Origin of the sequence: Coxiella endosymbiont of Ornithodoros maritimus (genome assembly GCF_907164965.1) — a bacterium.
Taxonomy (GTDB): Bacteria; Pseudomonadota; Gammaproteobacteria; order Coxiellales; family Coxiellaceae; genus Coxiella.
Window position 1 is genome coordinate 1 of sequence record NZ_CAJRAM010000010.1, and the last position, 45,667, is coordinate 45,667.

Here is a 45,667-nt window from a genome sequence, read left to right on the forward strand (position 1 = left end):
TTGCTTCAATTAAAACAAACCTTTCCATTAATTCCGCCTGCTCAGAAGATAAATTCATCGCTTTCCTTCGTGTACGGGGAAATCCATTTGTTATAGAATCCAACACCTTCTTGTGAGGTTTAATCATGTCCAATCGCAAATAACTTTCCGCAATAGCCCCTTTGTTTTTGCTGCTTTTTATTGATGGGATGGGGTTGAGCCTGCTTTTTCCTGCTAGGGGAGCACTCGATTAAAAAATCAGAATATGGAAATCTGCACGGCTGGGAATTGGAGAAAGAATCAGCAGCAGGACAAAAGAAGGTTAACGAGATTTTTGATCGTATAATAAAGCCTTATTGGATTCAAGAAGAATTAGAGCAAAAGGACTAAGAAAAAACATCAAAAATAAAACTTCTTACGGTATTTCCGAGGGATTGTTGATTAAATGGTTTGGGTCGGAACTACTGGCTTTCAAATCCGTGTTAGTTAACATAACGGAACCGCCCCTCTTTCTCGCACAATTTGTTGCAAAATAAGCAAATGCAGATTTGTTGCAGTGGAAGACCTGTGATGTTTTGATGTACGCGGCCTTTAATATTCGCAATATTTACGAAAAAACTCTGAAGGAAAATGGTTTTGATCAGCACAAGAAAACGGCGATAAGCCAATATATGGGCTTGACAAAAAGTTAAAAGAATTTAAGTCGGAAAGTAAAGAAGACGACAATCTTTCGAAAGACCCTGAAATAAGAAAATTACACGAAGAAGCAGGAAAAGCCTAAACTTCTATTTCTGTGATTGCAAAAGAGGAATTAGAAATTTTAAGAAGAAGTTCTGAAATCGTTAATATATTCAAATTACTCAATGTGTTTTCGGTTAATGTGCCGCTAGGGATTGTAGGAAACTTTCCTCTAATAGTAAGTAGTAAGCCTTGGTTTGAGTCGAGATGTTGATCCCGAATCATGCCCTAATTATCATCACTTAATTGAAGACCCATAGGCTCTTATTTAGACAATGGGAAACAGTACAACAGCTTGGAACATAGCAACAATCAATAAAATTACTAGAAAACTTTATGACTGTGAGAAAAGCTTTTAAAAGAAAATATCAATCAAGTTAGATCTCAATTTAAGGAACTCGCAGAAAGTAGAAAAGGTATTTCATAAAATTCTATAAATGGAACCGTAACGATTGATGCTGAGGGTGATCATCAGGTGGCTTTTTCAGCGATTGTTGAAGGTGTGAAAACAATTTTTTCTAATTTAGGAAATATAAAGAATCAACTGGGTGAAAGCTTTTTCCCTGCTCGGTTATGGCTCAATGTCGCCAAGTTCCCCTGTGCCCAAGCATTATGGGGGATCAATTATTAGCTTGGGTGCGAAATGGCCTAGGTGAGGAAATTTTAATCAACACTAAGCGGCAAGTCGAGCGAAATGTTTTTAGATGGTCGCAGGAGTCTCACTTCTTTTGACAAGAGATTCCAAGGCAACGTCTACGCCCAAGCCCTTTAAATTGTATTAATTAATGAGGATCTGAAAAGTTTGCTGATGGTGGAAAAGGGAATAGAGTAGGATTCTTTCGAAGATCAAAGACTAGCTAATCGCGACTATTATCAGTTTGATGGTCCCAATAAGGAGAGGGTATTAAGACCCGAGGATAGAGATTAAATTCAAAAACAAATTGACACATGGTTGTGCCGAAATATCCTAGGTCCAAAAATAATCTTAAAAAGGAATTTAGGAGCAGTTGCCCAATTAGATATTGAGTTCAAGCGAGCGGTAGGAATGTTTTCTCGAGTCGGGTTTAGCACTACAGACTGTAAAAAGTTTTTTAGCGATGGTGGTGCAGCAAATAAAAATCACTTAACAGGGTCGGATTTAACTCTTTATTCGGAAGAAGCGCAGAGTTATCTTATTTGTTGTCGCTAACCGATGAAGATAGGGTCGCGAGACCGATACACGGAAATTTTTAAATACCGTTATTCGAGCCATCCAAGAAAATAGGCCAATAGGTAAAATAAAGTATGGTAAAACTACATGGGATAAGTTTGTTGAATTAGAAGTGGACGAGTTAAAAGAGAGGATTCTACCCCAACGACAAAATGAAGAAAAAATAGAAGAAGCCCTTGGCCTTACCCTTTAAAACTTCAACGAGCCCTGTGATTGAACAGGGCTCAGTTAATCGCTGGTTGTCATATTTTTTCTCCTATGTTAGGATTGCCCCACTCTCTAAAGGATAAGGATATTCAGTGTGTTTCCAACAAACGAGCTCATCAATCTTTCCCGTTTTCAATTTTTTAACAGCACTCTTTAATTTTTTTGTTCTTTTAACGTTAAGTTTGACTTGGATTTTGCTCATCATGGAGTCGGTTTACGTCAAAACCAGGAATGCTATTTACAAAGACATGACTTAATTTTGGTCGAAATTATTAGCCATTAATTTCGCGATGGGTGTATTAACCGGTATTATACTTGAATTTGAATTCGGTCAAAATTAGGCTTACTTCTCACGGACGATTGGCGGCAGTTTCGTGCCGGTGTTGGCCGTCGAATGAATCACCGTTTTTATGTTAGAAGCCACGATGCTTGCCCTATTCTTTTTGAGCTGGAATAAAGTGGGTAAAAAAGCCAATTTGCGAATCACCCTTTTTAATGGCATTAGGCGCGGGCCTTCCTATCGTTAATATTTTAGCAAGCAACAGTTGGATGCAAAAATTTACCGCGACGACCTTTAATTATCAAAACATAAGCTTAGAGTTGCACAGCATTATTGGGCTTTATTTAAATTCCTTGGCACAAATACAAATTAGTCACGTCGCTTTTGACGATTTTTTAACGGGTTCAATATCTGTTATCTAGGTGAGTGCTTTTTTATATATTGGTAGGAATGGATATAGAGTTTGCGAAACGCTCTTTTACCGTGGGGGTGGGTTTTGGATTAATTTGCGCTTTGGCTGTTGCTTTTTATGGGGATCAAAATGGATTGCAAGTTGCTAAATATGAACCTGAGAAAATGGCCGCCATAGAAGCGCAATGGCAAACGCAAAAACCGTCGGCGTCTTGGTATCTCGTCGCTTTTCCCAGTCAAAAAGGATAAAAAAATTATTTCGTCATTCCTATTCCTTACGGGTTGAGTCTCATTGCCACACACTCCCTAAAAGGCCTTGTGCCTGGTGCGCTTGAGTTGATGAAAGGTTATAAGCAAGGCATTGAAAATAGCAATCTCGCAATCTTTATAATCGTTATAAAAACGATTTTGGTTTTTATTAGATCGTTATAATCTTCGTGTTGTGAATTCGACCCCGGCGGAAATTGAAGCGGCGACGCGCCGCGATACTATTCCTAACACGGCCATTGCTTTTTGCTCCTTCCGATTTATGTTTGGGCTTTGGGGCCTGATGCTTTTATTATTAATTTTTGGTTTTTTTATTGTTATTGCAATACACTCACGCAGGACCGCTTATTTTTACGCTGTGCACTTTACGCTATTCCATTGCTTTTTTAGCTGCTGAATTCGGATGGATTCTGGCAGAAAGTGGTCGCCAACACGTGGAGCATACACGAAATATTGCCGACTTTTATGAGTGTTGTGACAATATCCGTATCGACCGTAATGACGAGTTTATTAGGCTATATTGCTTTTTATTCGTCATTATTTGTTATTGAATTATTTTTAATGTTTAAATACGCTCGTCGCGAACGCAGCAGTTTAGAGATCGGGCGTTATTATTTTGAAAGGTAAAAAAACGACTTTGAAAGTAGTTTGACGGATGATCATTGGTTCAATTTTAGTTGTCTATGCAAACACCGCTGGCTTTGGTTTTAGCGTCACTATGATCATGCTTTTTTGCGCAATGAAACGCAGTGACGAATTTTGCTTAATACGAGTGCGCCCATCTAAGGTGATAATCTCACTTGGATTTTATTTGTGGGTGGCGGGCTTTCGTCGTTTGCCGGTGGTTTATAGCACAGCGTTTTCCAGGTTATATTTATTTCATTATTTATCATGTGGGCTCTTTTTTTGCGTCCGCTAGGCTATGATTATCCAGGAAAATTGCCGAGTCCTATTTGGTGGCGTTTATGGGATCTTGCTTTACTCATTAGTTCTATCGTGCCAGTATTTTTCTTTGGGTTGGCTTTTGGCAACTGCTTGCTAGGGTTTCCTTTTCATTTTGATTCCCTATTTCAAGATTATTATACGGGAAGTTGGTTTGAGTTATTTAATGGCTTTGGAATTTTATCGCGAACAGCTTCTGTTCTAATGGTACTCATGCACGGTTCAGCTTATATCCAGGGAAGAACCGAAGGAGATCTGCGTGAATTAGGTTGAAAAATCCATTACATTGCCACTGTATTTTTAACGATTGCTTTTTTACTCGCAGCTCTTTTGGTGCTTTATCGCATTAAAGGCTATACATTACTTACCCTAAAGACGCCACGATTTATCCGCTTAATAATCTAGTTATCCGTGCCATGGGTGTGTGGTTAAATGGCTATAATCATCACCCGCGGGAATATTTCGGATCTATTTTTGCTTATCTAGGGATAATATTAACTTTGTTAAGTAATTTTTTTTAGGTAATATACTTTCTGTTTTTGCTCGAGTGCATTAGCGATCATGGGACTTATTTGGCACTATCGGATTCACTGTATTCCATTTTACTATGCCATCCTCAACAGCGGCAGAGCAAAGTTTGATTGTATGAAATGTCACTTCCAGTCAATATGGATTAAATGTAATGCTTTATGTCGGGATCATTCTATTTATTATTATTTTGAGTTATAAACTTTATGTGTACTATATAATATGATCTAAACAAAAAACCATTATCGAAAAAGATTTGGAAGCGGATAAACATTATTATTGAGGGAGTATGTTTTATATAATTACAGGTTTGTTGTTATTGCTCGCTATGAGATTTGGATTTTATTTAACGTTGCGAATGGACAAATGTATCGGGTGGCAAAGCGATAAAATCACGTAGATGAGTAATACTTGGAAAGTTATTGAGGAAAAGCCTTCGCTTATCGAAGGCGATGTGCATGTGTGGCGCGTCTTTTTAGATCGTCCCACTCAAGGAATCGAAAAGAAATGGAAAATTTTATCGCCGGGAGAGCAAGCGCGGGCTGATCGTTTTATACAATCCGAACATCGGCGTCGTTTTGTAACCTCGCATGCAGCGTTGCATACTATCTTAGCGAGCTATTTACCGGAATTAAAAGGACGAGTCCGATGTCGTTATAACCATCATGGAAAACCCTATCTTAAGGACAGCCCTTTACTACAATTTAACCTTTCAGATTCAAGCGCTTTCGCTTTGTGTGCGGTAACGCGGAATCGAGAGGTTGGTATTGATATCGAATTTATGAAATCGGGTGTTCACGTCGAGCAAATCGCCGAGCGGTTTTTCTCGCCTGAGGAAAGCCAAACGTTGAAAGCATTACCCGCTGAAGCACGGCTTGAAGGATTTTATCGAATTTGGACATTGAAAGAGGCTTATCTAAAAGCGATTTCTCAGGGATTATCTTTCCCCTTGCAGAAATTCACAACGGATGCGAAAGCGGAAAAGGATGCCCTCTTATGGGTCCAAGGCGAGCCGGAAGCACCAGCTCAATGGTCGCTTTCTCCTCTTCCCAGCGCAAAAGGCTACATGGCGGCTCTCGCCGTCCAAGCCCCAATTAAAAGCATCCATTATTTTGATTGGGCCCCAGGCTGACCAAAGCTTTTCTTTTTCCACATTCAGGTTGACATCCACTGTATTGTTACGCACAATATCACGCTTGATTTTTGAGGTGATTTGTGCATGACATCGGTGAAAAAGCCCGACAGGGTTCTTTCATCTTTGTGATTTGAGTGGGTAAGCGTATTTGGAGGGGTTCCCGAGTGGCTAAAGGGATCAGACTGTAAATCTGACGGCTCAGCCTTCGTAGGTTCGAATCCTACCCCCTCCACATCAGAAGACAGAGGACTGATGACAGAAGACAGATCGCTGTGTCGCTTCGCGATAGTTTAAAAAATATATTGCGACGAAGCCGCACCACCTTCAGTGTCTTTTGAAAAGCGGGTGTAGTTCAACGGTAGAACTTCAGCCTTCCAAGCTGATAGCGTGGGTTCGACTCCCATCACCCGCTCCGCCCACATAGCTCAGGCGGTAGAGCACTTCCTTGGTAAGGAAGAGGTCACCGGTTCAAGTCCGGTTGTGGGCTCCAGACTGGTAGCGAGGCTTACTGCAACGCCTTAAGAATTATTATTTGATTAATCGTTTTTTCGGAGGTCATCTTCATGTCGAAGGAAAAATTTGTAAGAGAGAAGCCGCATGTGAATGTTGGGACGATTGGGCACGTGGATCATGGGAAGACGACGTTAACGGCGGCGTTGACGAAGGTGTTGTCGGAGAAATACGGTGGTGAAAAGAAAGCCTTTGACCAGATTGACAACGCGCCAGAAGAGCGTGCACGCGGGATCACGATAGCGACGTCGCACGTGGAATACCAAAGCGACAAGCGCCACTACGCGCACGTAGACTGCCCGGGCCACGCGGATTATGTGAAGAACATGATCACGGGAGCGGCGCAGATGGACGGAGCTATATTGGTGGTGAGCGCAGCGGACGGCCCGATGCCGCAAACGCGAGAACACATTGTATTGGCTAAGCAAGTGGGTGTTCCGAACATAGTAGTTTACTTGAACAAAGCTGACATGGTGGATGACAAAGAGTTGTTGGAATTAGTGGAAATGGAAGTGAGGGATTTATTGAACAGTTATGATTTCCCGGGCGATGAGACGCCGATTATAGTGGGCTCAGCGTTAAAGGCGTTAGAAGGTGATAAGAGTGAGGTTGGGGAGTCCTCGATAATCAAATTAGTGGAAACAATGGACACGTATTTCCCGCAGCCGGAGCGAGCGATAGACAAACCGTTTTTAATGCCGATAGAAGATGTGTTTTCGATCTCAGGCCGAGGGACGGTGGTGACGGGACGCGTAGAGCGTGGGATCATCAAAGTGGGAGACGAGATAGAGATAGTGGGGATCAAGGAAACGATGAAGACGACGTGCACGGGCGTTGAGATGTTTTGCAAATTATTGGATGAAGGTCAAGCGGGTGACAACGTAGGGATTTTATTGAGAGGGACGAAACGCGAAGAAGTGGAGCGGGGTCAAGTATTGGCGAAACCGGGGTCGATCACGCCGCACAAGAAATTTGAGGCGGAGGTTTATGTGTTGTCGAAGGAAGAAGGCGGGCGCCACACACCCTTTTTACAAGGCTATCGGCCGCAATTTTATTTTCGCACGACGGACGTGACGGGCCAGTTATTGAGTTTACCGGAAGGGGTAGAGATGGTGATGCCGGGAGATAATGTGAAAGTGACGGTTGACTTGATTGCGCCGGTAGCGATGGACGAAGGGTTACGATTTGCGGTACGGGAAGGTGGCCGCACGGTGGGAGCAGGAGTGGTAACGAAGATTATTGAATAATCGGAGGTTGCAGAAGACTGCGAGGACAATAGATAGAAACGTTGTGTTGTTGATACAACAATTGAAATTAGTGGCGGCGAAGCCGCACCACTTACTGTTTTCTGTTTAGGCCAGTAGCTCAATTGGCAGAGCAGCGGTCTCCAAAACCGCAGGTTGGGGGTTCGATCCCCTCCTGGCCTGCTAACGAGAGCTGGCTCTCTGAAGCAGTGGATAAGAGAAAATTTATGGCCCAACAAAGTGTAACGCTAGAAAAAAAGTCACGGTTCGATGGCTTAAAATGGCTGCTAATTGTTACTCTTTTGGTCGCAGCGATTGTAGCTGAATTTTATTATAGCCAAGTGACGTGGGCTATTCGTGCAGCCGTTGGGATTGTCGTGCTTGTGATATTATTGGCGATCGCTTCACAAACTGACAAAGGCCGAATGGCTTGGGGTTTTATTAAAGGCGCGCGGACGGAGTTGCGCAAAGTAGTTTGGCCAACTCGTCAAGAGACGCTTCAAACAACGTTGGTTGTTATTGTGATGGTTGTAATTACGGCCCTCATTTTATGGGGCCTTGATAGTTTATTTATGTGGGCTATCGGATGGATGGCTGGACAAAGAGGATAATAAAATCTCGCGTCCGAAGAATTATTGTTCTTGTTGATCGCGCTGGGGGTTTTGAGGAGTTTATTAAAGATGACTGAAGAAAAAAAACGTTGGTACGTGATACACACTTATTCGGGTGACGAAAATTACGTTGTTAAAGTGCTTAAAGAACATATCCATCTAAAAGAACTCAATGAATTTTTTGGTGAAATTATTGTTCCAACAGAAGAAGTGGTGGAAATGCGAAGTGGGCGAAAAAGAAAAAGCCAACGCAAATTTTTTCCAGGTTACGTTTTAGTGCAAATGATCATGAATGATAAAACCTCCGACCTAGTACGAAACATACCCCAAGTAGTACGTTTTATCGGGGGCATTACTGATAAAGATGCAGCACAAATTTTACGACGGGTTGAAGAAGGGGAGGCCAAACCTAAACCGAAAGTGCTTTTTGAGCCTGGTGAAGTCGTTCGTGTAATTGAAGGCCCGTTCGCCGATTTCAACGGCGTGGTTGAAGACGTCAATTACGAAAAAAACCGTTTGCGAGTCTCAGTTCTTATTTTTGGACGTTCGACGCCGGTCGAATTGGAATTTGGTCAGGTCGAAAAAAGTTAGGAGCATAGAGTAAATCTGTGCGTTTAAAGTAAAATCTCTGGCGTTTGCGGCCGAGATTTTTTAAAAGCAATTGGGGAGCTCATTGAATAACAGATGATGAGCGATTGAACCCAGGAGAAAATTATGGCAAAGAAAATAACGGGCTATATTCGCCTTCAAATAAAGGCCGGCGAAGCCAATCCCAGTCCACCGGTGGGTCCAGCGTTGGGCCAACATGGCGTTAACATCCGGGAATTTTGTGAAGCATTTAATACGGCAACCAAAAATATTGAAAAGGGCTTGCCGACTCCCGTCATTATCACGGTGTATGCGGATCGCACTTTTTCTTTCATTACTAAAACGCCGCCCGCTTCTGTTTTATTGAAAAAGTTTGTGCTTAAAGGTAAAAGCGGTAGTGCGCGCCCTAACACGGAAAAAGTAGGTAAAGCAACGCGTCAGCAATTAGAGGAAATCGCCAAAATGAAAACACCCGATCTCACCGTAGTTGATTTAGAGGCCGCTATCCGCACCATCGCAGGAACAGCGCGCAGTATGGGCATCGACGTAGAGGGGGTTGAATAATGGCGGCAAGACTGACGAAAAGACGAAAAACCCACGCCGAAAAGGTGCAGCGTGATAAAGCTTACCCTTTTTCAGAGGCTATCAAGTTAATAAAGGAATGTGCAAAAGCGAAATTCAATGAAAGCATTGATGTAGCGATTAACTTAGGGATCGATTCTCGCAAGTCCGATCAGGCTATTCGTGGTGCCACCGTCTTGCCACACGGAAGTGGGCGCACGGTGAAAGTAGCTGTTTTTGCTCAAGGAGATAATGTAGAAAAAGCTAAAGCCGCTGGAGCGGACATCGTTGGCTTGGACGATCTCGCTGAGCGCATCCAGGGCGGGGATATTGATTTTGACGTGGTAATAGCAACGCCCGAAACCATGCGAGTTGTGGGTAAATTGGGTCAGGTATTGGGACCGCGGGGTTTAATGCCCAATCCAAAGGTAGGCACGGTAACCACGGATGTCGCTTCGGCGGTGAAGAATGCCAAGCAAGGCCAAATTCTCTATCGTATTGATAAAAATGGTATTATCCACTGCACTATTGGCAAGATGGGTTTTGAAGAAAAGGCACTGGAGGAAAATTTCCTAGCTTTATTGAATGATATCAAAAAAGTTAAACCGAGCGCAGCTAAAGGAACATATTTAAAGAAATTAACGTTATCAAGCACAATGGGTCCTGGAATAGCTATAGATCAAACAACAATAGGATCCTAAATTGCGCAACATCCGGAATTAGTAGCCTGTATGGATCGAAGCGGAATACAGGTATGGGGGGTGACGTTAGAAAAGATTTCGCGGTAAACGTCATTGACGTTAACCGTCGAAGACCGTGGGTACCTGATGGTTTAAAAGCACGTCTAGGTGTGCTGCTCACGCAGACGGTGCTTATCCAACAGGTTGTCACCGAAACGGTGGAAATAGCAAGAGCTATTTCTTTGTAATAACAACGGGAGAAGAGGCAGTGGCTTTAAATCTCGAACAGAAAAAGGCAATGGTTGCGGAAATCACAGACATCGCCAATGAAGCGGTTTCTGTGGTGGCTGCTGATTATCGCGGCTTAACAGTATCTGAAATGTCCGAATTACGAAAAAGCGCTCGCGAAGCACGCGTGCATATGCGCGTGTATCGCAACACGCTGGCGCAACGGGCATTTAAAGAGACAACCTATGCCTGTCTCGAAGAAGTACTAACGGGTCCCATTGTGTTGTTTTTTTCACAAGAGGAACCTGCTACTGCTGCTCGTTTGATTGAAAAATTTATTAAGGAACACGAACGTCTGGAAGTAAAAGGCTTGGTGTTGGATGGTGAATTGTTGCCGGCAGAGAAATTGAAATTTGTCGCGCGATTACCGTCTCGTGAGGAGGCCTTGAGTCAATTGGCGGCTGTACTATTGGCGCCAGTGGCTAAGTTGGCCCACACCATTAATGAAGCTATTACTCAGGTTGTCCGAGTCATGGCAGCTGTGCGCGATCAAAAAGCAGCTTAGTACTTAATAGTAAACTTTTTGGAGTAAATAATAATGGCACAATTATCAAAAGATGACATTTTAGAAGCAGTCGCCAATATGAGCGTCATGGAGGTGGTGGATTTAGTGAAAGCAATGGAAGAAAAATTTGGTGTTTCTGCTCAAGCAGCCATTGCGGTGCCGGGACCGGCAGCCGGGGGCGAAACGGTTGCAACTGAAGAAAAAACGGAATTTAACGTAAAGATGGCCAGTTTTGGCGACAATAAAATTGGCGTCATTAAAGCTATCCGCACCATTACAGGTCTTGGATTGAAAGAAGCCAAAGATTTGGTGGAATTAGTCCCGAGTGTGGTGAAAGAAGGCGTTTCTAAGGAGGAAGCGGAAAAAATTAAGAAAGAGCTTGAAGAAGCAGGTGCCAAAGTTGAGTTGGAATAATCGACTCGCCCAATGCTTGTTGAGCGCTCCACGGTGGTCTCGCGGAGGCGGGGCCTCCATTGGAAAGAATGCCTAATGGCATTCTGGCTTCTCGCTTTTGCGAGAATGGTGTTAGTATCATCGTTTAGTTAGTTTAAAAATGAGGTGTGTACATGGCGCAAGCGAATAATAGAAGTAGGAATTCAGCTACGATTTCTTATCCTGAGAAAAGACGCGCGCGCGTCAATTTAGGGAAACGCGAAGTCGAAATATTAAAAACGCCTTATTTATTAGAAACACAGATAGAATCTTATCGAAAATTTTTGCAAAAAGATATCGCCGCAGAAAAACGCGAAGATAACGGTTTGCATGCCGCCTTTAAATCTGTTTTCCCTATTACCAGCTATTCTGGGTATGCAGTGCTTGAATACGTGGGTTACAGTTTAGGAGAAGAATCTACTCTTTTCGATGTTGAGGAATGTAAATTACGGGGATTGACTTACGCGGCTTCTTTGAAAGTCAAGATGAGGTTGGTCATTTACGATAAAGAAGCCCTTGCCGGTAAAAAAGCCATCAAAGATATTAAAGAGCAAGAAGTTTACATGGGCGAAATTCCATTGATGACAGAGACGGGCAGTCTTGTCATTAACGGGACTGAGCGCGTGGTGGTTTCACAGCTCCATCGTTCCCCCGGCGTCTTTTTTGAACATGACAAAGGAAAAACGCATTCATCGGGAAAATTATTATATTCTGCCCGAGTCATTCCTTATCGTGGTTCCTGGTTGGATTTTGAATTTGATGCTAAAGATTGTTTATTTGTGCGTATTGATCGTCGGCGAAAGTTGCCAGCCACGGTTATTTTGCGCGCGCTTGGTTATGATACCGAGCAAATCCTCGATATGTTTTATAAAACCAATCGCTTTCATCTTAACCAAGAAAGCGTCACCTTAGATTTGATTCCGCAGCGGTTACGAGGCGAGCTCGCGGTTGTCGAAATAAAAGATAAAAAAGGTAAAGTTATCGTTGAAGCCAATCGTCGAATTTCAGCGCGCCACATTCGCCTCATTGAAAAAGCAGAAATTAATAAACTTGAACTGCCCGACGATTATTTATATGGCAAAGTCATTGGGAAAACCATTATTGACGAAGAAACTGGCGAAATCATAGTGCACGCGAATGAAGAAATTACCGCTGAATTATTAAAAAACTTACGCGCCACGAAAACGGCGTTGTTGGATACACTTTATATCAACGAGATCGAATGCGGTCCGTACGTTTCTGATACTGTGCGGTTAGATACCACGACCAACCAACTTGAAGCACTCGTGGAAATTTACCGCATTATGCGCCCGGGCGAACCACCCACAAAAGAAGCGGCAGAAAGTTTGTTTGAAAATTTATTCTTCTCGCCGGAGCGTTATAGTTTATCGGCAGTGGGACGGATGAAATTTAATCGCCGTGTAGGCCGTAAAGAATTAACCGGATTGGATGTTTTATCCAAAGAAGACGTTGTTGATGTATTGCGCGTATTGGTCGATATTCGTGATGGTAAAGGTAATGTCGATGATATCGATCATCTGGGAAATCGACGTATCCGAAGTGTGGGTGAAATGGCGGAAAATCAATTCCGCGTGGGTCTTGTGCGGGTAGAGCGCGCCGTTAAAGATAGACTCAGTTTGGCCGACGTCGAAAACCTCATGCCCCAGGATTTAGTAAACGCTAAACCTGTTTCTGCAGCCATGAAAGAATTTTTTGGTTCAAGCCAACTATCGCAATTTATGGATCAAAATAATCCGCTCTCAGAAATCACTCATAAACGACGCGTATCCGCCTTGGGACCAGGAGGATTGACGCGAGAACGTGCGGGGTTTGAAGTACGTGACGTGCATGTGACGCACTATGGGCGAGTTTGTCCTATTGAAACGCCCGAAGGTCCTAATATTGGGTTGATTAATTCTTTAGCTGTTTTTGCTCGGGCTAATGAATATGGATTTTTAGAAACACCTTATCGTAAGGTCGTTGATCGTGTAGTGACTGATGAAACGGAGTATTTGTCAGCTATTGAAGAAGGTGATTATTACATTGCGCAAGCCAATACCAATGTTGATGAAAAAGGACGGCTAGTTGATGATTTAATTTCCTGTCGGTATAAAGGGGAGTTTACTTTAACGACACCCGATAAGATTGATTATATGGATGTGTCGCCGCGACAAATTGTTTCCGTTGCTGCTGCGTTAATTCCTTTTTTGGAACACGATGACGCTAACCGTGCATTGATGGGATCAAACATGCAACGCCAAGCCGTGCCCACCATTCGGCCGGAAACCCCGTTAGTGGGAACCGGTATGGAGCGTACCGTGGCAGTGGACTCAGGGGTAACGGTCATTGCTAAGCGCAGCGGTGTCATTGACTCCGTTGACGCTTCGCGAATCGTTGTTCGCGTAGACCGAAAAGAAACGGAAAACGATGACGACATCGGCGTGGATATCTATAACTTAACGAAATTTACTCGCTCTAATCAGAATACCTGCATTAATCAGCATCCCATTGTAGAAGTCGGTGATAAAGTTCAAAAAGGAGACGTATTAGCGGATGGCCCCTCCACCGATATCGGTGAGTTAGCGCTGGGGCAAAACTTATTAGTCGCTTTTATGCCGTGGAACGGATATAACTTCGAAGATTCCATTTTGATTTCTGAGCGATTGGTGGAAGAAGATCGCTTTACCACCATCCATATTCAGGAATTTACCTGTGTGGCCCGCGATACTAAATTAGGGCCGGAAGAAATCACTTCGGATATTCCTAACGTCGGTGAAAGTGTGTTGGCGAAATTGGATGAGTCCGGTATTGTCCACATCGGTGCTGAAGTTAATGCCGGCGATATCTTAGTCGGTAAGGTCACCCCTAAAGGAGAAACCCAACTTACCCCAGAAGAAAAATTATTGCGCGCCATTTTTGGTGAAAAAGCTTCAGACGTAAAAGATACTTCGTTACGCGTAACACCCGGTATTACCGGAACCGTTATTGACGTTCGTATCTTTACTCGCGAAGGCGTTAAGAAAGACGAACGGACCTTAAAAATAGAAAAAGCTGAATTGTCGAGAGTTGAAAAAGATCTCAATGACGAGCTACGGGTTCGGGAAGACGCACTGTTTGAAAATTTGGAAAAATTGCTGACGGGAGGCGTTGCTGCGGGTGGACCAAATAAACTCGCTAAGGGAACGAAAATTACGAAAAATTACTTAGTCGATTTACCCCGACAGAAATGGTTTGAAATTCGTTTGCAAGACGATGTTGCCACCAAGCGGCTCGAAGCTTCTCACGAACATTTTAAAGAATTGCGTGAAACGCGAGATGCTAAATTAAAAGATTCACGACAAAAATTAACCCAAGGCGGTGATTTAGCGCCGGGCGTCATTAAAATTGTGAAAGTTTATCTTGCTGTAAAGCGACGCATTCAAGCTGGTGATAAAATGGCAGGGCGTCACGGTAATAAAGGTGTCATTTCCACCATCGTCCCTATTGAAGATATGCCCTATTTAGAAGACGGAACGCCGGTGGATATCGTTCTTAATCCTTTAGGAGTACCGTCGCGGATGAACATCGGTCAAGTGCTGGAAACTCATCTGGGTTGGGCCGCGAAGGGATTAGGCAAAAAAATTGGTGAAATAATTGAAAAGGGCGCGGACGCTAAAGAGCTTCGTAAGTTATTGAAACCCATTTACGGTTTGAGTAAGACCCAGCGCTTTGATTTAGAGGCATTGGAGGATTCTGAAATTGTGACGTTGGCGAAAAACTTGCGAAAAGGCGTACCCATTTCCTCGCCTGTATTCGACGGAGCGACCGAGGAAGAAATTAAGCAGTTGCTGAAAATGGCAGATCTTCCCTCGTCCGGCCAAGCCGTATTGTACGATGGTCGAACCGGCAAAAAATTCGATCGGCCGGTTACCGTCGGTTACATGTACATGCTGAAGCTTAACCATCTAGTCGATGATAAGATGCACGCGCGCTCCACAGGATCATACAGTTTAGTGACGCAGCAACCCCTCGGCGGGAAGGCTCAGTTTGGCGGTCAACGGTTCGGTGAAATGGAAGTGTGGGCATTGGAAGCCTACGGAGCAGCTTATACGTTGCAAGAAATGTTGACGGTTAAATCCGACGACGTAGCTGGCCGCACGCGCATGTATAAAAATATCGTCGACGGCGATCATCGAATGGATGCAGGCATGCCGGAGTCATTTAACGTATTAGTAAAAGAAATCCGTTCGTTGGCGATTGATATTGGTTTGGAGAATGATTGATAAATTAGTCCTTGCCTCTTGAGTGAGGGTGTGGACAGAAAGACTTAAAACCCGTCGTCCCCGCGCGAGCGGGGGACGACAAAGCCTAAAGATGAAAGAGTTTTTAAAACAAGGCCTGCCATCAATTAGCTAGGCTGAGCCGAAAGTCGTTGATTTTCGAGGACAGCAGCATACATGGAAGTATGTGAGCAGCACACCACAGAAAATTAACGGGTTATGGATAGCATAATAGAATTGATGACAGGCCCTAATAAGCCTGGGAGAAAGCCTTGAGAGACTTAGTAAAACAGCTAAAAAGTGAAAAACACATGGCTGAATTCGATGCATTGCGTATCAAGCTGGCGTCTCCAGAAGAAGTTCGTTCGTGGTCGTATGGTGAAGTGAAAAAACCGGAAACGATCAATTACCGTACCTTTAGACCCGAACGCGAGGGATTATTTTGCGCAAAAATTTTTGGTCCTATTAAAGATTGCGAATGTTTATGTGGTAAATATAAACGTTTAAAACATCGCGGCGTCATCTGCGAAAAATGCGGTGTCGAAGTGACCTTAGCAAAAGTGCGTCGCGAACGCATGGGTCATATTGAGCTGGCTTCACCGGTGGCTCACATTTGGTACCTTAAATCATTACCTTCTCGAATCGGTTTGCTATTAGACGTGACGCTGCGGGACATCGAACGCATTTTATATTTTGAAGCCTATGTAGTGGTAGACCCGGGGATGACCGATTTAGAACCCCGGCAATTACTTTCAGAAGAAGCCTACCTGGATGCCGTAGAAGAATATGCTGATGATTTCACGGCATTGATGGGCGCGGAAGCCATCCAACGTTTATTGCGTGACATTGATGTTGAAGCAGAAATAGAGGTCTTACGTACCGAACTTCAAATCACGACTTCTGAAACCAAAACGAAAAAGCTAACCAAACGGCTCAAGGTATTAAGTGCATTTTTAGAGTCGGGAAATAAACCCGAATGGATGATATTAACCGTATTGCCCGTTTTACCACCGGATTTACGGCCTTTAGTTCCGTTGGATGGCGGGCGTTTTGCCACCTCAGATTTAAATGATCTTTACCGTCGGGTGATTAACCGTAATAACCGATTGAAGCGGTTGTTGGATCTCAATGCGCCCGACATCATCGTTCGCAATGAAAAACGCATGCTACAAGAAGCGGTCGACGCATTGCTCGATAACGGCCGGCGCGGACGAGCCATTTTGGGCTCAAACCGCCGTCAACTGAAATCATTAGCCGACATGATTAAAGGAAAATCGGGTCGTTTCCGCCAAAATTTATTGGGTAAGCGAGTTGATTATTCAGGCCGTTCCGTCATCGTCGTTGGGCCTACATTAAAATTACATCAGGCCGGCTTGCCGAAGAAAATGGCGTTAGAGTTATTTAAACCTTTTATCTTTAGTAAATTGCAACTGCGAGGTTTAGCTACTACCGTCAAAGCTGCTAAGAAATTGGTAGAAAATGAAGGGCCGGAAGTTTGGGATATTCTCGAAGAAGTGATTCGCGAACATCCCATTTTATTAAACCGCGCACCTACGCTACACCGTTTGGGAATTCAGGCATTTGAACCGGTGCTGGTGGAAGGAAAGGCTATTCAGTTGCACCCGCTCGTTTGTACAGCCTATAACGCTGACTTTGACGGTGACCAAATGGCCGTGCACGTTCCATTGACGCTCGAAGCGCAACTGGAAGCACGCTCGTTGATGATGTCCACTAATAACGTTTTGCATCCAGCCAATGGTGAGCCGATTATCGTTCCCTCTCAAGATGTGGTGTTGGGCCTTTATTACATCACGCGTGACCGAGTTAATGCTAAAGGGGAGGGTATGCGATTTGCTGATGCCCAAGAAGTGGTCCGCGCTTACGAAAACGACCAAGTGGATTTACACGCTCGGATTGCCGTGCGCATCAAAGAAGGCATTTTAAACGAAGCGAGAGAAATAGAAGAAAGCGAGCGCTTAGTAAATACCGCTGCCGGCCGAATTTTATTATGGCAAATTGTTCCTAAAGGGTTGCCGTTCGCATTAGTGGATCAACCGATGACAAAAAAAGCGGTAACAAAGTTACTTGACTTTTGTTACCGCAATTTAGGATTGAAAACCACCGTTATTTTTGCGGATAAATTAATGTATATGGGATTTCATTACGCGACCCATTCTGGCGTTTCCATTGGGATTAATGATCTTGTTGTCCCCGACCAAAAGGAAGCCATTATATCCCGGGCTGAAGATGAAGTTCGTGAAATTGAAAAACAATACGCTTCCGGTTTAGTGACTCACGGGGAGCGTCGAAATAAAGTGATTGATATTTGGTCCCGCACCAATGACCAAGTGGCCAAAGCGATGATGGAAAAAATCGCGGTTGAAAAAGTTAAAGATGCTGAAGGTAAAGAAGTCGCACAAAGCTCTTTTAATTCGATTTACATGATGTCCGATTCCGGCGCCCGAGGTTCCGCAGCACAAACTCGCCAATTAGCGGGAATGCGGGGTTTAATGGCAAGACCGGATGGCACCATTATCGAAACGCCCATTACGGCAAACTTCCGAGAAGGTTTGAACGTTTTACAATACTTCATTTCAACCCACGGGGCACGCAAAGGTCTTGCCGATACCGCGCTGAAAACTGCTAACTCGGGTTATTTAACCCGGCGTTTAGTTGACGTGGCTCAAGACTTAGTCGTCACGGAACACGATTGCGGGACGGAAGCTAGTATTCAAATGATGCCCCATATTGAAGGGGGCGACGTGGTTGAGTCATTGCGGGAACGCGTGTTGGGACGAATATTGGCAGAGCCCGTAATTGATCCGAAGTCGGGGAAAGAATTGCTCACCAAAGATACTTTTCTGGATGAAAGACGGGTTGACATTCTGGAAGAGCACAGCATTGACCGAGTAAGGGTCCGATCGGCCATTACCTGTGAGGCGCGTTATGGAATTTGCTCGATGTGTTATGGACGCGACCTAGCTCGCGGCCACGTTGTTAACGTGGGAGAAGCGATTGGGGTGGTGGCCGCCCAATCCATCGGGGAACCTGGCACGCAGTTGACCATGCGTACCTTCCATATTGGGGGTGCTGCTTCGCGAGCCACCGCAGCCAATAATATTGAGGTAAAATCCACCGGCAAAATCAAATTGCGTAATTTGAAGACCGTTGAGCAAGCGCAAGGGAATTTGGTCGCTATTTCTCGTTCCGGTGAATTAGTCGTTCAAGACTTTCAAGGCAGTGAACGTGAACATTATAAAGTCCCCCATGGCGCGACCATCTCTGTACGAGATGGCGATTCAGTAAAAGCAGGCCAAATTGTGGCGCAATGGGATCCTCATACCCATCCGATTATTACTGAAGTCGCGGGTACGTTAAGGTTTGTGAATTTGGTCGATGGGGTCACCATGAATCGACAAACCGATGAATTAACCGGCCTTAGCAGTATTGTTATCACTTCCACCAAGCAACGCAGTGCGAGCGGCAAAGAGTTGCGGCCGATGGTGAAGTTAGTGGATAAGAATGATAATGATCTTTTCTTGTCGGGCGGGAAAGTGCCCGCTCATTACTTCTTGCCGGAAGGAACTTTTCTTACGAAGGAAGATGGTACAACGGTCAACATTGGTGACGTGCTGGCGCGTATCCCGCAAGAGACCTCCAAAACGCGTGATATCACCGGTGGTCTTCCCCGAGTAGCCGACCTGTTTGAAGCTCGACGGCCCAAGGATGCCGCTATTCTCGCTGAAATTTCAGGGGTCGTAAGTTTTGGGAAAGACAGTAAAGACAAAGGTCGCTTAATTATTACGGCGCCTGATGGCACAACTCACGAGGAATTAATTCCAAAATGGCGTCACGTCAGTGTTTTTGAAGGTGAAACCGTGGAGAAGGGGGAGGTCATCGCCGATGGTCCTCGGGATCCGCACGATATTCTTCGACTGTTGGGCGTCAACGCGTTGGCGAACTACATCGTGAATGAAGTACAGGAAGTTTACCGACTGCAAGGCGTGAAAATTAACGATAAACACATTGAAGTCATTGTGCGCCAGATGCTTCGTAAGGTAAAAATTACTCAGCCGGGCGATACTGATTTATTTCAAAATGAACAAGTGGAACGTAATCGAGTACGCGAAGAAAACGAAAAAATAATTAAAAAAGATGGCACAGTGGCCAAGGTGCAACCGATTTTACTCGGAATCACTAAAGCATCCTTAGCTACTGAATCTTTTATATCAGCGGCATCGTTCCAGGAGACCACGCGAGTATTAACGGCGGCCTCTGTGGCAGGTAAACGCGATGATTTACGCGGATTAAAAGAGAACGTTATCGTGGGGCGTCTAATCCCGGCTGGCACCGGGTTCAGCTATCATCATCAGCGACGTGCCGTTGCTGGAAAGAGCAGCGCTGAGGAGAAGGAAATAGAAGAAAAACAGGTAACAGCGAGCGAAGCGGAGCAGGCTTTAAGCGAAGCCCTCAAATCTTCCGCACCGCAAGAAGCAAAAGTAGTGCAAAAAGACGAATAAATTAAGAATCAATTGCATGCACAGAAGCACGCCCCTTTCCATTCAGCGGGGGTGTCTGGGTGCGTGAATATGAGCGAAGCGAAATACGGGCTACTTGTTGAAAACCTACACTTTCAATCGCACCTAGAGTGTTTAATTAACTTGACAGGGGTAACAACCTTTATTTAGAATCCCCGCTCTGCGTTGCGCATTCATTATTAATGAGATGCTTAAAATGCGTCCGGGGGTTCTTTATTTTTTGGAGATAGTTTTAATGGCAAGAATCAATCAGTTAGTGAGAAAGCCGCGTCGTGCCAGAGCGAAGAAAAGTGACGTGCCGGCGCTGGAAGGCTGTCCTCAAAGACGAGGGGTTTGCACGCGGGTATACACGACGACTCCTAAAAAGCCAAACTCGGCCCTGCGAAAAGTAGCTCGGGTGCGGATCACTAACGGTGCTGAAGTGACTGCTTATATTGGTGGTGAAGGTCACAATTTACAGGAGCACTCCGTTGTTCTTATTCGTGGCGGACGGGTTAAAGACTTGCCTGGCGTTCGTTACCATATCGTGCGTGGCAGCTTGGATACGGCGGGTGTTTTAGGTCGGCGCCGCGGTCGTTCGAAATATGGTGAAAAGAAACCGAAAGAGTAAGAGAGGTTTGTAATGGCGCGAAGAAAAACAGCCCCGAAACGAGAGACGTTACCAGATCCACTTTTTCACAGTGAGCTTTTGGCAAAGTTTATTAACGCCGTGATGCGAAATGGTAAAAAGTCCGTCGCAGAAAAAATCGTTTATGGTGCGTTTGATGTTGTGGCGAAGCGGGTTCAGAATAAATCTGGGGAACAAGGCGATGGAGGCGGTGAAAGTGGTGGAAGAGTGGACGGTATAAAAAAACGTTCTTTGGGCGATATTCGCACTGATGAAAATGCGCGCGCGCTAGCTCTCGAAACCTTTAAAGAGGCATTAAATAAAGTCATGCCCAACGTTGAGGTTAAATCGCGTCGCGTGGGTGGTTCGACTTACCAAGTCCCCGTAGAAATTCGCATGGCGCGTCGACAGGCCTTAGCGAGGCGCTGGCTAGTGGAGTATGCGAACAAACGCAATGAAAAAACAATGGTTTTACGCCTGGCTCGTGAAATCCTTGATGCAGTAGAGGGTCGAGGCGCCGCGATTAAGAAACGGGAAGATGTACACCGAATGGCGAAAGCTAACCAAGCATTTGCCCATTATAGATGGTAGATAAAAACAATGGCAACAGCTCGAGAAATTCCGTTAAATCGTACGCGTAATATCGGTATTATGGCGCATATCGACGCGGGTAAAACAACGACCACCGAACGGGTTCTTTATTATACAGGCGTGTCCCACAAAATGGGGGAGGTGCATAAGGGGAGCGCGGTAATGGATTGGATGGAGCAAGAACAAGAGCGTGGAATAACGATTACCTCCGCGGCGACTACTTGTTACTGGTTGGGCATGGATCAGCAATATCCGAAGCACCGCATTAATATTATTGACACTCCTGGGCACGTGGATTTTACCATTGAAGTTGAAAGATCCCTGCGCGTGCTAGATGGCGCAGTCGCTGTCTTTTGTTCTGTGGGCGGTGTAGAGCCTCAAAGTGAAACGGTATGGCGTCAAGCGAATCGTTATCAGGTGCCGCGTTTGGGTTTTGTCAATAAAATGGACCGTACGGGGGCGAATTTCTTGCGGGTGGTCAACCAAGTTAAAGATCGATTGAATGCCAATCCTATTCCTATTCAATTGCCTATGGGCGCCGAAGAAGATTTTAAAGGCGTTATTGATTTGATTCGAGAGAAGGCTATTTATTGGAACGAGGCTGACAGAGGGCGAACGTACGAGCTCGGCGACATTCCCGAGGATATGAAAGCAGAAGTCCAAAAATGGCGGAAAAAAATGATTGAAGCCGCAGCGGAATCTTCCGAAAAATTAATGGATAAATATTTAGAAGCGGGTGATTTATCTCCAGAAAAAATTCGCCAAGGATTACGCCAACGTACATTAGCGAATGAAATCGTCCCGATATTGTGTGGCAGTGCCTTTAAAAATAAGGGAGTACAAGCGTTATTGGATGCCGTGATTGATTATTTGCCTTCACCTACCGACGTGCCTGCCATTCGTGGTGAAGAAGACGATGGTTCTGAGGGTTCACGAATTGCTTCTGACGATGAGCCTTTTGCAGCGTTGGCATTTAAAATCGCATCGGACCCCTTCGTTGGAACGCTAACTTTTTTCCGTGTTTATTCAGGGATTTTGAAATCTGGCGATTCAGTTTACAACCCCATTAAAGGCAAAAAGGAGCGTATTGGGCGTCTCTTACAAATGCACTCAAACTCCCGGGAAGAAATTAAAGAAGTGCGTTCTGGCGACATTGCCGCCGCTGTGGGTCTTAAGACAGTCACGACCGGCGACACCCTTTGCAACCAACAGAATATTATTACCTTAGAAAAAATGGACTTTCCGGAGCCCGTAATTTCTGTGGCTATCGAGCCAAAAACGAAAGCCGATCAGGAAAAAATGGGGGTTGCGTTAGGTAAACTGGCACAAGAAGATCCCTCTTTTCGGGTGCATACCGATGAGGAATCAGCCCAAACCATTATCGAAGGGATGGGCGAGCTTCACCTTGAAATTATCGTGGATCGAATGCGACGCGAATTTAACTTGGAAGCGAATGTCGGTAAACCCCGAGTAGCTTACCGAGAAACCATCTGTCGCTCTGTAGAACAACAAGGTAAATACATTCGTCAAACAGGGGGGCGTGGACAGTATGGGGACGTATGGTTACGAATTGAGCCCAGAGAACCCGGCGCCGGCTTTGAGTTTGAGAACGCTATCGTTGGCGGTGTGGTCCCAAGAGAGTACATCCCAGCAGTAGAAAAAGGGGTTCGTGAGCAGATGGAGAATGGCATCCGAGCTGGATACCCCGTGGTCGACGTTAAAGTCACTATTTTTGAAGGCTCTTATCACGATGTTGACTCCAGTGAAATAGCATTTAAAATTGCGGGCTCGATGGCTTTTAAAGAAGGCGCTTCCAAAGCAGATCCAGTATTACTGGAGCCAATTATGAAAGTTGAAGTGGTCACGCCAGAAGAGTACATGGGAGACGTCGTGGGAGACCTAAACCGTCGGCGTGGTATGATTCAGGGCATGGACGAGAGTCCCGCTGGAAAAATTGTTGATGTTGAGGTACCTCTGGCGGAGATGTTTGGCTATGCCACCGATCTTCGCTCATTAAGCCAAGGGCGAGCCACCTACACGATGGGATTTTTAAAGTATGCTGAGGTGCCGTCGAACATCGCTGAGGCAATTATTAAACAACAGAGTTAAGAAGAGGTAATTACCATGTCGAAGGAAAAATTTGTAAGAGAGAAGCCGCATGTGAATGTTGGGACGATTGGGCACGTGGATCATGGGAAGACGACGTTAACGGCGGCGTTGACGAAGGTGTTGTCGGAGAAATACGGTGGTGAAAAGAAAGCCTTTGACCAGATTGACAACGCGCCAGAAGAGCGTGCACGCGGGATCACGATAGCGACGTCGCACGTGGAATACCAAAGCGACAAGCGCCACTACGCGCACGTAGACTGCCCGGGCCACGCGGATTATGTGAAGAACATGATCACGGGAGCGGCGCAGATGGACGGAGCTATATTGGTGGTGAGCGCAGCGGACGGCCCGATGCCGCAAACGCGAGAACACATTGTATTGGCTAAGCAAGTGGGTGTTCCGAACATAGTAGTTTACTTGAACAAAGCTGACATGGTGGATGACAAAGAGTTGTTGGAATTAGTGGAAATGGAAGTGAGGGATTTATTGAACAGTTATGATTTCCCGGGCGATGAGACGCCGATTATAGTGGGCTCAGCGTTAAAGGCGTTAGAAGGTGATAAGAGTGAGGTTGGGGAGTCCTCGATAATCAAATTAGTGGAAACAATGGACACGTATTTCCCGCAGCCGGAGCGAGCGATAGACAAACCGTTTTTAATGCCGATAGAAGATGTGTTTTCGATCTCAGGCCGAGGGACGGTGGTGACGGGACGCGTAGAGCGTGGGATCATCAAAGTGGGAGACGAGATAGAGATAGTGGGGATCAAGGAAACGATGAAGACGACGTGCACGGGCGTTGAGATGTTTTGCAAATTATTGGATGAAGGTCAAGCGGGTGACAACGTAGGGATTTTATTGAGAGGGACGAAACGCGAAGAAGTGGAGCGGGGTCAAGTATTGGCGAAACCGGGGTCGATCACGCCGCACAAGAAATTTGAGGCGGAGGTTTATGTGTTGTCGAAGGAAGAAGGCGGGCGCCACACACCCTTTTTACAAGGCTATCGGCCGCAATTTTATTTTCGCACGACGGACGTGACGGGCCAGTTATTGAGTTTACCGGAAGGGGTAGAGATGGTGATGCCGGGAGATAATGTGAAAGTGACGGTTGACTTGATTGCGCCGGTAGCGATGGACGAAGGGTTACGATTTGCGGTACGGGAAGGTGGCCGCACGGTGGGAGCAGGAGTGGTAACGAAGATTATTGAATAATCGGAGGTTGCAGAAGACTGCGAGGACAATAGATAGAAACGTTGTGTTGTTGATACAACAATTGAAATTAGTGGCGGCGAAGCCGCACCACTTACTGTTTTCTTAGAACTAGGCCGCTTCGAGCGGAATTTTTTAATACTATAACTGGAAATTAATTATGGCGGGTATGAGTGATAATCAGCGTATACGCATTCGTTTAAAGGCGTTTGACCATCGGCTTATCGATCGTTCGACCCGAGAAATCGTTGAGACTGCTCGACGAACAGGAGCCATTATTAGAGGCCCTATTCCATTGCCGACGAAAATTGAGCGCTACACCGTGTTGATTTCGCCTAATATCGACAAAGATGCGCGCGATCAGTACGAAATTCGCACGCACAAGCGGCTAGTAGATATTTCGGAACCGACAGATAAAACCGTCGATGCGCTGATGAAACTCGATTTAGCAGCTGGCGTAGATGTGCAGATTGAGTTGTTGAATAAAAAATCTGGAGCGTAGCTGGGGGATTTTGGGAGAAAAATAATGTCTATCGGACTTATAGGTCGAAAATGTGGTATGACACGTATATTCACGGAGACGGGTTTTTCTATACCGGTGACGGTAGTTGAGGTGATTCCTAATCGAATTACGCAGGTTAAAACGGTAGAGACCGATGGATACCGTGCTTTCCAAGTTGCCTACGGGAAAAAGCCCTCCGCCCGGGTTAATAAGCCGCTGGCTGGCCATTATTCCAAAGCCGCTGTTGAGGCAGGAAATGCGCTTCGTGAATTCCGATTAGGAAGCGAAGAGCTTACTGAAGCAAAAGCTGGCGATGAATTAAAGGTAGATATCTTTAAAGAAGGCCAAGTGGTTGATGTACGAGGGCTAACGCGAGGGAAGGGTTTTGCGGGAACTGTAAAACGCCATAATTTTCGAACCCAGGACGCCACTCACGGTAATTCTTTGTCGCATCGTGCCCCGGGCTCTATTGGCCAATGCCAAACTCCGGGACGGGTATGGAAAGATAAAAAGATGGCTGGTCAGTTGGGTAACGTATATTGTACTGTGCAGAATCAGGAAATTATCAAAGTGGACGTAGAACGTAATTTATTATTAATCAAAGGCGCATTACCCGGTGCGCCTGGCGGTGAGGTCATTATCACCCAGTCGAGTAAAAAACGTAAAGAGGATAAATGATGGAGCTGCCCGTAAATTCATTTGACAAAAAAAAGGTAAGTATGCTTACCGTTGCTGATAGTGCCTTTGGCTCCGAATATAAAGAAGCTCTGGTGCATCAAGTGGTGAATGCTTATTTAGCGGGCGGGCGCGCGGGGACGAAAGCTCAAAAAACGCGACGAGAAGTGAGTGGTGGTGGAGCAAAGCCTTGGCGTCAAAAAGGGACGGGGCGTGCACGAGCTGGAAGTAGTCGCAGTTCATTATGGCGATCAGGAGGTGTTGCTTTTGCAGCAAAGCCGCGTGATTTCACTCAAAAAGTAAATCGAAAGATGTATCGCAGTGCAATAGCCTCTATTTTGTCGGAATTAATTCGACGAGAACAATTGGTAGTAGTCGACTCACTAAAGCTAAATGAGCCAAAGACACGTGAATTAAAAGAATCGTTGAAAAGGTTAAATTTGCAAAATGTGTTGATTATCATCGACGGAGATGATCGGAATATTAATTTAGCCTCGCGTAATATGGTGGGGGTTTCTGTGTGTGGCGCTTTGCACCTCGATCCTGTGAGCTTAGTTGCCGCAGAAAACATAGTCGTTACCGTTGACGCCATAAAGAGACTGGAAGAGAGATTATCATGAACGAAGAAAGGTTGTTTAAAATCCTTCTTGCTCCACATATTTCTGAAAAGGGCGCATTAACGACAGGTCAACATGTATTTGAAGTAATGCCTGATGCCGCAAAACCAGAAATTAAACGGGCAGTTGAGAAACAATTTAACGTTACCGTAAAGTCCGTGCGTACTTGCAATGTTAAAGGTAAAACAACACGATTTCGGCAAGTGCGTGGATGCCGTAAAAACTGGAAGAAAGCATACGTTATGTTAGCTCCCGGCAGTGAAATCGATATAGCAGCTGGTGAATGAGAGTTGGGGTAAAGAGATAATGGCTTTAGTAAAAACAAAACCAACGTCCCCGGGGCGGCGATTTGTTGTCAAGGTGGTGCATCCGGAATTGCATAAAGGCGATCCCTACGCCCCCTTAGTTGAAAGTAAAAATCGTATTGATAGCCGCAATAGTCAGGGGCGGATTACCGTAAGGCGGCGTGGCGGCGGCCATAAACGAAATTACCGTATTATTGACTTTAAGCGCGATAAAGAGGGTATTGAGGGGGAAATTGAACGCTTGGAATACGACCCCAACCGAAGTGCGCATATTGCCCTTGTTTTGTACTCCGACGGAGAGCGGCGTTATATTATCGCCCCAAAAGGTGTGCACAAAGGTTCGAAAGTAGTCTCAGGTAGAGAAGCGCCTATCCGACCGGGAAATTGTTTGCCTTTGCAAAATATCCCCTTGGGGGCCACTATCCATAACGTCGAATTAAAGCCGGGCAAGGGCGCGCAGTTAGTTCGAAGTGCAGGCGCTTCAGCTCAATTAGCCGCCAAAGAAGGAATTTATGCTATCATCCGCATGCGTTCTGATGAAACCCGTAAAATATTAGTGGTTTGTCGGGCTTGTATTGGTGAAGTCTCAAACTCGGAACATAATTTGCGTTCGCTCGGTAAAGCTGGCGCAAAACGTTGGCGAGGGCGGCGTCCCACCGTTCGAGGGGTGGCCATGAATCCGGTAGATCATCCTCATGGTGGCGGTGAGGGTAAAACGTCGGGTGGCCGTCACCCCGTTTCGCGAACCGGGAAGCCGACTAAAGGTTATAAAACGCGTCGCAATAAACGCACGAGCAACATGATCATTCGTGATCGACGCAAGAAGTAAGAGGTATAAAACATGCCAAGATCGACAAATAAAGGCCCTTTTGTGGATCATTACTTAATGAAAAAAGTGGACCAGGCCCAAAAAGAAGGCAGCAAACGCCCTATTAAAACCTGGTCGCGGCGTTCGATGGTGGTTCCTGAGATGGTCGGCTTAACTATCGCCATTCATAACGGTCGCCAACACGTGCCGATTTATATTTCAGAGAATATGGTAGGTCACAAATTGGGTGAATTTGCGATAACCCGTACGTTTCGTGCCCATTCAGGGGATCGGAAGGCGAAGAAAGAGAGTGAAAAATAATGGAAGTGGCAGCAAAGTTAAAATACGCGCGAATATCAGCGCAAAAAGCAAGATTGGTGGCCGACCAAGTTCGAGGACTGGGAGCGGAACAGGCTGTTAATTTGTTGCGCTTTAGTAATAAAAAAGCGGCCGCTTTGATAAAAAAAGTATTGGATTCGGCCCTCGCAAATGCAGAGCATAACGAGGGCGCTGACATTGATGAATTAAAAGTATCGACCGTAATGGTGGATGAGGGGCCCTCAGCGCGACGATTTCATGCGCGAGCTCGAGGTCGTGCAAACCAAATTTTGAAACGCACCTGCCACATCACGGTGAAGGTGTCGGATTCGCAAGTGGAGAACGATTAATGGGTCAAAAGGTCAATCCAGTAGGCATGCGTATTGGTATCACTAGAGATTGGACATCCAATTGGTATGCCGATAAAAAAGATTTTGCTGATCGTTTAAACGAAGATCTCAATGTCCGTCAATTGCTGCAAAAACGATTAAAAGGAGCGGCGGTAAGCCGTATTCAGATTGAGCGCCCGGCGCGGAATGCAAAAATTATCATTCATTCTGCTCGTCCTGGTGTCATCATTGGAAAAAAAGGTGGCGAGATTGAAGCTTTGCGGGACGAGATTTGTAAAGTGATGAAAGTGCCTGTGCACATCACCATCGAAGAAGTCGGAAAGCCAGAATTAGATGCTAAATTAGTCGCTGAAAACATAGCCCGACAATTAGAACGTCGGGTCATGTTCCGCCGTGCAATGAAGCGTGCTGTACAAAATACGCTTCGGCAAGGTGCATTAGGCGTCAAGATTAGTGTAAATGGTCGGCTGGGCGGCGCTGAGATTGCGCGAACCGAATGGTACCGTGAAGGACGGGTGCCTTTGCACACATTCCGTGCCGAGATCGATTACGCCACGGCGAGTGCTAAAACGACCTACGGTATTATTGGCGTGAAGGTATGGATTTTTAAAGGCCAGGTGCGCGCACCAAAACCACAGTCTGAAGAAGCCACTCCACAAGAGACTGAAGAAGAAGTGAAGTAGAGGACGAATAAATGCTGCAACCAAGCAACAGAAAATATCGCAAAGATTTTAAAGGCAGAAATCGAGGGGTTGCTAGCCGTGGCAATCGCGTCAGTTTTGGTGAATTTGGCCTCAAAGCAACCGAATGCGCGCGGATAACCGCTCGCCAATTGGAAGCTGCGCGGCGTACCATTGCGCGTCATATTAAACGCGGCGGGAAGATCACGGTTCGTATTTTCCCGGACAAACCCATTACCAAAAAACCGCTCGAAGTACGGCAAGGTAAAGGTAAGGGAAGCGTCGAATATTGGGCCGCTCTTGTACAGCCTGGGCGAATGATTTTTGAAATTGAAGGGGTTGACGAAGTACTGGCGCGAGAAGCATTCAACCGAGCGGCAGCGAAATTACCGCTGAAATGCCTATTTGTCAAACGAACGGTGATGTAGATGAACGTTAATGACTTGCGTAATAAAACCAAAGCAGGACTCAAAAAAGAGTTGCTTGAGTTGTTAAAAGAGCAGTTTAACCTGCGCATGCAAAAAGGCGGGGGTGAAGTGCCGCGACCTCACTTATTTAAACGAGTTCGTCGTGACATTGCTCGGGTAAAAACCCTTTTAGGTGAGAAGGAATATAATAATGAATAAGAATGAAAAAATGGTGCGTTCTTTAATGGGGACGGTGCTGAGTAACAAAATGAATGATACTGTTGTTGTCAGGGTTGAGCGTCGCGTTAAACACCCCAAATATGGAAAATTTATTAAGCGTTCGACCAAAATTCATGCACACGATAAAGGCAATGAGTGTCAAATAGGTGATATCGTTACGATCCGGGAATGTAGACCTATTTCAAAAACTAAGAGTTGGGCATTGGTCAAAATTAACGAAAGAGCCGAAAAGGTGGAGTGAGGAACCAACGATGATCCAGACACAGTCAATTGTTGACGTAGCAGATAACAGCGGAGCCCGACGTGTAATGTGTATCAAAGTCTTAGGAGGATCTAAGCGTCGTTATGCGAATATTGGTGACGTCATTAAAGTGAGTATTAAAGAAGCCATTCCACGTGGAAAAGTGAAAAAAGGCGATGTGATGCATGCAGTCGTTGTGCGTACCCGTAAAGGTGTGCGCCGTAATGACGGCTCTTTAATTCGTTTTGATAACAATGCGGTGGTGTTATTGAATAACCAGCTACAATTAGTGGGAACGCGTGTTTTTGGGCCGGTGGTTCGCGAGTTACGTACCGATAAATTTATGAAAATTATTTCATTGGCCTTAGAAGTTTTATAGGTGGAAAGTCGATGGCGATAAAAAAGATTAAAAAAGACGACACTGTTATCCTGATTACGGGAAGAGATAAAGGGCGGCAAGGTAAAGTTCTTAAAGTCTTGCCCAACAGACGGCTTTTGGTCGAGGGTATTAATCTCGTTAAGAAGCATGTAAAACCGAACCCGAATAAAAATGAGCAAGGAGGAATACTGGAGCGTGAATTAAGTATTCACGTTTCCAACGTAGCCATCTATAATCCAGCGGTTAAAAAAGCGGATCGAGTGGGAATTAAAACGCTGGAAGACGGGTCAAAAATTCGCATTTTTAAGTCAAATGGTGACGTGATTGATGTATAATAAGCGTCTCCGCCAGTGGGAAGCGAACAGGGGCCTATCATTACCACAAGTGGTAAAAACTAAAAACTTAAACCCCTCATTCCCGCTTGCGCGGGAATGAGGGAGCCCTAAAATTGAAAGGGGATGTGCCTTGTGTGTAATGATAGAGAACAGAGGAATGGTAGCACTGAAGATTTGTATAAAATTTTCTCAGTGCGAAGAAAACTATTTTTGTGGAGAAGTAGATAGCTCATGGTGGAATTACAAGAATTTTATAAAAAGACAATTACAGCGGCTTTGCAAAAGGAGTTTGGATTTAAGTCGGTAATGGCTGTCCCTCGTCTTGAGAAAATCACCCTAAATATGGGATTAGGTGAGGCTGTCGCTGATAAAAGGGTAATTGAACGCGCTATGGATGACATGATGAAAATTTCGGGGCAAAAACCCCTCATTACTTATGCGAGAAAATCAGAAGCCGGCTTTAAAATTCGTGCAGGCTGGCCGATCGGCTGTAAAGTAACCTTGCGCCGTGACCGGATGTATGAATTTTTGAAACGTCTGATTTCGATTGCAATACCTCGTATTCGAGATTTTCGGGGACTAAGTCCAAAGTCATTTGATCGTCGAGGTAATTATAGTTTGGGAATTCGTGAGCAAATCGTTTTTCCAGAAATTCAATACGATAAAGTCGACGCTATCCGCGGGATGGATATCACTATTACGACGACAGCGCGAACGGATGAAGAAGGCCAAGCATTACTAAAAGCCTTTGGATTTCCATTAAAAGACGAAAGCAGGTGATTTAATGGCGAAATTAAGTGTCATTGAGCGAAATAAGAAGCGTGTTCGGAAATCCCAATCGGCGCGTAAAAAACGACTGGAATTAAAGAAAATTATAAAAAAGGGGATGCCGGAAGAACAAGAACAGGCCTTGTTAAAATTACAAAAAAAGCCGCGTGACGAAAGCCCTGTTCGTATAAGGGATCGTTGCCGCCTTTGTGGGCGGCCCTGCGGCACCTTTAAGAAGTTTGGCTTATGTCGTATTCATCTGCGTGAAGCAGCGATGCGGGCTGATGTACCTGGTTTGAAAAAGGCGAGTTGGTAACTATGATTCAAGATCCTATTTCAGATATGTTGACGCGCATTCGTAACGCGCAGGCTGTTAGAAAAAAAGAAGTCGTAATGCCTCGGTCAAAATTAAAAATGAGCATTGCTAATGTTCTAAAAGAGGAGGGTTATATTGTCGATTATCGTGAAGAAGGTGATTCGACCAAGCCTCTGCTAGTGATCACTTTGAAATATCATGAAGGAGAATTTGTTATTTCACAAATCCGGCGGGTAAGCAGCCCAGCATTACAGGTTTACAAAAGCAAAGATGAATTACCAAAGGTGAAAAATGGTTTAGGTATTGCCATTATTTCAACTTCGAAAGGAGTGATGTCTGATCGTCAGGCGCGGCGTCTAGGCGAGGGAGGCGAGGTTCTGTGTTACGTCAGTTGAAAAGTAAATAAGTTGAAAAGGCTACGACTAGGAGGAGAGAAACTATGGTAAGTCGCGTTGCCAAAAATCCGATTAAAATCCTAACCGGCGTTGAGGTGAGCGTCGCAGGTCAACAGATAACTGTTAAAGGTAAGTTGGGAACGCTTGCCCGCGTGATTCATCGCGCTGTCAAAGTGACAAAAACGGACACGGAACTTCAAACGATCTCGGTAAACCATTCTCCAGGGTCGAATGCCTTGGCTGGCACCGCGCGTGCGGTATTAGCTAACATGGTTCAGGGAGTTCACACAGGATTTCAACGAAAATTAGTCATGGTGGGCGTTGGTTATCGTGTGAAAGCGGAAGGTAAAAAATTAAACCTCACGGTGGGGTTATCGCATCCCGTAAACATTGAAATGCCCGAAGGTATTACAGTCGAAACCCCAAGTCAAACAGAAATTATTGTGAAAGGTGCGGATAAACAGCAAGTTTCACAAATAGCGGCTAACATTCGGGAAATCAGACCGCCGGAACCTTACAAAGGTAAAGGCATTCGATACGATAACGAACGTGTCATTCTTAAAGAGGCTAAGAAGAAATAATGGATAAGCAAGAGAAACGAATTCGTCGCGCGCGTCGAACACGAGTAAAAATCAAAGAATTGGGGGCGGTGCGTCTTTGCGTTCATCGATCACTCAATCATATTTGCGCGCAGCTTATTTCTCCCCGTGACTCAAAAGTATTGGTCTGTGCATCCACACTAGAAAAAGAAGTGCGAAGCGAAATCAAACATGGCGGCAATATTCACGCGGCGACTACGATTGGCAAATTGATTGCACAACGGGCAAAAAAATCGGGTGTTACCAAAGTGGCTTTTGATCGCAGTGGTTATAAATATCATGGTCGCGTGCGGGCGTTAGCAGAAGCGGTCCGTGAAGGCGGAATTGAATTTTAGAAGGTGTATTTATGCAAGAAGCGGGTATCGGGACGACAACTGACGGCATCCAAGAAAAGCTGGTTGCGATTCGGCGCACAGCGAAAGTTGTGAAAGGGGGTCGCGTGTTTGGTTTTTCTGCCATTGTTGTGGCAGGGGACGGCGATGGTAAAGTGGGTTTTGGATTGGGTAAAGCTCGAGAGGTACCCAGTGCCATTCAGAAAGCCACCGGAAATGCACGTCGTAACATGATTTCTGTGCCTTTGTATGGCGCAACTTTGCATCACACGATTAAAGCGACTCATGCGTCTTCTACAGTCTTAATGCTACCCGCCTCAGAGGGCACTGGGGTGATCGCCGGTAATGCAATGCGGGCTATCTTTGAAGTGATGGGCGTACAAAATGTTTTGGCTAAGTGTATCGGTTCATCCAATCCGATTAACGTAGTTCGGGCGACTTTTAAAGGATTGAAACAAATGGAAACCCCGGAATCCGTTGCGGCTAAACGCGGTAAAGCCATTGAAGAAATCCTGGAGTAGAGCTCATGCTGCAAGAAAAAAAATTGCGTGTCACACTGGTAAAAAGCAAGTACGGTCGAAAACCGAGGCACCGTGAATGTATAGAAGGTCTCGGTTTGCGTCGAATGCACCAAACCGTCGAGGTTGCAGACACCGCGGCTAACCGCGGTATGATTGACAAAGTGTCTTATCTCTTAATGATTGACGAGGAAGTGTAGAAATGCAGTTGAACGATTTAAAACCTGCCAAAGGAGCGCGGCAACAGAAAGTACGAGTGGGGCGTGGAATAGGTAGCGGCAAGGGAAAAACCGCGGGTCGCGGACATAAGGGGCAACATTCGCGTGCAGGCGGTTATCACAAAGTCGGCTTTGAAGGCGGTCAAATGCCCTTGCAACGTCGAGTGCCTAAGTTTGGTTTCACCTCACGAAAAGAACTCATATCGGCTGAAGTGCGTTTGGGTGAGCTTAATAAAATTTCTGGCGATCTAGTGGATTTAGCTTTATTGAAAGTAGCTAATATCGTTAGTCGTCAGATCAAACGAGTCAAAATATTTTCTGCCGGCAAATTAGAGAAGCCGGTGACGATTCGCGGTGTGCGGGTAACGAAAGGCGTAAAAGCTGCTGTTGAAGCCGCCGGTGGCAAGATCGAATAAACGAAGGCGCCGAATGTCTATAACAAAGTTGGGTACATCGTTGTCACAAGGCGGTTTAAGCGAATTAAAACGTCGTTTATTATTCGTCTTGATTGGCATTATTGTTTATCGCCTAGGTGTTTATATCCCTGTGCCTGGTCTTGATCCTTCTCGATTGGCTGCTCTTTTTCATCAGCACGAAACGGGTTTTTTGGGAATGTTCAATATGTTCTCAGGGGGCGCCTTAAGCCGCATGACAATTTTTGCTTTGGGTGTAATGCCTTATATTTCTTCTTCCATTATCGTCCAAATGTACAGTCAAATTTCGCCTAAAATGCAAGCTCTTCGGAAAGAAGGTGAAGCAGGGCGTCGAAAAATTAATCAATATACCCGTTATGGGACGGTTATTTTATCCTTATTGCAATCGGCTTTTATGACTAAATGGTTAGTCAGCAGTGGAGCAGTAATCAATCCTAATTTGGGATTTTACTTTACCGCCATCATCACCTTGGTGACTGGGACGATGTTCTTAATATGGCTAGGCGAACAGATGACGGAGCGGGGCGTTGGTAATGGTATTTCGTTGATTATTTTTGCCAGTATTGCCTCGAGATTTCCAGCAGCTATCGGCCAAGTGTTTACCCAAGTGCGGCAAGGTCAAATGTCGGTACTCATATTGCTACTCTTAATCGCCGTCATTGTGTTGGTGACGTTAGTAGTAGTATTTTTTGAGCGTGCCCAACGATGGATTATGATTAATTATGCCAAGCGTCAGCAAGGCAGGAAGTTATACGCCGTTCAAAGCAGTCATTTACCGTTGAAAATAAATATGGCTGGGGTGATTCCCGTTATCTTTGCTCAGAGCATTATTTTGTTTCCCGGCGCAGTAGCTAAATTTATGTCTTCTGTTAAAGGACTTGGCTGGTTAAATGATGTTTCTTTAGCGCTTTCATACGGTCAGCCAGCATACATTGTTGTTTTTGCCATTGCTGTCATATTTTTCAGCTTTTTTTATACTGCTTTGGTGTTTAACCCTAAAGAAACAGCGGACAATTTAAAAAAATCCGGCGCTTTTATTTCTGGTATCCGTCCCGGTGAGCAAACAGCCAATTATATTGATAAAGTGATGACTCGCCTAACCTTAGTCGGCTCTGTTTATCTTGCATTGGTGGCATTGCTACCACAGTTTTTGATTTTGGCCTGGAGCGTTCCTTTTTATTTTGGGGGAACCTCGTTGTTGATTGTCGTCGTGGTCATTATGGACTTCATGGCGCAAGTGCAAGCTCATTTGATGAGCCATCAATACGAGTCCTTAATGAAAAAATCAGGTCTTAAAGGCTCGAAGTTTGGGCTTATTCGATAAGCGGAGAAGAGAATGAAAGTAAGAGCATCAGTAAAACGAATGTGTCGAAATTGTAAAGTAATTCGACGTAATGGGGTTGTACGTGTCATTTGTAGTGACGCTCGACATAAGCAACGCCAGAAAGATGGGAAATAAGTACTTAAACTGCGCTTCTTAAAGGTGGGTGCAGTTTTAATGAATCAGGTTAGGTGCTAGTAAGTCTAATTTTGATTTCGTTATTCCCGCATGTAAGTTGCCCCGATTGGAATCGGGGCAACTTACATGCGGGAATAACGAGCTGTAAGGTTCAAAATTAGAATTGCTGGTTGGGCGCTTCATCACTTGATTTATCAAACAATGAAGAGTATGCTTAAACACTTTTTTGGCGAACTATTAATAAGTTGGAGTAAATAACAGAATGGCAGCTCGTATTGCAGGTGTTAACATTCCGGTACAAAAACACGCTCGGATAGCATTACAGGCTATTTATGGCATAGGCAATTCTCGTGCCTTGGAAATTTGTAAAGAAGCTAAAATTGATCCGGCTACGAAAGTCAAAGATTTGTCCGAAGCTGAACTAGATACATTACGGACCGAAGTGGGTAAATTTTCGGTGGAGGGGGACTTACGTCGGGAGCGCTCCATGGACATCAAGCGCAAAATGGATCTGGGAACGTACGAAGGCATTCGTCATCGTCGCGGGCTCCCATTGCGGGGCCAACAAACACGAAGTAATGCTCGAACTCGCAAAGGTAAACGCAAACCCATACGATCTTGATGATTTTTAAAGAATAAAGGTGTTTTCATGGCAAAGAAACGTTATCGCAAAGTGACTGAAGGGATTGCTCATATTAAGGCAACTTTTAATAATACGATGGTCAGTGTTTCTGATCCTCAAGGAAATGTCTTGTGTTTTCGTTCCGCGGGCGGATCGGGTTTCAAAGGTTCGCGTAAAGGGACTCCTTACGGAGCACAAATGGCTTCCGAAGAAGTGGGCAGATTAGCACAGGATGATTTTGACATGCGGCGAATTGCCGTGCGAGTAAAGGGCCCAGGCGCTGGTCGGGATTCTGCCATTCGAGGGTTGCGTTCGGCTGGTCTGGAAATTATCCATTTAGAAGATCGTACACCGTTACCTCATAACGGCTGTCGACCGCGCAAAAAAAGACGAGTTTAGGAGGTACGAGTAGTGGCAAGGTATTTAGGTCCAAAATGTCGATTATCACGTCGCGAAAAAACTGATCTGCAATTGAAAAGCGGCATTCGTGCAATCGATTCAAAATGTAACATCGAACGTATCCCTGGTATGCATTGGCAGCGCCGCGGTCGGACTACCGATTATGGGGTTCAACTGCAAATGAAACAAATGATAAAGCGCTATTACGATGTATTCGAAAAGCAATTCGCTAGCTATTACAAACAAGCCGATCGCTTAAAAGGCTCAACAGGCGATAACTTGTTAAAGCTTTTAGAAAGTCGGCTTGATAATGTTGTGTATCGTATAGGTTTTGCGGCTACTCGAGCAGAAGCGCGTCAACTGATCAGTCACAAGTCCATGCTTGTCAATGGGGAAGCCGTTAATATTCCTTCTTACCAAGTGAGACCGGGGGATATTATCGAAGTTCGCAGCCGAGCAAAAGGGCAACTCCGAATTAAAGGAGCTCTAGAGCTAGCACAGCAACGGGCGCCTATTTCGTGGATTGAAGTAGATACAAAAAAAATGACGGGTACGTTTAAAGAGCAGCCGGATGTAGCTGAATTACCTGCTGAATTTAAAGTTAACCTCGTTATCGAGCTTTATTCGAAATAAGGGGCTTAAGACATGCAAAATATTCTTAAATCGTTTCTAACGCCAAAAAATATTCAGGTTCAAACTATTTCACATTATCATTTTCGTATCCTTTTAGAGCCGTTAGAACGAGGTTTTGGACACACCCTCGGAAACGCCTTACATCGCATTTTACTTTCTTCGACGCCGGGTGCAGCCATCGTTCAAGCAGAAATCGATGGAGTTTTACACGAATACAGTTCTATTGAGGGTGTTCGCGAAGATGTGGTGGACGTTTTATTAAACTTGAAAGGTGTTGCAATTAAATTAGAAGGCCGCGAGAACGCTAAGTTAACCTTACATAAAAAGGGCGCAGGAACCGTCACCGCCGGAGATATTCAAACAGAGTCAGGCGTCAAAATTGTTAACCCCGACCACGTTATCGCCCATATTACTAAAGATGGCGAAATCAATATGACCCTTAAAGCAGCGATGGGTCGTGGCTATGAGCCTTCAAGTGCCCGCGCTCCCAGCGATCAAAGTCGATCTGTAGGACTCTTGTTGTTAGATGCTTCTTACACCCCGATACGCCGAGTCACTTATTCGGTAGAAAATGCTCGAGTAGAACAGCGAACCGATTTAGATAAATTGATTATTGACCTCGAAACAGATGGTACCTTAGATCCTGAAGAAGCAATTCGTTTTGCAGCAGCAGTTTTGCAGCACCAATTGGCGGCTTTTGTGGATTTGAAGCAGGAAAGTGATCGTGACGGGGGTGGCAAAGAACGTAAAATCAATCCCTTATTATTAAGCCCCGTTGAGGATCTCGAATTAACCGTCCGCGCCGCTAATTGTTTAAAAGCAGAAAGCATTAATTATATAGGCGACCTAGTGCAATGCACCGAAAACGATTTGCTCAGGACCCCTAATTTGGGGAAGAAATCTTTATTAGAAATTAAGAGTGTACTTGCCCAAAAAGGATTAAGTTTAGGTATGGATATCAAAGGGTGGCCACCAGCGGTTTTAACTGACCAGTAAAAGGTATATGATTGTATCCTCTCCCCTTGGGGGGTAGAGGGGGGCTTAAAACTCACTTCGGTAGTTCTTGCTCTCCTAGCCTATCCCGCAAGCGAGAGAGGAATACTGGAAGGGTCGGCAGCACTAAGGGTATTGCTGCTATTTCGTAGAGTAAACTAAATCAGTTTTTAGAAAAACTATTATGTATAGGGTATGAACCGTGCATCATCGAAAAAGTGGTAGACATTTAAATCGGACAAGCGCCCATCGCAAAGCTATGCTGCGAAATATGGCGGTGTCGCTCTTTCAACATGAGTTGATTAAAACAACGTTACCAAAAGCGAAGGAATTGCGACGCGTGATTGAACCCTTAATTACCTTAGCTAAGAAAGATACGGTGGTTAATCGTCGTTTGGCTTTTAATCGTCTGCGGGATGACGCCATCGTCGCAAAGCTATTTAAGGAAATTGCGCCTCGACACAAAGAGCGACCAGGAGGGTATTGTCGAGTCTTGAAATACGGTTTTCGTGACGGCGATAACGCACCAATGGCGATTGTGGAATTAGTCGATCGTGAAAAATCGGAATCCAGTGAAGATCAATAATGAAATTTTCTTTTCCGGTTTCAGGAAAAAGTAAGCAATTTGCCACTCAACCAGCGTTGTTCAGCGCGATTGTTATTTTATTTTTCATCTGGGGTTTCATCACCTTATTGAACGACTTGCTGATACCTCTTTTAAAGGAGAGGCTTCATTTGAGTTATAGCCAGGCTATCCTGGTGCAATTTAGTTTCTTTTTTACTTATTTTCTTATGTCCTTACCGATGGCTTTTTTGCTTAACAAACTAAAGTATCAAAAAAGTATTATTGTAGGGCTTTTTATTATCGCTTTGGGTTGCCTTATCTTTATTCCTGCTGATTTAACACTTATTTATGGGGTCTTTCTCTTTGGATTATTTATATTAGCAAGCGGTATCGTGATGTTACAGGTGTCCGCGAATCCACTTATCACTTTACTGGGTCCTACCAAAACATCTTCTGCTCGGTTGACATTAGCCCAAGGTATCAATTCTTTAGGTTACGTGATTGCGCCGTTAATTTTCGGTCGTTTTATTGTAGCCACAAATTTATACGTTCCTTATATCATTATTGCCTTAGTTTCGATTGCGGTAGCTTTATTTATAAATCGATTTAATTTCCGTCGTGTTGATGACCCCTTGGAAAAAGAGGAGAAAGACAAGATTATTGATTTTGTTTTATGGAAGCATCTTCCTTTTACTTTAGGATTGGTAGGCATTTTTTTCTATGTGGGCGCTGAAGTTTCGGCAGGCAGTTTAATCGTTAATTACCTCCATCTGCCGCAAATTACCAACTTCTCACTTTCTCATGCAGCGGAATACCTCTCGATATACTGGGGCGGCGCCATGATCGGCCGATTAATCGGTTCGTATGTATTAACCAAAACTAACGCGTCGAAAGTTTTAGCCGTGTGCGCCGTGGCTAATCTTTTATTATTGTGTGGCGTTATTTTGATGACAGGTGGAGCGGCCATGTGGTCCTTGTTATTGTTGGGCGTTTTTAATTCCATTATGTTCTCTACCATTTTTGCGCTAGCCATTGCTGGGTTGCCAAACGAATCAATAAAAAATAAGGCGAGTGGATTTCTCATCATGGCCATCGTGGGTGGCGCTATCATTCCTGAATTACAAGGGTTACTTGCCGATTATATCGGTTTACAACATTCTTTTATTTTGTTGCTCGTTTCTTATGTCATCATCACTGTTTATGGCGTTTACATAAATCAAACCATTAGTCGTTCTCATTTTCTTTAGTTTGTCATTTACTTTATATCTATTTAATATTTTTTATTTAGAGTTTTAAGATGGTATCTGGCGCTAAAATTTCTAAGAAGAAAAAATGAGAAATGAAAATCAAACTATTTTATCTGCTAATGAAGTTTCCTCATCATCCGATTTAATTAATAAGGCGACTAGTATTTTTGTACAGATTGATTTTGTACTGAAGAGCGGTTTAATTGAACAGTTAAGGCCTATTTTTAAAAATTTCCCTGATGAAATGGCTCGTCAAGTGGGAGGTCATGGTGTTAGATTCAAATAGGCTCGAGGCTAGAAACGAGCTAAAGAAAGATCCTTCTCTCATTCCACTAATAAATCAAAGGGTATTTTCAGCCTTAGAGAAGGCCTTTGAGTAACCACTTTGCGAAGCCCAAACTATTTTTAACAAATTTTGTGAGTTTATGCCTGATTATTTAAAAACTATCCCAAGCCATCTTGAGAAAAAAGTAAGATTTTATCGATCGTAAAATTAGGTGTTAGAGAAAAGCTGTATTAAGCATAAATAATCAATTTAAAACGGTTCTCTGTAATAAAGATAATAAGCAAATTAGCGATTTCTTATTCCTTTTGCCTCTATTTTTAGTCATCTCAAATGAGACGTGGTTATTAAAAGAACAAATCGTAACCGTCTTACACTCCAAATCCCCCATGCTATTTTTAGCATGATGCACTGGGACTCTACTCGATGGAGTAATGAAATAAACTTATTCTTGTTAGAGGAAGTTTCTCGGATTGGCGGTGGAAACTTTTTCTTACGCTCTACTGTTATTCCCAACGTATTATTAACAGTACTCCCTTTAAACGCTCGAGACTAATATTGTGCTAATTGTATAAAGAAAATTTTCTATTACCTTGAGGTAACAGACACAGAAAGCAAAGCAATTTTACTTAAGGCTCTTTTTTCCAATATGGAGTTGCTCCATCAAAGTTTTATTCTAGCTTCCGAAAGAGAATCCTCCCTTCTTTTTCTCACTTTCCTTTCCGTTATGGGTTTATTGGGGCAAACTTTGCAATTAGCTCATTGGGAGTTCTCCGTGCCTTTGGTGAATGCTTTGCTTCATCTTTTAAATAATTTCCTCGGCTTTCATTGCAATCAGGAAGGGAAAGGGAAATAAAGTCTTTGTTATTGGAAAAAGCTCTCAAATTAATCGTTTCTCAACGAGAAAATGCCTCGATGCTGGCTCATTCGCTTCTTGAAAATCCTCATTTTTTAACTATTTACAGGCTATCTTTGTTGATCCAATCGACCAACAAAATTACCATGGGATTGTAATGAGCGCCACCTCGTTTTTTAAACCGCGCTCACCTACAGAAGGAGCAACAACACAAGTGTCTCAAATAAATTCTCTACGCTCAGCGCGCTAGAAGACTGCTGAAGAGTGCGATTACCAAAAACGGTTCTCTCCTGATTTTAAAAGTAGTAAGAAACTGTTAAAGTAGCATTCTCTTAATATTAAGCCTGCGGGCAAATAGAGTGAGGGAGATGATTGCATGATTGTTCAACCGAAAGTTCGTGGTTTTATTTGTACCACTGCACATCCAGAGGGTTGTGCTAGACACGTTGGCGAATGGGTTAATTATGCTAAACAACGGCCTTCGCTTACGGGCGCCCTCAAAAAAGTTTTAATTATTGGTGCCTCAACCGGCTTTGGACTTGCCAGCCGTATCGTGGCGGCTTTCAGCGTGGGCGCCAAGACCATCGGTGTTTTTTTTGAAAGACCGGCTAGTGGGAAACACACCGCTTCTCCCGGCTGGTACAATACTGCAGCTTTTGAGGGGACCGCTCTTGCCGCCGGTCTCTATGCCAAAAGCATTAATGGTGATGCTTTTTCGGATGAAATCAAACAACAAACCATCGATTTGATTCAAAAGGATTGGCAGGGCGGCGTTGATCTCGTGATATATAGCATTGCTTCGCCCCGTCGCGTTCATCCCCATACGGGCGAAATTTTTAATTCAGTGTTAAAGCCTATTGGGCAGACGTATCACAATAAAACCGTTGATGTCATGACGGGTGAAGTCAGTCTACTTTCGATTGAACCGGCAACAGAAAAGGAAATCAGAGATACCGAAGCGGTTATGGGCGGTGATGACTGGGCTTTGTGGATTAATGCGTTGTTCAAACATAATTGCTTGGCGGAAGGGGTTAAAACGGTAGCTTTTACTTATATTGGCCCTGAACTCACTCACGCCGTTTACCGCAACGGAACGATAGGAAGAGCAAAGCTCCACCTAGAAAAAACAGCTAAAGAGTTAGACAGTCAATTACAGTCGGTGCTAAGCGGTCAAGCCCTGATTTCCGTAAATGAAGCCTTAGTAACGCAAGCCAGCGCAGCAATTCCAGTGGTCCCTTTATATATTTCATTGCTTTATAAAATTATGAAAGAGAAAAATATTCATGAAGGCTGTATCGAACAAATGTGGCGTTTATTCAAGCAACGCTTATACTCCAATCAGAACATTCCCACAGATTCAGAAGGTCGTATCCGAATTGATGATTGGGAAATGCGTGAAGATGTGCAAGCAGAAATTAAATGGTTATGGGAATGCATTAACAGTGACAACGTAGAGACGCTTTCTGATATTGCTGGTTATCGCAAGGATTTTTATAAACTTTTTGGTTTTGGTTTAAACGGTATCGATTATGAGAGAGACGTTGAAATTGAGAAGGTTATTCCTTCGATAGCTGTCACTCCGAAAAACCCGGAGTGACAGTGATGCTATTAAAATGGAATATCATCATCAAAATCGGCCATCGAACTGTCGTCTCCAGCGGTTGGGGTTTGGCTGCTCGTTGGTGCGCTTTGTTTATTTGACACAAAGCCTTCTGAATGATTACCATAATTCCTAGTATTACCGCCGCCGCGATGGTCGAGCATATGCATCTCGTTGGCAATAATTTCAGTGGTATAGCGATCGACTCCGTTTTTATCTTGCCATTTGCGCGTTCGCAAACTGCCTTCTATGTAGATTTTCGAGCCTTTTCGCAAGTACTCACCGACAATTTCGGCTAAACGATTAAAGAAAGCAATGCGGTGCCATTCCGTACGTTCTTGTAATTCACCCGTTTGCTTATCGCGCCACGTGCTGCTAGTTGCTAACGTTACGCTTGCCACCGCATTTCCGTTTGGGGTATAACGCACTTCTGGATCTTGACCTAAGTTTCCAATTAAAATAACTTTATTTACACCTCTAGCCATTTACAATCTCCTAAATTCTCTAGTTTCTTAATTCCGAATTAACGCCCTGTTAATTCTTATTGGTCTTTAGGTTACTCTCTGATCCATTTTCGCAATTCGTCTTCACTAATTATTTTTTTATCGATTTTAAAATAAATTAAATTTTCATGGTGTAAAATCGCAGTTTCAGCGACACCGGAAATTTTAGAAATGCTTTTATCAAGCTGATCTAAATTTTGCTCCAAATAATTATCCATTTTTACGATAACCGTTGAAAAATAAGGAGGGTGTTGCATGGTTAAAGCAACCAATAACCAAATAAACCCGATGGCGGCGCAAAAAAAGAAAAGAGCAGCTAGATGGAAGTGACCGAACACCCAACCTCCGACAGTGCCGCCGATAAAGATGCCAAAGAATTGAGCGGAAGAGTAAATGCCCATGGCGGTTCCCTTATGGCGAATTGGAGCAATTTTAGAAATCCACGAAGGCAAGGAAGCTTCTAGCAGTGTAAAAGCGGTGAAAAACACAAACAGGGGAATCCCGATTTGTATGACCGAGCGGTGAAAAAACAGTAGCGATAGTTGGCAGGCGATTAGAAGCAAGATGGAAATAATAAAAAAAGGCTTTAATTGCCGCTTTTTTTCCGCCACGATGATAAGTGGTATCATGGCAATAAATGCCAGCGCCATAATAATTAAGTAAAGTAAAACTTGGCCGTGTTCTGTTAAATTCAATCGTTGGCTTAACATAATGGGAATCCCGATGAACATGGCCGTTAGAATGCAGTGCAATGAAAAAATGCCAAAATCAAGTCGTAAAAGCTGAGTATTTCGCAGGACATTTTTAACATAACTTTGTTCGGACTCTACCTCAGGATGAGCCAATGTCTGTGGAGGGGTAGGAACCACCGTAAAAAGAAGAATAAGTCCTAGGATAGCAAAAGCAAGCGTTGCCCAAAAAATGCCCTCCAAGTGAAACCAGGCGTTAATAATAGGTCCAAGAATTATCGCAACAGCAAATGAGAACCCAATAGTCATACCCACCAGAGCCATAGCTTTACTGCGTTCCTCATCCCGCGTTAGATCTGCAATCATGGCTAATACTGTACTGCCGATGGCCCCCGCACCTTGGAGCGCACGGCCAAAAATAATCCCGTAAATAGAATGAGAAAACGCTGCAATCGAGCTTCCAACGCCCAGTAACAGTAATCCCCCAGCGATAATGGGTTTGCGACCAATACGATCGGACAGCATTCCAAAAGGGATTTGAAAAAAAGCTTGCATAAATCCATAAACGCCAATAGCCACACCAATGAGCGCCGGCGTTGCATAAGGTATGCGATTCACGTACAAGGCAAACACCGGCAGGAGCATAAAGAGTCCTAACATCCGAAATGACATAATAACCGCCAGTGAGGTTACGGCGTTTCGTTCTTTTGCGTACATGTAAAATCCTTGATCAGAAGGGTCATTATACTCTATAAAAGTCGCCATGATAAGCCTAATTCTTAATTCCGTTGAACTTTTTGATAAGGGGTATAAGGTTGGAAGGGCTAATAAGGGGGGGGTGGCTGGCATTATCTTCTATCAGGGCTAGGTGGGCTAGGTGTGGAGGTTTGGTACAGGAAAGGAGGCTACTTCTCTTTCTTTGGGGGCAAGCAAGCGAAAATTTCAGAGAGTATATTTTTTTCGTAACTGGGATGTTTGAAAAACGATCGCTAAATGGGTGCATCTTCATTCTTGTCTAAAGAGCCCAACAAGAACGCCATTCTCTTAATTTTATTCTCTTTTGATCCATAGGCTGATCTAACAGGCGGCTCTTTAGAATACCTCCAGCTCTTCAGTAAGCTCTATTATCTCATCTTTCAGCTTTTCGCTCATGCAATCCGAAAAGACAAAACCACTAATTCCCGTGCCTGCATTCGCGTATGCACTTATCGATATCCGTTTTGATATAGCCCAGGAGGTGGAGGAGGTGGTGACAGCCAATTCAATCATGGGCATCTACAGCCGCGCGCTCCCTAGTGTCATACAACAGCAGGCGAAGCATGAGATAATACAAGCGGGATACTCTAACAAATTCGTCATTCCTTTCAAATTCTCGATAACCTCACGTAGATTTTCTGGATTGTCAGCGAGTAAATCCTCTACCCATTCACCCCGTGCTTGTCAAAAAAACCTTTAGCTGGATGGGGAAGCCTCAAATCCAATCTATATACAAGTATACAGCCTTTCCACGAGCAGTTTCAGTCTTCCATAAGCCTTTGAACCTCGCTTAAGCGCTGTTCTAAAGCTCTCTCTTCTAATTGCTCGAGATGCATCAGTGATCCTTCTTAGGAACATCTAAGAGCTATTTTAGGTGTGAAAGTTTAAAATCTGTTCCGAATTCAAGAGAATAACCTAATGAAAAGTGCCCCTCCTTAAAGAGGGCGTTATAATGCGCCAACATAGAGTTTCTATTTTTAAAAAAAGGAGCAGGGCCATGAAAGATATTAAAATACTTGGTGTTGGTATTTATTGCAAAAGGGGTTTTTCAACTGTGTGGGATTGATGAGTGGGGTAAGGTGATCCACACGAGAGGGGTTAGGCGCTCAATATGTGTCCACTGTGGCAAGGCCTTAAGGTGGCTTGTGTGGTTGATAGAAGCGTGTGGAGGCGCGAACCATTGGTATCGGGTTCATGGG

General features: G+C 44.4%; 52 protein-coding genes, 4 tRNA genes and 4 pseudogenes. 57 read left to right on the plus strand and 3 right to left on the minus strand.

Annotated features, from left to right (window positions below; genetic code table 11):
* The first annotated feature begins 2,228 nt into the window (after window positions 1-2,228).
* From OWO34_RS00955 to fabV, 56 genes and pseudogenes are all read left to right on the plus strand, one after another.
* Window positions 2,229-3,719, plus strand: a pseudogene (locus OWO34_RS00955) (cytochrome ubiquinol oxidase subunit I).
* 264 nt (window positions 3,720-3,983) lie between these two features.
* Window positions 3,984-4,307 (plus strand): cytochrome d ubiquinol oxidase subunit II, encoded by a 324-nt coding sequence (locus OWO34_RS00960; RefSeq protein ID WP_267256227.1) that lies wholly within the window; start codon window positions 3,984-3,986, stop codon window positions 4,305-4,307.
* Between the two features lie 544 nt (window positions 4,308-4,851).
* On the plus strand, window positions 4,852-4,962 hold the full coding sequence (locus tag OWO34_RS00965) for a hypothetical protein (RefSeq protein WP_267256228.1): 111 nt from the start codon (window positions 4,852-4,854) through the stop codon (window positions 4,960-4,962).
* Entirely contained in the window at window positions 4,963-5,694 is a 732-nt protein-coding gene (locus OWO34_RS00970; RefSeq protein WP_267256229.1) for a 4'-phosphopantetheinyl transferase family protein, read from the plus strand.
* Between the two features lie 153 nt (window positions 5,695-5,847).
* Window positions 5,848-5,929 (plus strand) — tRNA-Tyr (locus tag OWO34_RS00975).
* 109 nt (window positions 5,930-6,038) lie between these two features.
* Window positions 6,039-6,109 (plus strand) — tRNA-Gly (locus OWO34_RS00980).
* Between the two features lie 2 nt (window positions 6,110-6,111).
* Window positions 6,112-6,187, plus strand: a tRNA-Thr gene (locus OWO34_RS00985).
* A gap of 73 nt (window positions 6,188-6,260) precedes the next feature.
* A complete protein-coding gene (gene tuf / locus OWO34_RS00990; RefSeq protein ID WP_267256230.1) occupies window positions 6,261-7,454 on the plus strand; it encodes an elongation factor Tu in 1,194 nt (397 codons plus the stop codon).
* 107 nt (window positions 7,455-7,561) lie between these two features.
* Window positions 7,562-7,634 (plus strand) — tRNA-Trp (locus OWO34_RS00995).
* 44 nt (window positions 7,635-7,678) lie between these two features.
* The gene (secE, locus tag OWO34_RS01000) at window positions 7,679-8,062 is read left to right on the plus strand and encodes a preprotein translocase subunit SecE (RefSeq protein ID WP_267256231.1); all 384 of its coding nucleotides are present in this window, start codon (window positions 7,679-7,681) and stop codon (window positions 8,060-8,062) included.
* A gap of 69 nt (window positions 8,063-8,131) precedes the next feature.
* The gene (gene nusG, locus OWO34_RS01005; protein WP_267256272.1) at window positions 8,132-8,653 is read left to right on the plus strand and encodes a transcription termination/antitermination protein NusG; all 522 of its coding nucleotides are present in this window, start codon (window positions 8,132-8,134) and stop codon (window positions 8,651-8,653) included.
* Window positions 8,654-8,776: 123 nt separating this feature from the next.
* On the plus strand, window positions 8,777-9,214 hold the full coding sequence (gene rplK / locus OWO34_RS01010; RefSeq protein WP_267256232.1) for a 50S ribosomal protein L11: 438 nt from the start codon (window positions 8,777-8,779) through the stop codon (window positions 9,212-9,214).
* Window positions 9,214-9,912, plus strand: a complete 699-nt coding sequence (gene rplA, locus OWO34_RS01015) for a 50S ribosomal protein L1 (RefSeq protein ID WP_267256233.1) — start codon at window positions 9,214-9,216, stop codon at window positions 9,910-9,912. The genes rplK and rplA overlap by 1 nt, the downstream gene beginning before the upstream one ends.
* Window positions 9,913-9,965: 53 nt before the next feature.
* Entirely contained in the window at window positions 9,966-10,139 is a 174-nt protein-coding gene (locus tag OWO34_RS01020; protein WP_267256234.1) for a hypothetical protein, read from the plus strand.
* 20 nt (window positions 10,140-10,159) lie between these two features.
* Complete coding sequence (gene rplJ, locus OWO34_RS01025) at window positions 10,160-10,684, plus strand: 50S ribosomal protein L10 (protein WP_267256235.1); 525 nt, start codon at window positions 10,160-10,162, stop codon at window positions 10,682-10,684.
* A 33-nt stretch (window positions 10,685-10,717) separates the two neighbouring features.
* On the plus strand, window positions 10,718-11,098 hold the full coding sequence (gene rplL, locus OWO34_RS01030) for a 50S ribosomal protein L7/L12 (RefSeq protein ID WP_267256236.1): 381 nt from the start codon (window positions 10,718-10,720) through the stop codon (window positions 11,096-11,098).
* 12 nt (window positions 11,099-11,110) lie between these two features.
* Window positions 11,111-11,230, plus strand: coding sequence for a hypothetical protein (locus OWO34_RS01035; protein ID WP_267256237.1), 120 nt, complete (start codon window positions 11,111-11,113; stop codon window positions 11,228-11,230).
* Between the two features lie 14 nt (window positions 11,231-11,244).
* Window positions 11,245-15,378, plus strand: a complete 4,134-nt coding sequence (gene rpoB, locus OWO34_RS01040) for a DNA-directed RNA polymerase subunit beta (protein WP_267256238.1) — start codon at window positions 11,245-11,247, stop codon at window positions 15,376-15,378.
* Window positions 15,379-15,647: 269 nt separating this feature from the next.
* A complete protein-coding gene (rpoC, locus tag OWO34_RS01045; RefSeq protein WP_267256239.1) occupies window positions 15,648-19,895 on the plus strand; it encodes a DNA-directed RNA polymerase subunit beta' in 4,248 nt (1,415 codons plus the stop codon).
* Between the two features lie 253 nt (window positions 19,896-20,148).
* The gene (rpsL, locus tag OWO34_RS01050; RefSeq protein ID WP_267256240.1) at window positions 20,149-20,523 is read left to right on the plus strand and encodes a 30S ribosomal protein S12; all 375 of its coding nucleotides are present in this window, start codon (window positions 20,149-20,151) and stop codon (window positions 20,521-20,523) included.
* A gap of 12 nt (window positions 20,524-20,535) precedes the next feature.
* Window positions 20,536-21,111: a 30S ribosomal protein S7 gene (gene rpsG, locus OWO34_RS01055; RefSeq protein ID WP_267256241.1), complete on the plus strand. Its 576-nt coding sequence runs from the start codon at window positions 20,536-20,538 to the stop codon at window positions 21,109-21,111.
* Between the two features lie 9 nt (window positions 21,112-21,120).
* On the plus strand, window positions 21,121-23,220 hold the full coding sequence (fusA, locus tag OWO34_RS01060) for an elongation factor G (RefSeq protein ID WP_267256242.1): 2,100 nt from the start codon (window positions 21,121-21,123) through the stop codon (window positions 23,218-23,220).
* A gap of 15 nt (window positions 23,221-23,235) precedes the next feature.
* Window positions 23,236-24,429: an elongation factor Tu gene (gene tuf, locus OWO34_RS01065; protein ID WP_267256230.1), complete on the plus strand. Its 1,194-nt coding sequence runs from the start codon at window positions 23,236-23,238 to the stop codon at window positions 24,427-24,429.
* 166 nt (window positions 24,430-24,595) lie between these two features.
* Window positions 24,596-24,928: a 30S ribosomal protein S10 gene (gene rpsJ / locus OWO34_RS01070; RefSeq protein WP_267256273.1), complete on the plus strand. Its 333-nt coding sequence runs from the start codon at window positions 24,596-24,598 to the stop codon at window positions 24,926-24,928.
* A 24-nt stretch (window positions 24,929-24,952) separates the two neighbouring features.
* A complete protein-coding gene (gene rplC / locus OWO34_RS01075) occupies window positions 24,953-25,606 on the plus strand; it encodes a 50S ribosomal protein L3 (RefSeq protein ID WP_267256243.1) in 654 nt (217 codons plus the stop codon).
* Complete coding sequence (gene rplD, locus OWO34_RS01080) at window positions 25,603-26,223, plus strand: 50S ribosomal protein L4 (RefSeq protein ID WP_267256244.1); 621 nt, start codon at window positions 25,603-25,605, stop codon at window positions 26,221-26,223. The genes rplC and rplD overlap by 4 nt, the downstream gene beginning before the upstream one ends.
* Window positions 26,220-26,507 carry a 50S ribosomal protein L23 gene (gene rplW, locus OWO34_RS01085; protein WP_267256245.1) on the plus strand — a complete coding sequence of 96 codons (288 nt, stop codon included), beginning with the start codon at window positions 26,220-26,222 and terminating at the stop codon, window positions 26,505-26,507. Before rplD ends, rplW begins: the two co-directional genes overlap by 4 nt.
* 19 nt (window positions 26,508-26,526) lie before the next feature.
* Window positions 26,527-27,354, plus strand: a complete 828-nt coding sequence (rplB, locus tag OWO34_RS01090; protein WP_267256246.1) for a 50S ribosomal protein L2 — start codon at window positions 26,527-26,529, stop codon at window positions 27,352-27,354.
* A gap of 12 nt (window positions 27,355-27,366) precedes the next feature.
* Entirely contained in the window at window positions 27,367-27,654 is a 288-nt protein-coding gene (gene rpsS / locus OWO34_RS01095) for a 30S ribosomal protein S19 (protein ID WP_267256247.1), read from the plus strand.
* A complete protein-coding gene (rplV, locus tag OWO34_RS01100) occupies window positions 27,654-28,001 on the plus strand; it encodes a 50S ribosomal protein L22 (protein WP_267256248.1) in 348 nt (115 codons plus the stop codon). Before rpsS ends, rplV begins: the two co-directional genes overlap by 1 nt.
* Window positions 28,001-28,684 (plus strand): 30S ribosomal protein S3, encoded by a 684-nt coding sequence (rpsC, locus tag OWO34_RS01105; RefSeq protein ID WP_267256249.1) that lies wholly within the window; start codon window positions 28,001-28,003, stop codon window positions 28,682-28,684. Before rplV ends, rpsC begins: the two co-directional genes overlap by 1 nt.
* Window positions 28,685-28,695: 11 nt before the next feature.
* The gene (gene rplP / locus OWO34_RS01110) at window positions 28,696-29,109 is read left to right on the plus strand and encodes a 50S ribosomal protein L16 (protein WP_267256250.1); all 414 of its coding nucleotides are present in this window, start codon (window positions 28,696-28,698) and stop codon (window positions 29,107-29,109) included.
* Entirely contained in the window at window positions 29,110-29,307 is a 198-nt protein-coding gene (gene rpmC / locus OWO34_RS01115; protein ID WP_267256251.1) for a 50S ribosomal protein L29, read from the plus strand.
* Between the two features lie 10 nt (window positions 29,308-29,317).
* Window positions 29,318-29,569, plus strand: coding sequence for a 30S ribosomal protein S17 (rpsQ, locus tag OWO34_RS01120; RefSeq protein ID WP_267256274.1), 252 nt, complete (start codon window positions 29,318-29,320; stop codon window positions 29,567-29,569).
* 10 nt (window positions 29,570-29,579) lie between these two features.
* Window positions 29,580-29,948, plus strand: coding sequence for a 50S ribosomal protein L14 (gene rplN, locus OWO34_RS01125; RefSeq protein ID WP_005771526.1), 369 nt, complete (start codon window positions 29,580-29,582; stop codon window positions 29,946-29,948).
* 11 nt (window positions 29,949-29,959) lie between these two features.
* Window positions 29,960-30,283, plus strand: a complete 324-nt coding sequence (rplX, locus tag OWO34_RS01130; RefSeq protein ID WP_267256252.1) for a 50S ribosomal protein L24 — start codon at window positions 29,960-29,962, stop codon at window positions 30,281-30,283.
* 231 nt (window positions 30,284-30,514) lie between these two features.
* Window positions 30,515-31,063, plus strand: a complete 549-nt coding sequence (rplE, locus tag OWO34_RS01135) for a 50S ribosomal protein L5 (RefSeq protein WP_267256253.1) — start codon at window positions 30,515-30,517, stop codon at window positions 31,061-31,063.
* A gap of 4 nt (window positions 31,064-31,067) precedes the next feature.
* Entirely contained in the window at window positions 31,068-31,367 is a 300-nt protein-coding gene (gene rpsN / locus OWO34_RS01140; protein WP_267256254.1) for a 30S ribosomal protein S14, read from the plus strand.
* 5 nt (window positions 31,368-31,372) lie between these two features.
* Window positions 31,373-31,762 (plus strand): 30S ribosomal protein S8, encoded by a 390-nt coding sequence (gene rpsH / locus OWO34_RS01145; RefSeq protein WP_456064367.1) that lies wholly within the window; start codon window positions 31,373-31,375, stop codon window positions 31,760-31,762.
* A 44-nt stretch (window positions 31,763-31,806) separates the two neighbouring features.
* A complete protein-coding gene (gene rplF / locus OWO34_RS01150; protein ID WP_267256255.1) occupies window positions 31,807-32,343 on the plus strand; it encodes a 50S ribosomal protein L6 in 537 nt (178 codons plus the stop codon).
* Window positions 32,343-32,696, plus strand: a complete 354-nt coding sequence (rplR, locus tag OWO34_RS01155; RefSeq protein ID WP_267256256.1) for a 50S ribosomal protein L18 — start codon at window positions 32,343-32,345, stop codon at window positions 32,694-32,696. Before rplF ends, rplR begins: the two co-directional genes overlap by 1 nt.
* An 11-nt stretch (window positions 32,697-32,707) precedes the next feature.
* Complete coding sequence (gene rpsE / locus OWO34_RS01160) at window positions 32,708-33,214, plus strand: 30S ribosomal protein S5 (protein ID WP_267256257.1); 507 nt, start codon at window positions 32,708-32,710, stop codon at window positions 33,212-33,214.
* Between the two features lie 5 nt (window positions 33,215-33,219).
* Complete coding sequence (gene rpmD, locus OWO34_RS01165; protein WP_267256258.1) at window positions 33,220-33,411, plus strand: 50S ribosomal protein L30; 192 nt, start codon at window positions 33,220-33,222, stop codon at window positions 33,409-33,411.
* A 2-nt stretch (window positions 33,412-33,413) separates the two neighbouring features.
* A complete protein-coding gene (rplO, locus tag OWO34_RS01170; RefSeq protein ID WP_267256259.1) occupies window positions 33,414-33,845 on the plus strand; it encodes a 50S ribosomal protein L15 in 432 nt (143 codons plus the stop codon).
* A gap of 13 nt (window positions 33,846-33,858) precedes the next feature.
* Window positions 33,859-35,187, plus strand: a complete 1,329-nt coding sequence (gene secY, locus OWO34_RS01175; RefSeq protein WP_267256260.1) for a preprotein translocase subunit SecY — start codon at window positions 33,859-33,861, stop codon at window positions 35,185-35,187.
* Window positions 35,188-35,199: 12 nt separating this feature from the next.
* Entirely contained in the window at window positions 35,200-35,322 is a 123-nt protein-coding gene (rpmJ, locus tag OWO34_RS01180; protein WP_267256261.1) for a 50S ribosomal protein L36, read from the plus strand.
* Between the two features lie 162 nt (window positions 35,323-35,484).
* On the plus strand, window positions 35,485-35,580 hold the full coding sequence (locus tag OWO34_RS01185) for a hypothetical protein (RefSeq protein WP_267256276.1): 96 nt from the start codon (window positions 35,485-35,487) through the stop codon (window positions 35,578-35,580).
* A gap of 4 nt (window positions 35,581-35,584) precedes the next feature.
* A complete protein-coding gene (gene rpsM, locus OWO34_RS01190) occupies window positions 35,585-35,944 on the plus strand; it encodes a 30S ribosomal protein S13 (protein ID WP_267256262.1) in 360 nt (119 codons plus the stop codon).
* A 27-nt stretch (window positions 35,945-35,971) separates the two neighbouring features.
* Entirely contained in the window at window positions 35,972-36,343 is a 372-nt protein-coding gene (gene rpsK, locus OWO34_RS01195; protein WP_267256263.1) for a 30S ribosomal protein S11, read from the plus strand.
* Between the two features lie 12 nt (window positions 36,344-36,355).
* Window positions 36,356-36,976: a 30S ribosomal protein S4 gene (rpsD, locus tag OWO34_RS01200; protein WP_267256264.1), complete on the plus strand. Its 621-nt coding sequence runs from the start codon at window positions 36,356-36,358 to the stop codon at window positions 36,974-36,976.
* A 12-nt stretch (window positions 36,977-36,988) separates the two neighbouring features.
* Window positions 36,989-37,972 (plus strand): DNA-directed RNA polymerase subunit alpha, encoded by a 984-nt coding sequence (locus OWO34_RS01205; protein ID WP_267256265.1) that lies wholly within the window; start codon window positions 36,989-36,991, stop codon window positions 37,970-37,972.
* A 199-nt stretch (window positions 37,973-38,171) separates the two neighbouring features.
* Window positions 38,172-38,555: a 50S ribosomal protein L17 gene (gene rplQ, locus OWO34_RS01210; protein WP_267256266.1), complete on the plus strand. Its 384-nt coding sequence runs from the start codon at window positions 38,172-38,174 to the stop codon at window positions 38,553-38,555.
* A complete protein-coding gene (locus OWO34_RS01215; protein ID WP_267256267.1) occupies window positions 38,555-39,781 on the plus strand; it encodes a sugar MFS transporter in 1,227 nt (408 codons plus the stop codon). The genes rplQ and OWO34_RS01215 overlap by 1 nt, the downstream gene beginning before the upstream one ends.
* A gap of 85 nt (window positions 39,782-39,866) precedes the next feature.
* Window positions 39,867-40,067, plus strand: coding sequence for a hypothetical protein (locus OWO34_RS01220; protein ID WP_267256268.1), 201 nt, complete (start codon window positions 39,867-39,869; stop codon window positions 40,065-40,067).
* An 864-nt stretch (window positions 40,068-40,931) separates the two neighbouring features.
* A complete protein-coding gene (locus OWO34_RS01225) occupies window positions 40,932-41,078 on the plus strand; it encodes a hypothetical protein (protein ID WP_267256269.1) in 147 nt (48 codons plus the stop codon).
* Between the two features lie 218 nt (window positions 41,079-41,296).
* Window positions 41,297-42,517 carry an enoyl-ACP reductase FabV gene (gene fabV / locus OWO34_RS01230; protein WP_267256270.1) on the plus strand — a complete coding sequence of 407 codons (1,221 nt, stop codon included), beginning with the start codon at window positions 41,297-41,299 and terminating at the stop codon, window positions 42,515-42,517.
* Window positions 42,518-42,528: 11 nt separating this feature from the next.
* On the opposite strand, the gene ssb is transcribed toward fabV, so the two are convergent.
* The 3 genes and pseudogenes from ssb to OWO34_RS01245 form a co-directional block, all read right to left on the minus strand.
* Window positions 42,529-43,005: a single-stranded DNA-binding protein gene (gene ssb, locus OWO34_RS01235; protein WP_267256271.1), complete on the minus strand. Its 477-nt coding sequence runs from the start codon at window positions 43,003-43,005 to the stop codon at window positions 42,529-42,531.
* A 49-nt stretch (window positions 43,006-43,054) separates the two neighbouring features.
* A pseudogene (locus tag OWO34_RS01240) lies at window positions 43,055-44,429 on the minus strand (MFS transporter).
* A gap of 55 nt (window positions 44,430-44,484) precedes the next feature.
* Window positions 44,485-45,304: pseudogene (locus tag OWO34_RS01245) on the minus strand (hypothetical protein).
* Between the two features lie 161 nt (window positions 45,305-45,465).
* Between OWO34_RS01245 and OWO34_RS01250 the strand changes: the two are divergent.
* Window positions 45,466-45,667: pseudogene (locus tag OWO34_RS01250) on the plus strand (IS110 family transposase); the annotation flags it as partial.

Bases quoted from the DNA above. Each gene is read 5' to 3' on its own strand.
- rplK (WP_267256232.1), top strand. From the start codon at position 8,777: ATGGCAAAGAAAATAACGGGCTATATTCGCCTTCAAATAAAGGCCGGC.
- rplX (WP_267256252.1), top strand. From the start codon at position 29,960: ATGGCGATAAAAAAGATTAAAAAAGACGACACTGTTATCCTGATTACG.
- ssb (WP_267256271.1), bottom strand. From the start codon at position 43,005: ATGGCTAGAGGTGTAAATAAAGTTATTTTAATTGGAAACTTAGGTCAA.
- rplE (WP_267256253.1), top strand. From the start codon at position 30,515: ATGGTGGAATTACAAGAATTTTATAAAAAGACAATTACAGCGGCTTTG.
- rplB (WP_267256246.1), top strand. From the start codon at position 26,527: ATGGCTTTAGTAAAAACAAAACCAACGTCCCCGGGGCGGCGATTTGTT.
- rpsG (WP_267256241.1), top strand. From the start codon at position 20,536: ATGGCGCGAAGAAAAACAGCCCCGAAACGAGAGACGTTACCAGATCCA.
- rplP (WP_267256250.1), top strand. From the start codon at position 28,696: ATGCTGCAACCAAGCAACAGAAAATATCGCAAAGATTTTAAAGGCAGA.
- rpsK (WP_267256263.1), top strand. From the start codon at position 35,972: ATGGCAAAGAAACGTTATCGCAAAGTGACTGAAGGGATTGCTCATATT.
- rplF (WP_267256255.1), top strand. From the start codon at position 31,807: ATGGTAAGTCGCGTTGCCAAAAATCCGATTAAAATCCTAACCGGCGTT.
- rpsS (WP_267256247.1), top strand. From the start codon at position 27,367: ATGCCAAGATCGACAAATAAAGGCCCTTTTGTGGATCATTACTTAATG.
- OWO34_RS00960 (WP_267256227.1), top strand. From the start codon at position 3,984: ATGTGGGCTCTTTTTTTGCGTCCGCTAGGCTATGATTATCCAGGAAAA.
- rpsC (WP_267256249.1), top strand. From the start codon at position 28,001: ATGGGTCAAAAGGTCAATCCAGTAGGCATGCGTATTGGTATCACTAGA.
- rplC (WP_267256243.1), top strand. From the start codon at position 24,953: ATGTCTATCGGACTTATAGGTCGAAAATGTGGTATGACACGTATATTC.
- fusA (WP_267256242.1), top strand. From the start codon at position 21,121: ATGGCAACAGCTCGAGAAATTCCGTTAAATCGTACGCGTAATATCGGT.
- rpsE (WP_267256257.1), top strand. From the start codon at position 32,708: ATGCAAGAAGCGGGTATCGGGACGACAACTGACGGCATCCAAGAAAAG.
- rplR (WP_267256256.1), top strand. From the start codon at position 32,343: ATGGATAAGCAAGAGAAACGAATTCGTCGCGCGCGTCGAACACGAGTA.
- OWO34_RS01035 (WP_267256237.1), top strand. From the start codon at position 11,111: ATGCTTGTTGAGCGCTCCACGGTGGTCTCGCGGAGGCGGGGCCTCCAT.
- nusG (WP_267256272.1), top strand. From the start codon at position 8,132: ATGACTGAAGAAAAAAAACGTTGGTACGTGATACACACTTATTCGGGT.
- rpsL (WP_267256240.1), top strand. From the start codon at position 20,149: ATGGCAAGAATCAATCAGTTAGTGAGAAAGCCGCGTCGTGCCAGAGCG.
- rpmJ (WP_267256261.1), top strand. From the start codon at position 35,200: ATGAAAGTAAGAGCATCAGTAAAACGAATGTGTCGAAATTGTAAAGTA.
- rplN (WP_005771526.1), top strand. From the start codon at position 29,580: ATGATCCAGACACAGTCAATTGTTGACGTAGCAGATAACAGCGGAGCC.
- fabV (WP_267256270.1), top strand. From the start codon at position 41,297: ATGATTGTTCAACCGAAAGTTCGTGGTTTTATTTGTACCACTGCACAT.
- rplV (WP_267256248.1), top strand. From the start codon at position 27,654: ATGGAAGTGGCAGCAAAGTTAAAATACGCGCGAATATCAGCGCAAAAA.
- rpmD (WP_267256258.1), top strand. From the start codon at position 33,220: ATGCTGCAAGAAAAAAAATTGCGTGTCACACTGGTAAAAAGCAAGTAC.
- rplW (WP_267256245.1), top strand. From the start codon at position 26,220: ATGAACGAAGAAAGGTTGTTTAAAATCCTTCTTGCTCCACATATTTCT.
- OWO34_RS01220 (WP_267256268.1), top strand. From the start codon at position 39,867: ATGAGAAATGAAAATCAAACTATTTTATCTGCTAATGAAGTTTCCTCA.
- OWO34_RS01020 (WP_267256234.1), top strand. From the start codon at position 9,966: ATGGGGGGTGACGTTAGAAAAGATTTCGCGGTAAACGTCATTGACGTT.
- OWO34_RS00970 (WP_267256229.1), top strand. From the start codon at position 4,963: ATGAGTAATACTTGGAAAGTTATTGAGGAAAAGCCTTCGCTTATCGAA.
- tuf (WP_267256230.1), top strand. From the start codon at position 23,236: ATGTCGAAGGAAAAATTTGTAAGAGAGAAGCCGCATGTGAATGTTGGG.
- OWO34_RS01215 (WP_267256267.1), top strand. From the start codon at position 38,555: ATGAAATTTTCTTTTCCGGTTTCAGGAAAAAGTAAGCAATTTGCCACT.
- rplL (WP_267256236.1), top strand. From the start codon at position 10,718: ATGGCACAATTATCAAAAGATGACATTTTAGAAGCAGTCGCCAATATG.
- rplD (WP_267256244.1), top strand. From the start codon at position 25,603: ATGATGGAGCTGCCCGTAAATTCATTTGACAAAAAAAAGGTAAGTATG.
- secE (WP_267256231.1), top strand. From the start codon at position 7,679: ATGGCCCAACAAAGTGTAACGCTAGAAAAAAAGTCACGGTTCGATGGC.
- OWO34_RS01205 (WP_267256265.1), top strand. From the start codon at position 36,989: ATGCAAAATATTCTTAAATCGTTTCTAACGCCAAAAAATATTCAGGTT.
- rplO (WP_267256259.1), top strand. From the start codon at position 33,414: ATGCAGTTGAACGATTTAAAACCTGCCAAAGGAGCGCGGCAACAGAAA.
- rpsJ (WP_267256273.1), top strand. From the start codon at position 24,596: ATGAGTGATAATCAGCGTATACGCATTCGTTTAAAGGCGTTTGACCAT.
- rpsN (WP_267256254.1), top strand. From the start codon at position 31,068: ATGGCGAAATTAAGTGTCATTGAGCGAAATAAGAAGCGTGTTCGGAAA.
- rpsM (WP_267256262.1), top strand. From the start codon at position 35,585: ATGGCAGCTCGTATTGCAGGTGTTAACATTCCGGTACAAAAACACGCT.
- rpmC (WP_267256251.1), top strand. From the start codon at position 29,110: ATGAACGTTAATGACTTGCGTAATAAAACCAAAGCAGGACTCAAAAAA.
- tuf (WP_267256230.1), top strand. From the start codon at position 6,261: ATGTCGAAGGAAAAATTTGTAAGAGAGAAGCCGCATGTGAATGTTGGG.
- secY (WP_267256260.1), top strand. From the start codon at position 33,859: ATGTCTATAACAAAGTTGGGTACATCGTTGTCACAAGGCGGTTTAAGC.
- rplA (WP_267256233.1), top strand. From the start codon at position 9,214: ATGGCGGCAAGACTGACGAAAAGACGAAAAACCCACGCCGAAAAGGTG.
- OWO34_RS00965 (WP_267256228.1), top strand. From the start codon at position 4,852: ATGTTTTATATAATTACAGGTTTGTTGTTATTGCTCGCTATGAGATTT.
- rpsQ (WP_267256274.1), top strand. From the start codon at position 29,318: ATGGTGCGTTCTTTAATGGGGACGGTGCTGAGTAACAAAATGAATGAT.